The 56,948-nt window shown below is 58.7% G+C and carries 56 protein-coding genes and 2 tRNA genes (1 of these 58 running past the window's edge); 30 read left to right on the forward strand and 28 right to left on the reverse strand.

Going from position 1 to position 56,948, the window contains the following annotated elements; genetic code table 11:
• Positions 1-120: 120 nt before the first annotated feature.
• The 3 genes from ERE07_RS14125 to ERE07_RS14135 all read right to left on the reverse strand — a co-directional run bounded on the left by ERE07_RS14125 (position 121) and on the right by ERE07_RS14135 (position 2,841).
• A complete protein-coding gene (locus tag ERE07_RS14125; RefSeq protein ID WP_130009683.1) occupies positions 121-1,467 on the reverse strand; it encodes a type II toxin-antitoxin system HipA family toxin in 1,347 nt (448 codons plus the stop codon).
• A complete protein-coding gene (locus ERE07_RS14130; protein ID WP_130009684.1) occupies positions 1,464-1,727 on the reverse strand; it encodes a helix-turn-helix transcriptional regulator in 264 nt (87 codons plus the stop codon). Before ERE07_RS14130 ends, ERE07_RS14125 begins: the two co-directional genes overlap by 4 nt.
• Positions 1,728-2,085: 358 nt before the next feature.
• Positions 2,086-2,841, reverse strand: coding sequence for an enoyl-CoA hydratase (locus tag ERE07_RS14135; protein ID WP_245153724.1), 756 nt, complete (start codon positions 2,839-2,841; stop codon positions 2,086-2,088).
• 423 nt (positions 2,842-3,264) lie between these two features.
• Between ERE07_RS14135 and ERE07_RS14140 the strand changes: the two genes are divergently transcribed.
• A tRNA-Gly gene (locus ERE07_RS14140) sits at positions 3,265-3,340 on the forward strand.
• Between the two features lie 85 nt (positions 3,341-3,425).
• Complete coding sequence (locus ERE07_RS14145; RefSeq protein WP_130009686.1) at positions 3,426-4,043, forward strand: hypothetical protein; 618 nt, start codon at positions 3,426-3,428, stop codon at positions 4,041-4,043.
• 19 nt (positions 4,044-4,062) lie between these two features.
• Here ERE07_RS14145 and ERE07_RS14150 read toward each other — a convergent pair whose 3' ends face one another.
• Positions 4,063-4,752, reverse strand: a complete 690-nt coding sequence (locus ERE07_RS14150; protein ID WP_130009687.1) for a DUF3313 domain-containing protein — start codon at positions 4,750-4,752, stop codon at positions 4,063-4,065.
• A 273-nt stretch (positions 4,753-5,025) separates the two neighbouring features.
• Here ERE07_RS14150 and ERE07_RS14155 point away from each other — a divergent pair, with 273 nt between their 5' ends.
• Positions 5,026-5,409 carry a VOC family protein gene (locus ERE07_RS14155; protein ID WP_130009688.1) on the forward strand — a complete coding sequence of 128 codons (384 nt, stop codon included), beginning with the start codon at positions 5,026-5,028 and terminating at the stop codon, positions 5,407-5,409.
• A 25-nt stretch (positions 5,410-5,434) separates the two neighbouring features.
• Positions 5,435-6,217, forward strand: a complete 783-nt coding sequence (gene otnI, locus ERE07_RS14160) for a 2-oxo-tetronate isomerase (RefSeq protein ID WP_130009689.1) — start codon at positions 5,435-5,437, stop codon at positions 6,215-6,217.
• On the opposite strand, the gene ERE07_RS14165 is transcribed toward otnI, so the two are convergent.
• Positions 6,214-6,675 (reverse strand): GlcG/HbpS family heme-binding protein, encoded by a 462-nt coding sequence (locus ERE07_RS14165; RefSeq protein WP_130009690.1) that lies wholly within the window; start codon positions 6,673-6,675, stop codon positions 6,214-6,216. The two genes, otnI and ERE07_RS14165, sit on opposite strands and share 4 nt — an antisense overlap.
• Before the next feature lie 264 nt (positions 6,676-6,939).
• On the opposite strand from ERE07_RS14165, the gene ERE07_RS14170 reads away from it, so the two are divergent.
• Complete coding sequence (locus ERE07_RS14170; RefSeq protein ID WP_130009691.1) at positions 6,940-7,620, forward strand: class I SAM-dependent methyltransferase; 681 nt, start codon at positions 6,940-6,942, stop codon at positions 7,618-7,620.
• Between the two features lie 134 nt (positions 7,621-7,754).
• Here the strand turns inward: ERE07_RS14170 and ERE07_RS14175 are convergent, their stop codons facing one another.
• Positions 7,755-8,387: a LysE family translocator gene (locus ERE07_RS14175; protein ID WP_130009692.1), complete on the reverse strand. Its 633-nt coding sequence runs from the start codon at positions 8,385-8,387 to the stop codon at positions 7,755-7,757.
• Positions 8,388-8,497: 110 nt separating this feature from the next.
• Here ERE07_RS14175 and ERE07_RS14180 point away from each other — a divergent pair, with 110 nt between their 5' ends.
• Complete coding sequence (locus ERE07_RS14180; protein ID WP_130009693.1) at positions 8,498-9,937, forward strand: aminotransferase-like domain-containing protein; 1,440 nt, start codon at positions 8,498-8,500, stop codon at positions 9,935-9,937.
• A gap of 24 nt (positions 9,938-9,961) precedes the next feature.
• Here ERE07_RS14180 and ERE07_RS14185 read toward each other — a convergent pair whose 3' ends face one another.
• From ERE07_RS14185 to ERE07_RS14215, 7 genes are all read right to left on the reverse strand, one after another.
• On the reverse strand, positions 9,962-11,089 hold the full coding sequence (locus ERE07_RS14185; protein ID WP_130009694.1) for an aminotransferase class V-fold PLP-dependent enzyme: 1,128 nt from the start codon (positions 11,087-11,089) through the stop codon (positions 9,962-9,964).
• A 120-nt stretch (positions 11,090-11,209) separates the two neighbouring features.
• Complete coding sequence (locus tag ERE07_RS14190; RefSeq protein ID WP_130009839.1) at positions 11,210-12,748, reverse strand: acetolactate synthase large subunit; 1,539 nt, start codon at positions 12,746-12,748, stop codon at positions 11,210-11,212.
• A gap of 157 nt (positions 12,749-12,905) precedes the next feature.
• Entirely contained in the window at positions 12,906-21,425 is an 8,520-nt protein-coding gene (locus ERE07_RS14195; RefSeq protein WP_130009695.1) for a GH36-type glycosyl hydrolase domain-containing protein, read from the reverse strand.
• Positions 21,426-21,737: 312 nt separating this feature from the next.
• Entirely contained in the window at positions 21,738-22,907 is a 1,170-nt protein-coding gene (locus ERE07_RS14200) for a magnesium transporter CorA family protein (protein ID WP_130009696.1), read from the reverse strand.
• 106 nt (positions 22,908-23,013) lie between these two features.
• On the reverse strand, positions 23,014-23,346 hold the full coding sequence (locus ERE07_RS14205) for a YnfA family protein (RefSeq protein ID WP_130009697.1): 333 nt from the start codon (positions 23,344-23,346) through the stop codon (positions 23,014-23,016).
• A 46-nt stretch (positions 23,347-23,392) separates the two neighbouring features.
• A complete protein-coding gene (locus ERE07_RS14210) occupies positions 23,393-24,121 on the reverse strand; it encodes an ABC transporter substrate-binding protein (protein WP_130009698.1) in 729 nt (242 codons plus the stop codon).
• Between the two features lie 111 nt (positions 24,122-24,232).
• Positions 24,233-25,120, reverse strand: a complete 888-nt coding sequence (locus tag ERE07_RS14215) for a LysR family transcriptional regulator (protein ID WP_130009699.1) — start codon at positions 25,118-25,120, stop codon at positions 24,233-24,235.
• A gap of 92 nt (positions 25,121-25,212) precedes the next feature.
• Here ERE07_RS14215 and ERE07_RS14220 point away from each other — a divergent pair, with 92 nt between their 5' ends.
• The 3 genes from ERE07_RS14220 (at position 25,213) to ERE07_RS14230 (ending at position 27,360) form a co-directional block, all read left to right on the forward strand.
• Positions 25,213-26,799 carry an MFS transporter gene (locus ERE07_RS14220; RefSeq protein WP_130009700.1) on the forward strand — a complete coding sequence of 529 codons (1,587 nt, stop codon included), beginning with the start codon at positions 25,213-25,215 and terminating at the stop codon, positions 26,797-26,799.
• 179 nt (positions 26,800-26,978) lie between these two features.
• Positions 26,979-27,052 (forward strand) — tRNA-Cys (locus ERE07_RS14225).
• 122 nt (positions 27,053-27,174) lie between these two features.
• The gene (locus ERE07_RS14230) at positions 27,175-27,360 is read left to right on the forward strand and encodes a hypothetical protein (protein WP_130009701.1); all 186 of its coding nucleotides are present in this window, start codon (positions 27,175-27,177) and stop codon (positions 27,358-27,360) included.
• A 327-nt stretch (positions 27,361-27,687) separates the two neighbouring features.
• Here the strand turns inward: ERE07_RS14230 and ERE07_RS14235 are convergent, their stop codons facing one another.
• The gene (locus tag ERE07_RS14235) at positions 27,688-28,467 is read right to left on the reverse strand and encodes a class I SAM-dependent methyltransferase (RefSeq protein ID WP_130009702.1); all 780 of its coding nucleotides are present in this window, start codon (positions 28,465-28,467) and stop codon (positions 27,688-27,690) included.
• 203 nt (positions 28,468-28,670) lie between these two features.
• Positions 28,671-28,880 (reverse strand): cold-shock protein, encoded by a 210-nt coding sequence (locus ERE07_RS14240; RefSeq protein WP_130009703.1) that lies wholly within the window; start codon positions 28,878-28,880, stop codon positions 28,671-28,673.
• Positions 28,881-29,111: 231 nt separating this feature from the next.
• Between ERE07_RS14240 and ERE07_RS14245 the strand changes: the two genes are divergently transcribed.
• From ERE07_RS14245 to ERE07_RS14280, 8 genes are all read left to right on the forward strand, one after another.
• Entirely contained in the window at positions 29,112-29,372 is a 261-nt protein-coding gene (locus ERE07_RS14245) for a hypothetical protein (protein WP_130009704.1), read from the forward strand.
• A 50-nt stretch (positions 29,373-29,422) separates the two neighbouring features.
• Positions 29,423-30,046 carry a YceI family protein gene (locus ERE07_RS14250; protein ID WP_130009705.1) on the forward strand — a complete coding sequence of 208 codons (624 nt, stop codon included), beginning with the start codon at positions 29,423-29,425 and terminating at the stop codon, positions 30,044-30,046.
• 116 nt (positions 30,047-30,162) lie between these two features.
• Positions 30,163-30,861 carry an ABC transporter permease subunit gene (locus tag ERE07_RS14255; protein WP_130009706.1) on the forward strand — a complete coding sequence of 233 codons (699 nt, stop codon included), beginning with the start codon at positions 30,163-30,165 and terminating at the stop codon, positions 30,859-30,861.
• Positions 30,862-31,005: 144 nt separating this feature from the next.
• A complete protein-coding gene (locus ERE07_RS14260; RefSeq protein ID WP_130009707.1) occupies positions 31,006-31,641 on the forward strand; it encodes a DUF2946 family protein in 636 nt (211 codons plus the stop codon).
• A gap of 31 nt (positions 31,642-31,672) precedes the next feature.
• A complete protein-coding gene (locus ERE07_RS14265) occupies positions 31,673-32,272 on the forward strand; it encodes an NUDIX hydrolase (protein ID WP_130009708.1) in 600 nt (199 codons plus the stop codon).
• Between the two features lie 12 nt (positions 32,273-32,284).
• A complete protein-coding gene (gene aat / locus ERE07_RS14270) occupies positions 32,285-33,025 on the forward strand; it encodes a leucyl/phenylalanyl-tRNA--protein transferase (protein ID WP_130009709.1) in 741 nt (246 codons plus the stop codon).
• 44 nt (positions 33,026-33,069) lie between these two features.
• Positions 33,070-33,798, forward strand: a complete 729-nt coding sequence (locus tag ERE07_RS14275; RefSeq protein ID WP_130009710.1) for an arginyltransferase — start codon at positions 33,070-33,072, stop codon at positions 33,796-33,798.
• Positions 33,799-33,808: 10 nt separating this feature from the next.
• The gene (locus ERE07_RS14280; protein WP_130009711.1) at positions 33,809-34,846 is read left to right on the forward strand and encodes a quinone-dependent dihydroorotate dehydrogenase; all 1,038 of its coding nucleotides are present in this window, start codon (positions 33,809-33,811) and stop codon (positions 34,844-34,846) included.
• 73 nt (positions 34,847-34,919) lie between these two features.
• On the opposite strand, the gene phaP is transcribed toward ERE07_RS14280, so the two are convergent.
• Entirely contained in the window at positions 34,920-35,489 is a 570-nt protein-coding gene (phaP, locus tag ERE07_RS14285; RefSeq protein WP_130009712.1) for a TIGR01841 family phasin, read from the reverse strand.
• Positions 35,490-35,840: 351 nt separating this feature from the next.
• Between phaP and ERE07_RS14290 the strand changes: the two genes are divergently transcribed.
• Positions 35,841-36,821 (forward strand): tripartite tricarboxylate transporter substrate binding protein BugD, encoded by a 981-nt coding sequence (locus ERE07_RS14290; RefSeq protein WP_130009713.1) that lies wholly within the window; start codon positions 35,841-35,843, stop codon positions 36,819-36,821.
• A gap of 99 nt (positions 36,822-36,920) precedes the next feature.
• Here ERE07_RS14290 and ykgO read toward each other — a convergent pair whose 3' ends face one another.
• The 4 genes from ykgO to ERE07_RS14310 all read right to left on the reverse strand — a co-directional run bounded on the left by ykgO (position 36,921) and on the right by ERE07_RS14310 (position 39,918).
• Entirely contained in the window at positions 36,921-37,058 is a 138-nt protein-coding gene (ykgO, locus tag ERE07_RS14295) for a type B 50S ribosomal protein L36 (protein ID WP_130009714.1), read from the reverse strand.
• 336 nt (positions 37,059-37,394) lie between these two features.
• Complete coding sequence (locus ERE07_RS14300) at positions 37,395-38,117, reverse strand: IclR family transcriptional regulator (RefSeq protein ID WP_245153734.1); 723 nt, start codon at positions 38,115-38,117, stop codon at positions 37,395-37,397.
• 185 nt (positions 38,118-38,302) lie between these two features.
• Positions 38,303-39,106 (reverse strand): competence/damage-inducible protein A, encoded by an 804-nt coding sequence (locus ERE07_RS14305; protein WP_130009716.1) that lies wholly within the window; start codon positions 39,104-39,106, stop codon positions 38,303-38,305.
• A 2-nt stretch (positions 39,107-39,108) separates the two neighbouring features.
• Positions 39,109-39,918 carry an EI24 domain-containing protein gene (locus ERE07_RS14310; protein WP_130009717.1) on the reverse strand — a complete coding sequence of 270 codons (810 nt, stop codon included), beginning with the start codon at positions 39,916-39,918 and terminating at the stop codon, positions 39,109-39,111.
• Between the two features lie 69 nt (positions 39,919-39,987).
• Here ERE07_RS14310 and ERE07_RS14315 point away from each other — a divergent pair, with 69 nt between their 5' ends.
• Positions 39,988-40,377, forward strand: a complete 390-nt coding sequence (locus tag ERE07_RS14315; protein ID WP_130009718.1) for a thioredoxin family protein — start codon at positions 39,988-39,990, stop codon at positions 40,375-40,377.
• Positions 40,378-40,469: 92 nt separating this feature from the next.
• On the opposite strand, the gene ERE07_RS14320 is transcribed toward ERE07_RS14315, so the two are convergent.
• The 3 genes from ERE07_RS14320 to ERE07_RS14330 form a co-directional block, all read right to left on the reverse strand.
• Positions 40,470-41,861, reverse strand: a complete 1,392-nt coding sequence (locus ERE07_RS14320) for a DEAD/DEAH box helicase (RefSeq protein ID WP_130009719.1) — start codon at positions 41,859-41,861, stop codon at positions 40,470-40,472.
• Positions 41,862-42,087: 226 nt separating this feature from the next.
• Positions 42,088-42,423 carry an AzlD domain-containing protein gene (locus ERE07_RS14325; protein ID WP_130009720.1) on the reverse strand — a complete coding sequence of 112 codons (336 nt, stop codon included), beginning with the start codon at positions 42,421-42,423 and terminating at the stop codon, positions 42,088-42,090.
• Positions 42,420-43,163 carry an AzlC family ABC transporter permease gene (locus ERE07_RS14330; protein ID WP_425330985.1) on the reverse strand — a complete coding sequence of 248 codons (744 nt, stop codon included), beginning with the start codon at positions 43,161-43,163 and terminating at the stop codon, positions 42,420-42,422. The genes ERE07_RS14325 and ERE07_RS14330 overlap by 4 nt, the downstream gene beginning before the upstream one ends.
• A gap of 112 nt (positions 43,164-43,275) precedes the next feature.
• On the opposite strand from ERE07_RS14330, the gene ERE07_RS14335 reads away from it, so the two are divergent.
• From ERE07_RS14335 to ERE07_RS14350, 4 genes are read left to right on the forward strand one after another with little or no spacing between them, the layout of a single operon-like run.
• Entirely contained in the window at positions 43,276-44,196 is a 921-nt protein-coding gene (locus ERE07_RS14335; protein WP_130009721.1) for a branched-chain amino acid transaminase, read from the forward strand.
• A 56-nt stretch (positions 44,197-44,252) separates the two neighbouring features.
• On the forward strand, positions 44,253-44,465 hold the full coding sequence (locus ERE07_RS14340) for a zinc-finger domain-containing protein (protein ID WP_130009722.1): 213 nt from the start codon (positions 44,253-44,255) through the stop codon (positions 44,463-44,465).
• Between the two features lie 60 nt (positions 44,466-44,525).
• Positions 44,526-44,948 carry a YybH family protein gene (locus tag ERE07_RS14345; RefSeq protein WP_130009723.1) on the forward strand — a complete coding sequence of 141 codons (423 nt, stop codon included), beginning with the start codon at positions 44,526-44,528 and terminating at the stop codon, positions 44,946-44,948.
• 8 nt (positions 44,949-44,956) lie between these two features.
• Positions 44,957-46,051, forward strand: a complete 1,095-nt coding sequence (locus ERE07_RS14350) for a YheT family hydrolase (protein ID WP_130009724.1) — start codon at positions 44,957-44,959, stop codon at positions 46,049-46,051.
• A gap of 74 nt (positions 46,052-46,125) precedes the next feature.
• Here ERE07_RS14350 and ERE07_RS14355 read toward each other — a convergent pair whose 3' ends face one another.
• The 4 genes from ERE07_RS14355 to ERE07_RS14370 form a co-directional block, all read right to left on the reverse strand.
• A complete protein-coding gene (locus ERE07_RS14355; RefSeq protein ID WP_245153725.1) occupies positions 46,126-47,637 on the reverse strand; it encodes a M48 family metalloprotease in 1,512 nt (503 codons plus the stop codon).
• A 29-nt stretch (positions 47,638-47,666) separates the two neighbouring features.
• The gene (locus tag ERE07_RS14360; protein WP_209021155.1) at positions 47,667-48,539 is read right to left on the reverse strand and encodes a cytochrome c oxidase assembly protein; all 873 of its coding nucleotides are present in this window, start codon (positions 48,537-48,539) and stop codon (positions 47,667-47,669) included.
• Positions 48,540-48,560: 21 nt separating this feature from the next.
• Positions 48,561-48,896, reverse strand: coding sequence for a hypothetical protein (locus tag ERE07_RS14365; RefSeq protein WP_130009726.1), 336 nt, complete (start codon positions 48,894-48,896; stop codon positions 48,561-48,563).
• A gap of 373 nt (positions 48,897-49,269) precedes the next feature.
• Positions 49,270-49,743 (reverse strand): TM2 domain-containing protein, encoded by a 474-nt coding sequence (locus ERE07_RS14370; protein WP_245153726.1) that lies wholly within the window; start codon positions 49,741-49,743, stop codon positions 49,270-49,272.
• A gap of 107 nt (positions 49,744-49,850) precedes the next feature.
• Here ERE07_RS14370 and ERE07_RS14375 point away from each other — a divergent pair, with 107 nt between their 5' ends.
• From ERE07_RS14375 to ruvA, 6 genes are all read left to right on the forward strand, one after another.
• Entirely contained in the window at positions 49,851-51,047 is a 1,197-nt protein-coding gene (locus ERE07_RS14375; protein ID WP_130009727.1) for an FAD-dependent monooxygenase, read from the forward strand.
• Positions 51,048-51,138: 91 nt separating this feature from the next.
• Entirely contained in the window at positions 51,139-52,146 is a 1,008-nt protein-coding gene (gene dusB / locus ERE07_RS14380) for a tRNA dihydrouridine synthase DusB (protein ID WP_130009843.1), read from the forward strand.
• Between the two features lie 53 nt (positions 52,147-52,199).
• Entirely contained in the window at positions 52,200-52,439 is a 240-nt protein-coding gene (locus ERE07_RS14385; protein ID WP_130009728.1) for a helix-turn-helix domain-containing protein, read from the forward strand.
• Between the two features lie 28 nt (positions 52,440-52,467).
• Positions 52,468-54,060 (forward strand): bifunctional phosphoribosylaminoimidazolecarboxamide formyltransferase/IMP cyclohydrolase, encoded by a 1,593-nt coding sequence (gene purH / locus ERE07_RS14390; protein ID WP_130009729.1) that lies wholly within the window; start codon positions 52,468-52,470, stop codon positions 54,058-54,060.
• The gene (ruvC, locus tag ERE07_RS14395) at positions 54,060-54,605 is read left to right on the forward strand and encodes a crossover junction endodeoxyribonuclease RuvC (RefSeq protein ID WP_130009730.1); all 546 of its coding nucleotides are present in this window, start codon (positions 54,060-54,062) and stop codon (positions 54,603-54,605) included. The genes purH and ruvC overlap by 1 nt, the downstream gene beginning before the upstream one ends.
• A 76-nt stretch (positions 54,606-54,681) precedes the next feature.
• On the forward strand, positions 54,682-55,260 hold the full coding sequence (gene ruvA, locus ERE07_RS14400) for a Holliday junction branch migration protein RuvA (RefSeq protein ID WP_130009731.1): 579 nt from the start codon (positions 54,682-54,684) through the stop codon (positions 55,258-55,260).
• A gap of 88 nt (positions 55,261-55,348) precedes the next feature.
• Here the strand turns inward: ruvA and ERE07_RS14405 are convergent, their stop codons facing one another.
• Positions 55,349-56,326: a threo-3-hydroxy-L-aspartate ammonia-lyase gene (locus ERE07_RS14405; protein ID WP_130009732.1), complete on the reverse strand. Its 978-nt coding sequence runs from the start codon at positions 56,324-56,326 to the stop codon at positions 55,349-55,351.
• 183 nt (positions 56,327-56,509) lie between these two features.
• On the opposite strand from ERE07_RS14405, the gene ruvB reads away from it, so the two are divergent.
• A protein-coding gene (gene ruvB, locus ERE07_RS14410; RefSeq protein WP_130009733.1) for a Holliday junction branch migration DNA helicase RuvB crosses the window boundary here: on the forward strand, positions 56,510-56,948 show its beginning. 632 nt of this gene lie beyond the right edge of the window; the window shows 439 of its 1,071 coding nt (coding positions 1-439); its start codon is at positions 56,510-56,512; the stop codon falls past the right edge of the window.

Below are 56,948 nucleotides of genomic sequence, written 5' to 3' on the forward strand. Positions count from 1 at the left end.
GCTATCCTATACGAGGAGCGATTCACCGATGTATATCGTTATCGCGATCCTGAGTCTCAGGGAAAATAGGCAGACTAATGTTTAACACCAACTGCCTGAACACAAAAAATCTGACATTCCCTACTTTTTGCTCCGTCGACCTAACAACTCCGACCTCCCCATCACCTCTCGCCCACTTTCCACCTTCTGAAGTTCCGAAAATCCCGCCTGGGCAATCGCCTCATCCAGCCTTCTAAAGGAAACCAAACTCTTCGGGCTCCGCAACGACGCCATCCCGTCATTCCACGCATGCACCATGTGCTTGGCAACGGTATGCCAGCGAGGCTCATTCCTGGCCGCTTCGATCACTTCCTGTCCGACCTCAACCGCCGATTCGCATAAGCGTTCCACCATCTCCGCATACTGCTTCGGCGCAATACCCAATCTCGCCTTGAAGAACCGTTCCAAGGTTTTCCCCACCGCCCACGCTTGCCTTCCATCAACAGGCAACCCCGGCGGATTGGCAGCGTAGCGTGGATAAGCCTGCGTAGTGACGATGTCATAGACCGGCGTGTAGCCCACATCTTTCAAACCGGTGTAATACAGAGCGATGTTCTTGGCATGGCAATCGGCATTGCGCACCACATAGTTGATTAGCAAGTGCCAGCCGAACTGCTCCAGTTGCGCCCTCATGACCGCAGCAGGCACATATGCCCGGGTGGCATTCAACACGCGTTCAGTCGTCGTCGCATATTTCTCATGCGGCGGCAGCCCCAGCAAGCCGCAGGCATCCTCGACCCCATGAGTAATAACACCCAGCGCATCCACATCGAACCGATCCACGACCAGGACACGCCCGTCCTCCGACATCCGCGTTCTGGCCACTGGCACGACATTCAGGCGTTCCAGCACCCGCATGGTGTAGAACTCGTTAAAACCAAGATAAGGCGTGCTGTCGTCCGAACCTTTGATGATGTGGCGGCTGGTACTCAAGGTGGACTTACCCAGCACTTGCGAGGACTCGTCCGCTCCCGCTTCCGGCGCAATGAACTTGGGAACCATGCCTGATATGGATGCCCGCGCATACCGGCGTACCAGGCTGGCAAAATGCGTCGTGGTGTTCTCTGCCTTGAGCAAAGACTCAATCTGCAGCGGCTCCATGTCGCCGCTTGGCGTACCGCCTTCAGGGGTGACGGTCACCCGCCCGATCCCCATCCCGCCCACCACCGCCAGCAGTGAAAGATCCGTGCCATCGAGCAGAGGACCGAATTCCTCACGGATGATACTCAGCAGATAACCTTCAGGTAGATTCTGGCGAAAGAATGGATGCAGATCACGCGGCCAGCGCCAGGGCTCCTCGCGCACCGGCATCGTCAAACTGACAAAGTCCGCGGGATCAGTATCCGGCAAATAGCTCAGGACATACTCATCACGCTCACGATATAGCTTGGCGACCGAGCTCCCGGACACATGCACGTCGAGTTTCATAGCCCATCACCCCGCCGTTGCTCGGCCAGGATATCTTCGACAGTCCTGACATGGCCCTGCTTGACGGGCTTGAGATCGTAGCCTGCGGCTTCCAGCAATCGCAGCAATGCGGAAACGCTCATGTCACCTTTGGCAAGCGTCTCCATGCGAGCAACGGTTGTGCGAGAGACCCCAGCGCGTTGAGCCAGAGCACCCTGGCTCAGACCGGCCTCCCTGCGCACATTACGCAGCAACTCTGCAACATCAGATAGTGTTGTCACTGTATCCCCTAGGCGTCAAAAACTCACTTCAATGCTTAAAATGTAGCCCAAGGGACTCACTACAACAAGAGGAATAGCTGAATTACCATGCGCCAATCGGCATAAATTCCCTGCAGCAGACAATTTTGTAGCCCACAAGCATCAAATCAACCACTTACGACACAACTTGATGCCTAAGGGCTACAGACAACAACGCTCAGCAACGGCCAGGTGGATCATTATTCAATGCGCTTTCCAGGCCTGTCCGACTCAACAAGAGGCAGGCCGCCACCGTCATCAGTCGCGGCATTGCGGACAACACCAGCACAAACCGAGTCGTCGATGCATTTTCAGGGTTGTGAGTTAAACCCTCACCCCATCAATCAGGTTTGCGCCGCTTTAGAAACGCCTCAAAAGCCGATTTTGCCTCAGGCGACGTCAGGAGACGAGAGAACGCCACGGTTTCCTTGGCGATCTGCTGTTCGCAGGCTTGCTGAATGCCTTCGCGCATCAAGGTCTTGCTTGTCTGTAATGCCTGCATCGACAAAGAGGCCATCCGTGCCGCTGTTTCCCGGGCACGCGGCAGCACATCCTCCGGATCCAGAACATCATTGACCAATCCAAGCAACAAAGCGCGATCCGCATCGCAGGGTTCGCCCAGCAAGAGCAGCTCTGCCGCACGCTGATGTCCCAGACGGGAAGGCAGCAATAAGGTGGAAGCAAACTCCGGGCACAATCCCAGTTTGACGAACGGAAATACTAACTGTGTGTTGCGCCCCGCATAAACCAGATCGCAATGCAGCAGCAACGTGGCGCCAATGCCTACCGCGGGCCCGTTTACCGCTGCGATCACAGGCTTCATCAAACGCGAAAGCGCGTGCATGAAATAAATGGACGGCCGCTCATCCTGCGCAGGCTCATGTGCCGCGAACTGTTCGATGTCGTTGCCCGCGCAGAAAATTTCCTCGCTGCCATGCAAGATGACGACGCGTACATGATCGGATGTACCGGCCTCGATCAGCGCGTCTGCCAGGCCGGTATACATCTGCGGCGTAAGTGCATTTTTGCGCTCGGGGCGGTTGATGCCCAGCGACAATACACCCTCGCGCAACTCGCTAACGATGTGATGGCTCAAACTGTCTCCGTTCTTTGTTCGTTCAATCAACATAAATCAGCTCAGACGATGACCGGCGCGACGCAAATATGCGACGATCTGGACCGAAACGCCAGCCACCGCGAACGCGCGGCGAGATGCTCCCGCACAAGCCGCTCCGCCACGCTACACTGCCCATATCCCGTGCAGGCTCCGGCAAGCGACGTTCACAGCACGAGATTTTGCACGCAACGATAAGCCCTGCACGCGCTTGTCGTTGTACTACAGAATTGCATTCCGTACTGCAGAGGCAATATAAGCCCATGCTCAGCGTCAGCACAGTGCCGACCTGTCCGGCCACTTCCGAATTTATCGCGCGCCCAGTGGGGCTTTTCAAAACAAAAAAAACTGATATAATCTTGTTCTTCGTTGGACGGCGCTCCTGGCAAGGGGCACAACGAGAATGCGGGAATAGCTCAGTTGGTAGAGCGCAACCTTGCCAAGGTTGAGGTCGCGAGTTCGAGACTCGTTTCCCGCTCCAGATTTTGAAAAGGCCCAAACCTCGGTTTGGGCCTTTTCTTTTTTGTGTGTCCACATTTCGATTGGGCACTGAAGGAATGCCGGCAATGGACTTTGCATTAACCCTGTTGGTAGTTGTCATAGCGTGGCAAGTGCTGCGTGTGCGTTACCAACGCGCCCGCATAGCGTTACTGGGGCGCCATTTGGCCAACTTACAGCTTGAGCGTCACATGGAAACGTTGACGCAGGGTTACACCCGCGCCATCCATGAGGAATCTGAAACACGCCAGATTCAAGTGCTGACAACCTTCGCCCAGACCGAAAGCGCCGTGGCAACGCAAGTGCAATCGCTGGCCAACACCATGCAAAAGGAAAGCGCGCCGGCAGCCAGCATGGGCACACTCCCTTTTTGCCTGCCTTATGCCCATCGTTTTCTTCCTACCCTGGCACGGGATTTCCGTGAGCTGCTGCATATTCATGCAGCCGGCCTGCGCCATGTTGTGGATAACGAAGGCGGCTGGGATGCCAAAAGTCGCGCCTATCACCTTTCGGCAGAGTTATATCTACTGCAGCACAGCTGCCACTGGTTTTGCAAATCCCGCGCTGTGGCCGATGCGCGACTGATGTTGCGACATCAGGTCAATCATCAAACTGTGCTGGACTCAGTGTCCGCGATGACTCGCTCTGCTTATCAGCGATGGCTGCAAGGCGACGGCGCACGGTAAACCGTTGCCACCTTCTGCCTTACCTTGCTTCGACATATTTCTGGACCGCGTTGGCGACGGTCGTGCTCCACTCATCGATCAAAGGCTGCAGGCTGGCCAGTTGAACACCCCCCTGCCCTTGCTCGGCGTCGACAACGCGCTCGCCCGTCCCTCCACGCACGGCGGCATACAACAGTTCGTCTGACACGCTGTCAGTAACATACGACTCGATCGCAATGGTGGCATCACGCGGCAAGCCGCCCTGCGCCACAGCCTTGGCGCCCGTTACGGCCAGCGCAACAGGGATGAATTGGTAAGCCTTCAATGCCCGTGTTTCAGCGCCGACAGCGGTGATCGCGATGCGAACATGGGCAACCCCTGGCCCGGCGCTGTCGACCAACTTGACCTTTTGTCCGAGCTTTTCGCGCAGTGATTGATCCGCCTGTTCGCGAATCTGCGTTAACGTATCCATCGAAATATCGGCCGTAGGCTGAGGCTCGGGATAATACACGACCGGATCAAGCATTATTGCGTGATAGCGGGCTGGTGTAAATTCTGGGTTCGCATAGACCAGCCTCTCTCCTTGCACGGAGGTGGACGCTTTATGCAAGCGCGAGTAATCGGGCAGGAAACCAGACTCTTTTGGCGCCGATGATGTGGCGCAACCCGCCAGAAGCACTGCCGCGGAGACGGACAGGAAAATATTTCGTAGACCATTTTTTTTCTTCATTATGACTCCAGTTGTTCTTGAATAGCTTGCGTAAACCTTGCAAGAATAAACATAACAAGCAATCAATGACGCTTGCCAACGTGATGCCCAGGAGGAGTGCTTCAATTATCGCCTGAGCAGATTCCTGCCGGTTCAATCCATGCATGGGAACCTTCGATCGATCATAGCCTTTTCGATCTCCATATCCTATCGCTGCAGGCCTGATATGATCTCGATGGGTAGCGATGATAGAATTTTTAGCACGCCAATCCCCAACTTCGAGGAGTGTCATCCATGGTGGGACAAGAACGGCATCGAGGCCGCTTGATCGATCACATTGGGCTGGTCGTCCGGGATCTGCCTGCCAGCAAGGCATTCTACTGCGCCGTCTTCGGCGCACTCGAGATTCCCATGAGCGGCGCCGACGAGAACAACTTTTGGGCAGACGAACTATTCATATCGACGGCTGCCAGTAAAGAGGTGCAGGGCCAACTGACTGGCCGCCATCACATTGCTTTCCAGGCGCAAGACCGAGCGATGGTGGATGCATTCCACCAGGCGGCCTTGGCCCATGGCGGAAGGGACAATGGTGCTCCGGGCGCACGCCGCCCCGGCTACTACGCGGCGTTTGTCCTGGACCCGGATGGCAACAATATCGAAGCCGTATTCCGAGGTTAGGTCTATTTCTGGCCCTAGGAAAACCATGCCTAAATTTGCCGCCAACCTCAGCATGATGTTCAATGAAGTGCCTTTTCTGGCGCGATTCGACGCAGCGCGCGAATTGGGATTCAGCGCTGTCGAGTTTCTGTTTCCCTATGAACATTCAGCCAGCAGCATCGCCACGCGCCTGGCGGATAACCAGCTAAAGAATGTGTTGTTCAACATGCCGCCTGGCGACTGGGCCGCAGGTGAGCGCGGCATCGCCGCCGTGCCCGGTCGCCGCGATGAGTTTCGCCGCGACGTAGCCACGGCGATCGCCTATGCGCAGGTTCTGGGCACGCCTAACCTGCATATCATGGCAGGTCGGGTACCTGCTGGCGCACCGCACAGCATGTACCAGGATACCTATGTGGCCAATCTGGCGTATGCGGCCGAGCAGTGCGCGCCGCTGGGCATCAATGTGCTGATCGAACCAATCAACACCCGGGACATGCCCGGCTATTTTTTGACTCGCCAGGATCAGGCGCATGCGATTCGGCAAGCGATCGGCGCGCCCAACCTGAAGGTTCAAATGGATTTCTATCACGCCCAGATCATGGAGGGCGACATCACCACAACGCTCAAGCGATACTTGCCAGATATCGGGCACACTCAAATCGCTGGCGTACCTGAGCGTCACGAGCCAGACACAGGCGAAGTTGATTATGCCTACGTGTTCCGGCTGCTGGATGACTTGGGCTATGAGGGATGGGTCGGATGCGAGTACCGCCCAGCCCGCGGAACCGTAGATGGATTGGGCTGGATGCGCGGCGCGACTATTGCCTAGCGGCTTACACGCTGCCCGCGCGGGTCACCCATTGAAGGAGGCGTCGCTGCCAGCCCGGCACGATCACACACCAGCGCATCGGCTATGGCTTGGTCTTCGGCGGGCGTCAGGCCACTGACGCCAATGCCTCCAAGCATTGCGCCTTGAGCGTCGAGCAGCACCGCCCCACCTGGGAGGGCCGTGAGCAGCGCATCACAGAAATAACCGATTGGAATGTCCTCGCGCCGCAATCGAGCCAGAAACGCCTCGGTGCTGGTCCCCAGCCGAACGCTCGTATACGCCTTTTGTTGGGCTAGCTGGATGCTGCGCACGGGCGCGCCATCCATGCGGACAAAGCTCACGAGAAAGCCATGCGGGTCGCATACCGAGATGCATGCCGATTTGCCCGGATATTCGCGCACTTTGTCGATACCAAGCGCAAGCAATGCCTGTGCCTGCGACAGACTCAACCCTACCATAGCTTGTTCTCCACTTTATCCATGGCTGGCACACCCTGAAACCACGGCGCGCATCATGTCTCTTTTAATCATCGTGTCAGCTTAGCATTACAAGGGCACCAAGGCACTAACGCATCCAAATCTTGATTGTGGTGTCCAACTGTAGCCAACGCTTGACGCAACGATAAGCTATCCCATAGCCTCTTAGCACGGCCTTTGCCATACGCTTTTTCCAGCGCAGAAGGCAGCTCGAACCGGCCCACACTCCACTCACCGGAAGACATCATGACGCTTTCCAAAACACTCTCCATCGCCCCCCTGTTGTTATGGACGAAAGCTGCAAGTGAGGGCCTGAACCGTCTGGCTCGCAGAAATATCCTGGCGGATAGTGTGCTTTTTCTGAAGACTTGGCGGCAGAACCCTGGCAAAGTAGGCGCCATCCTCCCATCTTGGCCCGCCCTGTCGTCGGCCATCACGCGAGAAATCGGAACAGAACATGCCCCCATTCTCGAGCTTGGTTGCGGCACCGGCGTGTTTACCAGAAGAATCGTCAAGAAGGGCGTCGCTACACACGATCTCGTCCTGGTAGAAACCGATCCGCGTTTCGCCAGCCACCTGCAGGCAAAGTTTCCCAGCGCACGAATTCTCTGCAGCGATGCCTGTCAGCTTTATCTTCAGGAATCCAGCCTGGAAAGCACGATTGGCGCCGCGGTGTGTGGATTACCGTTGCTTAACATGTCTACACGGCAACAATGGCGGATTTTGCACGGCGTGTTCTGTGCTCTGCGGTCCACCGGCGCCCTTTACCTGTTTTCCTATGGCATGCGCTGCCCTATTCCCGGGCGCCTGCTGGACAGGCTGGGGCTGCGCGCCCAAAAGATGGAAACCGTGCTGTTGAATGCACCACCGGCCCGGGTATGGAAAATTACGCGCCGCCACGGCAAGTGGCTGGGAAACATGAAATGATGGAAAGCGGGCCGCTGGACATGGCCGCCTGCTGGCTTTAACAATGCCTGGATGTACCAGTGATGCGCCCGATCAGTGCTGCCTGCAGAAGGGGAGCGGCCGTTGCCAGCAATCCATGCCTAGCTGCGAGGGTCTCACCACTGATGGACCAGTTCCAGGGCAACGGGATACAACGAGGCCACCAGCAACAGCCCCATGCAGAGGTTGAACAACCGTACAGCCGTGGGCGCGCGCAACAGTCTCTGCAAGCTTGCGCCAAAGGCCGCCCACACACTGACACTGGGAAGGTTGACCAGACAACAGGCGAGCGCCGCGATGGCCAGATTGCGGTAGTAATTGTGTTGGGGGGTGTAAGCGGCGATCACGCCGATGACCATGACCCAGGCCTTGGGATTGACCCATTGAAACAACGCCGCTTGCATAAAGGTCAGTGGACGTCCACGCATCTGTTGCTGGTCGACCGGGCCGGCGGTAGCCACCCTCCAGGCAAGATACAGGAGATAGGCCGTGCCCACATATTTCAGTGCCGTATATAACCAGGGAAACTGCTGAAAAACACTGCCCAGTCCCAACCCTGCAAGTACCAGCAGTAAAGTGAAACCCAGGGTTACGCCCAGTATGTGAGGCACGGTTCGGCGAAATCCAAAGGTGAGCCCGGAAGAGGCCAGCATAATATTGTTGGGCCCCGGTGTAATGGAGGTTGCAAAAGCAAAAAGAATGAGGGGTACTGGCAGCCAGGCAGGCAAGCCATGCACGAATGAGGCCATGATCGACGTCCGGAATCAGATGGGTTACAGCACTACTTTATGACACCCGACCAGTAAAGTACCTGTACAATTTTCCATAACATTTTATCCACTGGCCCGGTATTTCGACCATGACAGAATCCTCTTTTTCCGGGTGGCAACCCGTGCGCAATGGCAGCAAATCTCTGGTGAACCAGCTTGCGGACTCCCTGGCCCAACGCATCGAAACCCACGGCTTGCGGCCGGGCACCAAGCTGCCGTCAATCCGAGTCATGGCAGAACAGACCAAGGTCAGCCGTTTTACCGTGGTCGAGGCTTATGACAGGTTGGCAGCCCGCGGGCTCGTCCAGTCCAGGCGAGGCGCAGGATTTTATGTGAGTACACGATATGGCACAACACCCAGGCGCGACAGCACGCCTCAAAGCGACGCTGGCCGATTGCAGCCGCCCACCCCTATCGATGTCAGCTGGTTGTTGCGCAGCATTTTTCTTGAATCAACTTCAATATCCATGCCGGGCGGAGCCGGGCTGCTGCCAAGCTCGTGGCTGGACCCAGGCCTGGTTGCTGCGGCAGTGCGATCGGTGGGCCGAACAGCAAACAGCAGCCTCACGACCTACGGCTGCCCCACTGGCTTCGGGCCTCTGCGCCAACAACTGGCATCGCGTCTGCAGAATGAAGGCGTGCCAGCACATCCGGAGCACAATCTGCTCACCGCGAACGGCGTTACACATGCCATGGACCTCGTTGCGCGCCTTTTCATCAAGCCTGGCGACACCGTCCTGGTGGAGGATCCGGCATGGTTCGTCATCTTCGGACGCCTGAGCGCCTTCGGCGCCCGACTGATAGGTGTGCCTCGCGGGCCCGAAGGCCCCGATATGGAACAGCTGGAAAGGCTCGCCGCACTGCACAAACCGCGCTTGTTCATCATCAACAGCAGCGTTCATAATCCGACCGGATTTACGCTATCGCCCGGGTCGGCCTACGATATTCTCCGCCTTGCTGAAAAACATGATTTCATGGTGGTCGAAGACGACACCTACCGCGAGCTTCATCCTGGCGGGGCCACACGCCTCGCGTCCCTGGATCAGCTTGACCGGGTGATACTGACCGGCGGTTTTTCCAAGATACTCGCCGCGAGCCTGAGGGTTGGCTATATTGCCGCCAACGCGGAAATCATACGAAAACTCACAGATCAAAAACTGTTGTCTGGCCTGACAAGCCCTGAGCTTGGCGAGCGTGTCGTACACCGGGTTTTGGCCGAGGGGCAATATCGCCGCCATGTGGAGCGCGTACGTGCCCGCGTCGACAAGGCACGCAGCCTATCCATCGCACGACTGCAGGCGCTGGGGCTGGTTATCCCGCACGAGCCTCAGGCAGGCATGTTCATCTGGGCAGATTGCAAACGCGATACCGAAACGCTGGCCAGGGCTGCGGTAGACCAGGGTTTACTGCTTGCGCCAGGCACACTGTTTTCTCCTACCCAGGCGCCTTCGTCCATGATGCGCTTTTCGGTCGCCATGGCGGACAGCCCTAGCGCGTGGGAGACACTGGCCAATGTTTTGAGCATTTAAAGCATCGGCCGGGCCCTGCATTGCCTACGCAATCTCGTCCAGCGCCTTTTCAAGATTGCCGACGGTGCGATCAATGTTATGCAGCTTGTCCAACCCGAAGAGCCCTATGCGAAAGGTCTTGAAATCCGAGGGCTCATCACACTGCAGGGGAACGCCCGCCGCAGCCTGCAAGCCTGCGGCAGCAAATTTCTTGGCAGATTGTATGCCGTCGTCGACGGTATAGCTGACAACCACGCCTGGCGCCTCGAAGCCTTCGGCTGCCACGCTTTTGAAACCCTTGTTGCGCAGTACCGCTCTCACCCTGTCGCCAAGCGCTTGCTGTTCGGCACAAACCTTGTCGAAACCATAGGCTTCTGTTTCTGCCATGACATCGCGCAAAATGGTGAGTGAGTCCGTTGGCATGGTGGCGTGATAGGCAAAACCGCCCTGCTCGTAAGCTTCCATGATTTGCAGCCACTTGCGCAAATCGCAAGCAAAGCTGGTGCTGACGGTCGCATCAATAATCTTGCGGGCCGACGCGCCCAGCATGACCAGCGCGCAGCAGGCAGAGGCTGTCCAGCCCTTTTGCGGCGCGCTGATCAGGACGTCCACCCCGGTGGCTTGCATATCCACCCAGATGGTGCCCGATGCGATGCAATCCAGAACAAACAGCCCGCCCTCCACGTGAACCGCATCGGCCACCCGGCGCAGATAGTCGTTGGGCAAGAGGATGCCGGAGGCGGTTTCAACGTGGGGCGCAAACACGACATCGGGTTTCTCTGCCTTGATGGCGGCAATCACTTCTTCGATAGGGGCCGGCGCAAACGCGGCCTGACTCCCTTCGGCTACGGGGCGGGCTTTGAGGACGGTAGTCTCCGAGGGGATCTGGCCCATGTCGAAGATCTGGCTCCAGCGATAACTGAACCAGCCGTTGCGCAACACCATGCAGCGCTTGCCCGTGGCAAACTGTCGCGCCACCGCCTCCATGCCGAACGTGCCGCTACCGGGCACCACTATGGCCGACTCGGCGTTATATACCTTCTTCAGTGTCCGGGAAATATCTTTCATGACTTCCTGGAACGTATTCGACATATGATTGATGGCGCGGTCGGAGTACACCACAGAGTATTCCAGCAGGCCATCAGGATCGACATTGGGCAGTAAACCAGGCACATTCGTCTCCAGGAAATAGTAAATTAAACGAGGGCGGTATCGACGGGCTTTCGATAAGCAGTATCGCAGTATCGCGCGCTTTCCGGGCTTATGTCGACCCGCCCCTTTGGTGGATTGATTTTAGATCATCAATTCAATCAAAAATGGTCCGGCCCGGCTATAGCTGCTGGCCATGAGGTCTGCGCACTGCTCCATCGTCGTCGCGCGCTGAGCTTCCACCCCCATGCCGTTGGCCAAATGCACCCAGCTCAGACCCGGATTGCTCAAATCCAGCATGCTCATGGCGGTCGGCCCGGGCTCGGCGCCCACACCCTTGTACTCGCCAATCAGAATGTTGTATTTATTGTTGTTGAGAATGATGGTGGTTACAGGCAATTGCTCGCGAGCCTGTGTCCACAGCGATTGCAGCGTGTACATGCCCGAGCCGTCGGCCTGCAGATTGATGACACGCCGCTGCTTGCCAGCCCCAATGGCAGCACCTGTGGCGAGCGGCATGCCGTTGCCAATGGCGCCGCCTACGGTGTGCAGCCAGTCGTGCGCGGGAGCCGCGTAGGTATGGGGATAGAAACCTCGACCGTACGATACGCTTTCATCTGCCACGATAGCCTCTTCGGGCATCAGGGCGGCAAGCGTGCGGGCCAGGCCCTCTGGCGTTGGGGCGCCGCTTGCTGGTTCCGGGCGCTCGCCCGGATCTGGAATCGGTACGCTCCCGACACTCAGCGCATCCGCCAGCGATTCAAGGGCCGCAAGCGAATTCTGATCGGGCCGGGCCAGCAGATGCAATTGCGCCTGTTCCTGATACTTGAACGCTGGCTTGCCCGGATACGCGAAAAAACCAACCGGCGGTTTAACGCCCACCAGCACAATGTGCTCGAATCGGCGCAATTTTTCGACCGCAGCATCTATGCCATAGGGCACACGTTCAAGTTGCACGCGGCCGCGGCCGCGCGCAACCTGGGCGGTGGTGTAGTCTGTCATGAGCGCGGCGCCACAGGTTTGGGCGATACGCCACGCCACCGCCTGGATGTCCAGCGAGACGCGCCGGCCACCGAGCAGGATCAATACATTCTTGCTCGACCGCAACGCGCTGGCCGCATGCTCGACGACGGATGGATCAACGCCGGCAGGCTGAGGAACCGTCAACGGTTCCGCCACAATGCCACCTTCATCCCAGGAGGTGTCCGAAGGCAGAATCAAGGTCGCGATCTGGCCGGCGGTACAGGCCGCCTGCACCGCCACTGCCGCGTCGCGGCCCACATCTTGAGCACGCGAACTGGTTCTGACCCAACTGGAGGCCGTACGCGCCAATGCTTCGGTATCCGCAGTAAGCGGTGCATCAAGCGGACGATGGTAGGTGGCCTGATCACCCACGATATTGACCATGCCACTGTATGCGCGGCGAGCGTTGTGCAGGTTCGCCAGTCCATTGGACAACCCCGGTCCGCAATGCAGCAGGGTGCAGGCAGGTTTGCCGGCGATACGGAAATAGCCATCGGCCATCCCGGTCACGATATTTTCTTGAAGCCCCAGTACGCAATGCATGCCTGGAATCTGATCGAGCGCAGCCACAAAATGCATTTCGCTCGTGCCCGGATTAGAAAAACATGTATCCACACCCGCATTCAACAACGTCTTGACCAGACTCTTGGCGCCATTCATGAACAAAACCCTTACGTGAATAGATTGAAACTTGACCAGCGGCATGAAACGGCTGATGTCAACCAGCACACAGCATCTTGCACATGCCAACATCGATCATACCGCTTGGCAGGATTCCAGGCAGAGAACAGCGCTGCACCCCTCGGGCCGGGCCAGATCACAAGATAATAGAAACGGTGTGGTGCTCACCGTCGAGCGGCAGATGCAGGGAGCCATTCACGTTATTGACCGTGACGCCATCGACCTTGGCATCAACCACGCCCGACCCACGGCCACTTCCATTGTCCACCAGGATGTCGTAGCGGGCGGCATCAACGACAACCGTCGCCTCAAAGCCCGGCCAGGCGACCGGAATACACGGATGCAGCACCAAGAACTCCCCTTCTCTGCGGATACCAAGAATCCCCTCAATGCCAGCCTGATACATCCAGCCTGCCGACCCGGTGTACCACGTCCATCCACCCCGCCCGATATGCGGATCAACTGAGTACACATCTGCCGCAACGACATAAGGTTCGACCTTGTAGCGCTGCACTTCTTCATCGTTGCGCGCATGATTGATCGGATTGAGCAGCGCATAGAGCGCGGCAGCGCTGTCGCCATCCTTCAGTTTTGCATAGGCCAGCACGGCCCACATGGCAGCATGCGTGTACTGCCCGCCATTCTCGCGCAAACCCGGCGGGTAGCCTTGGATGTAGCCCGGATCCCGGAGGTTGTGATCAAAGGGAGGAGTAAACAATTTTGCGATGCGATCCTCCTGGCTGACCAGATGACTATCCAGGCTGGCCATGGCGATCGCTGCTCGCTCAGGGTCCGCCGCTCCCGACAACACCGCCCACGTCTGCGCAATGGAATCGATCCTGCAGGCTTCGCTCTGGCTCGATCCCAGCCAGGCGCCATCATCGAATGTGGCGCGGCGGTACCACTGCCCATCCCAGGCGCTATCCTCAATCGCCTGGCGCAGTTTCCGGGCATGATCCCGCCATGCTTGCGTCCGGGCGGGATCACGTTCTCGCACCATAGGTTCGAACAGGCCAATAGCCCTCAACAACAACCAGCCCAGCCATACACTCTCGCCCTTGCCTTGCGCACCGACTCGGCTCATGCCATCGTTCCAGTCACCTGTACCGATAAGAGGAAGGCCGTGCTCACCGGTAAGCGCCATGCACTGGTCCAGCGCGCGGGCGCAGTGCTCGAACAGCGAAGCGGTTTCTCCGGCGATCGTGGGCTGAAAGAAGGCATCGTGCTCTTGCTCCATCAGAAGCGGGCCTTCCAGAAAACCTACTTCTACGTCCAATACCGCCTTATCGCCGGAACGTTCGACGTAACGCGCCGCAGCGTAGGCCAGCCAGACCCGATCATCAGAAATGCGGGTCCGCACGCCTTGACCAGACTGGGGAAGCCACCAGTGCTGAACATCACCTTCAACAAACTGACGAGAGGCTGCTCTGAGCAACTGCTCGCGAGGAGCTTCCGGCATGGAGAAGGTCAATGCCATGCTGTCCTGCAATTGATCGCGAAACCCATACGCCCCACTGGACTGATAAAAGCCCGACCGCGCCCACAGGCGACACGAAATGGTCTGGTACAGCAGCCAGCCATTCAAAAGAATGTCCATGGCGCGATCTGGGGTCTTGACCTGCACCGCGCCCAACAATGTCTTCCATCTTGCCTTGACTGCATCGAGGACCACGTCCAGGTCAGCGTCACGATAACGAGCCACCAACGCGCTGGCCTCCGCGGCAGAACCACACTGCCCCAGGAAAGCCACCACCTCAATTGAGGCCCCCGCTTCCAGTTCGATGACACAACTCAGTGCGGCGCATGGATCCAGCGCCGCACCGCAACGACCAGACAAGGGCTCCGAGCCTGCCAATGCGCCCGGCCGCGCCAAGTCGCCGTTATCACCCAGGAACTCGCGCCGGTCAGCGGTCCATGTGGTCTGTTGTCCCGCCAGATCCGCAAAGGCAAGGCGATCCGCGAAACCGGTGCTCCAGGGATTGCGTGCAAAGATCGCACCCGACTGCGCATCCAGGTTGGTCAGCAGAAACGGTGCGCAAGCGCTGCGCGACGCCCCCAGCACCCATTCTACGTAGGCAGTGACAGACAGACGGCGCCGCTTGCCGGAAAGATTGCTCAGCCTGAGGCGGGAGATCTTGATGGGATCCTCGGGCGCGACGTATTGTGTAAGCGACGTCGCAATGCCATTGTGCTCATGCGCGAAAGTGCTGTAGCCAAAACCGTGGCGCGCCTGATAGCTCCCTTCACCGCGTATCGGCAGCGCGGTCGGGCTCCAGAGATCACCACTTGCTTCGTCGCGGATATAGATCACTTCCCCGGGGGTATCCATGACCGGATCGTTGGACCACGGCGTCAATTGATTTTCGCGGCTGTTCGCGAACCAGGTGTAGCCACTGCCTTCAGCAGATACTTGAAAGCCGAACTGAGGGTTGGCCACAACATTGATCCAGGGCATGGGCGTGGTCAGATTCCCGCGGAGCGTAACGACGTACTCGCATCCCTGCTTGTCAAAGCCTCCCAGGCCATTGAAATATTCGAGATCCTGCGAGGCGGGCGCCGGTGGCAGGCTGGTCATCAGAGGCGGCGGCCGGGACGCGAACACCGGTTTCGCCCGCGTGGAGGCCTCCGCAATGCGGGCCAACTGCTCGCTTACCTGTCCGTGCCGCGCTTGCAAAACAATTCGTGCAATAGACTGAATCAGCTCCCGACCCTGCACATTCATGAGATCAGCCCGCAACGCGTATACGGCGCCCTTGGCCAACTCCTTGCCGAACCGCGGACGGGCCTGGCTGCTGCGCACCGACGTCTCGATCGCGTTCTGCAAGTCCTGAACGTAGGACGAAGAGCGTTCGTTGATGATGACCAGATCTACGGCCAGCCGTTTCATCCGCCAGTATTCATGCGCACGCAGCATTTGTCTTAGCAGCGCCATGTCCTGCACATCGTCTATGCGCACCAGGACAATCGGCAGATCGCCCGAGATTCCGTAATGCCATAGCCCCGACTGGCTGCCCGCGCCACGAATGATGACGTCGGATGGCACCCTGAATCGCGAATCGGGATATAACAGTGCGGCCGCGAGCCGCTGAAACGCGGCAGCCTCTTCGGCCTGCATGCCCAGGTGCCGCAGTTGAACCTGAGCCTGCGTCCAGGCCAGTGTTCTGGCTCGCCCAAAAGCGCTGCGATCATGGTGCTTGTCGACCAGGTCCAGCAATTCCTCCCGCGAAGCAGCTACCAGGGTCCAGAACGCCAGCCTGGCAGCCTGGCCGGGTTTCACGCGGACCCGATACCGCAATGAAAACACCGGATCCAGAACCGTACCGACGGTAGCTGTCAGAGGTCGGCCCTGCGCCAGCACATCAGGCATCTGGCCACCATGCCCGCGCGAGGCAAAGCGCGCTCTGTCGGTCTCATACTGAACCGCCTCCATCACATCGCCTTCGACGACGGCGAAATGCGCGACCCACATGCCAGCCTCGTCCGGAGACCTGACCCGCCGCGTGGCAATCAATGCGGAGAATTCCGGCAGAAACTCGGTGACAACAAACATCTTGGAAAATGCGGGATGGGCCCGGTCTGAGGCGGGCGTGGCGAGCACCAGCTCGGCATAAGACGTAATCTCTATTTCGCGCGAACGACGCCCGCTGTTGACCAAGGAAACCTGCCGCACTTCCCCATCGTCCTCGCCCGACACCAGGATTTGCGTCGTCGTGACCAGCGAACCGTCGCGCCGCATGAATTCAACACGGTCTTCGGAAAATCCGATCTGCATTTGCGGCGTATCCAACCATGCAGGCTGCGGCGTGGACGACCACACTTGCCCGGTGTGGGGGTCACGCAAGAAAATATAGGATCCCCAGTTATCCCGGGTTGCATCCTCGCGCCAGCGCGTCACCGCCATGTCGCGCCATCGGCTGTAACCCGCGCCCGCGGCTGTCAGCATGACGCTGTAGCGTCCATTGGATAGCAAATGCGTATGCGGTGGACCCGGCGGCAGGCTATCGAAGCGACGCATTGCCACCGAGGCAACGTCCGCCAGAATAGTGGACGCCCTGACCTCTTCCGCGCGCGGATGTGCCACGGCGACATCTCTCGGAACACGCTCCTGCAGCAAGAGGTCGCACGCCTGGATCATGGGTTCGCGATGAAAGCGGGCACGCATTTCTCCATCGTGCAATGCATTCGCAATCGCAACAATCGTCATGCCCTGGTGATGAGCCATGAAGTTTCGGACAATCGCCACGCGCTGATCTTCACGCAGGCGAGCAGGTGTATAGTCCAGCGCCTCATGAAAACCGTAACGCCCCTGTGCGCCAGCCTGCGCCAGCCGCTGGAAATTCTGCCGCGCGGCTTCAGGGTCGACCATGGCAGCCAGACCGGTGGCATAAGGTGCCACCACCTTGTCTTCTGACAGGCCGCGCTTCAGACCGAGCCCAGGCACGCCGAAATTCAAATACTGATAGGTAAAATCGAGATCACGGGCGTTATAGGCGGACTCCGAGAATCCCCAAGGGATGCCCAGCGATGCGGCATAGTCCTGCTGGCGCTGAACGATAAGCCGATTGGTCTGCTCCAGCAGGCTGCCTACTGGCGCGCGCATGACCAATGAAGGCATCAGGTATTCAAACATTGAGCCCGACCACGATATCAGCGCAGACCCATGGCCTATCGGTGTCGAGGTGCGCCCCAGGCGAAGCCAGTGGCGAGTTGGCACATCGCCTTTTGCGATCGCGAACAGGCTCGCCAATCGCGACTCCGAGGCCAGCAGATCGTAGCAGCTCGAATCCAATCGGTTATCGACCAGCGAGTACCCGATCGAGAGCAACTTGCGGTCCGGATCCAGCAGAAATGAAAAGTCCATGGCCAGGGCCATTTCACGCGCACCAGACGCCAGCGCCCGCAAACGTTGATTCAGCGCCTGCGCGCCGCCATTGGCAGCAATGAGATCGCGACCATGTTCACGCACTTCACTCCGCAGCGCACTCGTCCAAAACACCAGATCGCCGATGGATTCATCCGCGGGCACCGGCACCAGTTCCTGGGCCAGCACGACCGTTTTCTCGGCCTGGCGACCCAGCGAAGGCAGCAAGGATTCGATCGGCTGAAGCCCCTGGAGCTGCGCGTCAATTTCATCAAAAATCGCCACCAGCCGCGCGTTTCGTTCGCCCCCCGCAATCGCCAGACCATTCAGTGCCTCGCGCGCGAGGAAAAGACTGTCCTGCATGCCGGTGTTCGCCTGCGGAGCACAAAAATCATCGACCCATGCCTCGCAGGCATTGGCCAGCGTCAGCAGGTGGCCAGCCAGATTGCCACTGTCGACCGACGACACATAGGCTGGCGGCAAGACACGCAAATCGTCCGTGGCGTACCAGTTGAAGAAATGCCCGTTGTAACGCTCCAGCCTGTGCATGGTCGCCAAGGTAGCCTCGAGACGCTCCACAGTCTGCAAGGTGCCCATCCAGCCAAAATCCCGCGCAGCGACCATCGACAGCAGATACAGGCCCATGTTGGTGGGCGAGGTTCGGCGTGCCAGCACTGGACGTGGCGTTTCCTGAAAATTATCAGGCGGCAGCATGTGATCGTCCGAGGTCACAAAGGTTTCGAAATAGCGCCAGGTATGGCGCGCCGTGCGCCTCAGAAATCTGGCGGTGTCTGCGGACACATGCAGGCGGGCTGCCAGCACGCGCGGGCGACTGACCCACCAGGCTATGGCCGGCGCAGCCAGCCATAGCGTCAAAAACAGAAGAACCAGAGGCCATGACGTGGGCGTCAAGCTCAGCACGACAAACGCAAGCGCGACCGACAGCATCATGCCTTGCCGCATCAACCAAACAAAACCCACTACGCTCAATCGCGCATGGCCTGCAGACTGAGCAGCCGTTGTCCACTCCAGCAAGTGGCGACGCGTCACAAACAGCCGCCACATGCTGCGCACAATCGCATCCATCATTTTCCATGCGCTGTCCGCCAGAAAAATGAAGGAAAGCAGCGTTTGCGCGCCCGCCAACTGCAAATCGCTCAGAAAAACCGACATCCGGTTGCCAAACAGCACTCCGCCGCGCCGGGAGAACACGGAACTGAAAGCCGACAGGACGGCTGGGAGCGCCACGCAGGCGATCAGAATCAGCGTGCCAATGAGCGCTGAGGGCAGAGGTAGCGTCCAGGCGACGCCAAGGGCCAGAAACGTGCTCGGCCCCAGCAGCGAACGCCTGAGGTTGTCGAGCATTTTGCCGCGCCCTACGGACGGAACCGCCCTGTTGCCGGCGTGGCGTCCAAACAGCCACGGCAGAAGTTGCCAGTCGCCACGCGTCCACCGATGCGTACGCTTGGTGGCCACATCGTAACGGGCAGGAAACTCTTCGACCACCTCGACATCCGAGGCCAGGCCAGCGCGCGCGAAGACGCCCTCGAACAAGTCATGGCTGAGCAAGGCATTGTCCGGGACTCTGCCGGCCATTGCCGCTTCGAAGGCGTCGATGTCATAAATGCCCTTGCCGGTATATGAACCTTCGCCAAATAGATCCTGATACACATCGGACACCGCTGCCGCGTAGGGATCCAGACCGGCTGGGCTGGAAAACAGCCGCTGGTAAATCGAACCCTCCCGATGCAGGGGCAGCGAGGGCGTGACCCGAGGCTGCAGAATGCCATGCCCATTGACCACGCGCTGCAGGGCGGGATCCAGGCGCGGACGATTCAAGGGGTGCGCCATTTTCCCGATCAGCCTTTGAGCCGCATCCCGAGGCAGCCGAGTATCGGCATCCAGCGTTATCACGTAGCGCACGTCTGCCGGAACCTGAAACGACAGGCCCTCAATGGGCACAAAATTCGTATCGGTGGCACCGCGCAGCAGTCGGTTCAGCTCATGCAGTTTGCCGCGCTTACGCTCCCACCCCATCCACTTGCCTTCCGCCTTGTTGAACACACTGCGACGGTACAAAAGAAGGAAACGGCTGCCTGCAGGCCCAGGGCCATGCTGCAAGTTCAATTGCGCCAGTGCGGCCGCGCCTTTTGCCAGCAACTGCGCATCATCTTGGGAATATTCCTCGTCCGAATCCAGGCGATCAATGAGCAAGGCGTAAGTAAGGTCGCCGCCGGCGCCCGAAAGATAGTGAACCTCCAGTTGCTCCACATGCGCGAGCAACTCTGCCTCGTTGGTGAGCAGCGCAGGAATCGCAATCAAGGTTCTGCAGTTGGCGGGAATCCCTTTGGTCAGATCCAGGCCAGGCAATACGACGGCGCCGAAATTCCAGGTGATTGCCCGGTTGATCAATGCGGTCACCAACTCGGTGGCGGGGAAGAAAAACAATAATAGAAAAAGCACGATGCCGGCCGGCCAGACATCGGAACGCCAGAGCATCCACAGCGCCACGGCCATCAACACCGCGCTCAACCCAAGAATGACCCCGACATAGCCGGCGATGCCGGAATGGACCGCCCCGCGATTGATGCGCAAGCGCACCGTAGGCACATATCCGATTTGCGCTTCCAGCGCCCGCCTGCCTTCCATAATGAGATGGTAGCCAGGGTCGCCCAGGCGCTCGGCCGATTCCGCAGACGCCGTCTCGCTAACAGCAACCTGCGCGGCCTCGATCGCTGCCTGGGCGACCTCGATTTCGGACAACGGTGATCCGCGGGCAAGCTGCTCAATAGCCTTGCGGTAGATATCGCGCGTTGCGAAATCCATCTCGCCAAACGGGCTGTGTTCACGCAAGCGCCTGTCCACCTGACTGACACTTTCAAACCACTCGGCCCAATCGATATCGGAAATCAACCGCATGCTGGTGATCACATTGCGCACGCTAACGTTGGAGGCACCTTGCCGCTGCTGCGCCTGGTCGACCACCTCGTCAACGGAACTCCCCTGCAATCGGAGACGATCCTCCAGCCAGCCCAGCGCCGGCGTTTCCAAGGGATCTTGATCCCTGAACCGTTTGGCCAGTTGCGCGGCAAACATCTCCGGCAAAGGTGTGCTGGTTCGAGTCAGCTTGTCCGTATCCAGCGCGGGATGGACGGCGACCAAGCGCAATAGCCGGTTCGCCAATCCATCGGCGTCGACGCGCGCCTTGCGGCCCTGCGAGATTTCGTCGGCCAGCCTGCGCAGGTTTTCGATGAGCACGATACGCAACGTAATGGCAACTGCCCACAATTCGCCGATGGACAAGGGCTGGACCGCTTGGTAAGCGTCAATAAACCGCCGTAACGTCGTGGGATCGAAATTGCTGTCGGTATGAGCAACGAATGCCCAGGCAAGGCCAAACACACGCGGATAACCCTCAAAAGGGCCCTGCGCCAGCTTGGGCAGTTGACGGTAAAAGCCGGGCGGCAAATCATCGCGGATCTGCCGGATCTGTTCTTCGACCACATGGTAGTTGTCGAGCAGCCATTCGGCGGCGGGCTCTACGCCACGGCCGCTTTCCAGCTCGGCCGCGCTGGCGCGGTACGCTGCCAGCAGTACAGAAGCATTGTCATTCAGCCGTCGCTGGAGTGGCAGCACCCGGGCTGGCCGGGACGTAACGAGTTGTTCCACGGCGAGACTGCGCGCATGCTGTGCAAGTCGCTCGATGCCGAAGAGTTCATGTCTGACAGGCGTTTTATCTTCCCAGGGAGAAGGTAAGGAACCATGCCTGTAAAAGTAGGAAAATAAGGTTTTCATCAGCCCTCCCGGCGCGCAAACAAGCGCGCGAGGGAAGCTGGGCACAGCGCGCTAACGCGCCAGCTTATTTTTTGCGGGGGTCGGATTGCTGAGGGCCCCCTTTGGATGCGGTGGCGCCGAAGGGCGACACTGGGGTAGCCGGTTTTGGAGGCTGTTTGGGCTTTTTGGCCTCTCTGTTGCCGCGTAATTGACCTTTAGCCATGATAGGACTCCCTGATGACGGGTGCTATATGCGAGATGCATTCAGACAGCATACACGCAATAGCGCGAAGAAGATCATTTAATCCGCATTGTTACCGCCGCCCTGCCGAATCACTCGATATCCGTGGAAGATAGATATTGTTTGCGCGCGAAGTACGCAATAAGCACTATGGCAATCAGTACCATGACCACCAGCGCCCACCAGAATCCGCTGGTTGCATGTAACCAGGGAATAAACTCGAAATTCATCCCGAAGATGCCGGCAATCAAATTCAGGGGCAGGAAAACTGCGGTAATGGCGGTCAGGGTGCGCATCACATCATTGGTGCGATTGCTCTGAATATTGAAGTGGATCTGGATGGCTGTTTCCGCGCTTTGCTCCAACTGCCGAATATGATGAGACACCCGCTCGATGTGTTCCAACACGTCCCGGCAGCGAACCAGCAGTTGGTCGAGCTGGTGCCGGGCCTCGTCGGTTCTGGGTGCAGGCACGTCTTCAAGCACATCCATCCAGCGACTCACCGCATTGCGCTGATCTTCGCAGATATCATAGAGATGGTGCAGCGCCTGTTGCGCTTTCAGCAATCCGCCCCAGTTGTCGAAGCGCACATTAGGGCGCATAAGCCGCTGCTGCCAGTGATCAAGCTGGCGCGTCATAACCTTGCGAAGATCAAGATAGGCATCAACCATGAGGCTGACGATACGCAGCGTCTGCTCGGCGGGTGAATCGGGCAAACGAGGAACACCAGCATGCGGCATTGGCGATGACGATGTAGTGTGTTCGGGATTGGCCTGCCCCAGCAGCAGCAAGCGCTTGGTATATGCTTCCATCACGCTGCACCCTTCAGGATGCACGCTAAGCAGCACATTATCGAAGACGACAAACCCAACTGGAAGCGTTTGGACTTTTCGGCTGACGGGGATCGGACTGTCTGCCTGATCGCCTTTTTTTGCATGACTGGACGGTGTGCCCGACGCATCTCGCAGCACCGCCGGCGCCTCGCCATCCGCAAGCCGCCTGAACACCAGCACATCATAATTGGACGTATAGTCAAAATGCGAAGGCAGTTGGGTATTGAGCAGATCGGAAACATGCAGATCCAGCAGGCGCCGGCCTGTCAACCCGTTCAACTGTATCTGCAGCGCATTGACGTGCTCCCTGAAATGTTCGCGCATGCAGGCCAGCCAGAGAAAGCCATCCTTGGGCACGGCATCCGGGATACGATCCAGTTCTTCCACCGATTTGCCGGGTCGCACAACAATCACGCGCAGCTTGTTCATCGAAACTCCTGGAATAGCAGGTGAAACCCACGACCATGAATCATTGCAGGCCACGTCTGTAACCATGGCGTGCGGCCATGGTTCATCGAATTTTGTGCGAAACGAATCATGTCGACGCCGGCTGCAGCGCAATCACTGCCATGCCAGCCAGTGCAATCGCCGCGCCGATAATATCCCAGCGCGTCAGCGCGACACCTTCCACAAACCTGAGCCACGCCAACGCGACGGCAATATACATGCCACCGTATGCGGCATAGGTACGACCGGCCGCTGCCGGGTGCAGTGTCAGCAGCCACACAAACAATGCCAGGGCAACCGCCGCCGGCATCAATAGCAGCAGGCTTTTGCCTTGTCTGACCACCAGCCACGGCAGATAGCAACCGATGACCTCGCACAGCGCTGTCAAGGAAAACAAAAAAGAAATGCGGATGAGATCCATGCAAGAAATCCAGAAAGCGGGAGGGTTCGCAAAAGCCATCACGACCTTAGGCCGGCGGCGCCACCGACGCCCCTTCCACGCCATGGCGCTTCAAGGCCGCTTCGACGAAGCCGCTGGCCTTCTGTTGCTCGACAAAATCGGCCAGAAAACGTGCCGCCTCCGCCGGACGAGCTTTGGGCAACCCCATGGCCTGCTGTATCACCATAAACCGGCCAGGCAGCAAACGCACCCCGCCCACCCGCTGCGCATCCGCCTCAAGCTGTTGTTTGACCCCGGCGGCCACATCAAGGCCTTGTTCCAGAAAAGTGTCCACAACAGCCTGCGAGGATGCGGCACGCACGATCTCTGCCTGCTTCAGCTCACGCGTCAAGTAAAGATCGTAAGCGCTGCCTTTGCCGACCGTAACCCGCGTGCCTGGGCGGTCCACCTCTTCGTTGCCTTGCAGTGCAGACTCGTCTTTGACCAGATACGCTCCCTCGATCAACACATATGGCGACGTAAAGCTGATTCCGGCACCGCGGACGGGATCAATGGCGAAAAAGCCGATATCGGCAGCATCGTTGGTGACAGCCTCGACTGACTTGCCCGCCGTATCGAACACGACCAGTTCCAGATCTGTATCCAGCACTTTGGCCAAGGCCCGCGCCAGATCAACAGATACCCCACTTACGTCGCCAGTATCCGCATCGCGATGTGCCAATATGGGGTTACCCAGATTGATGGAGGCGCGCAGAACACCATTGGGGGTAAAGGCCTTCTTGATGGTGGCATCCATGAGGGGTGCTACTCCTTGTAAAAACGGCAAACAAGCCGAGATGATATGTCGGAACGCATCGATACAACCGACAAACAACATGCCTTCGTAGTTTTACCACTGCTGACGCCTTCAGTTGAAGAGAACCGGTTGGGTTTGCGCCACTTGTTCGATCAAATTGATAACCTCTGGCGAGCGCTCATGCCGGCGATACACCGCCGCCACCTCAGACTTGATCGGCGTGCCTGCCAGCGGCTTGAACACAACGCCCGGCAAAGACATCGCCCGGGCGAGCACGTTGGGAACAATCGCAATCCCGACACCCAGGGAAACCTGCGTCAACACCTCAAAAAGACTCCCAGGCGAACTTCCAGCCTGGGGCATGAACCTGCCCCGGCGCCCTACCTCCCAGGTACCTTGGCCCTGCTCAGGAACCACAAAGCATGCTTCCTTCAAGTCTCTGGGTTTGACAGGCTGTGAAGACGCAGCAAGATGATGGGCGGCAGGTAACGCTATGCAAAACCTGTCCTGCAACAACACATGTGTCCGCAGGGTGTGATCCAGCTTAATGGGCATCCGTACAAAAGCGATATCCACCGCGCCGGAATCCAGCAAAGCGGGAAGGCGATCCATGGGGAGCTCCCGGGCCTGCACCAGGACATCGGGCCAAGCCCCGCGAAAGCGTTGAAGTTGCTGCTGGAGAATGCCCGAAAATACGGCAGAGCCGACATAGCCAACCTCAACCCGTCCCAATTGACCGCGACCCGCCCGCCGCCCCGCATCGATCGCGCGCTCGAACTGCGCCACCGCCTGGCGTGCTTCAGCCAACAGGGCCAGGCCTGCAGAGGTCAGCGCAACCGAACGTTTGCTTCTGGCGAACAAGCGCGCATGAAGGCTGCGTTCGATGTTCTGGATCTGCACTGTCAGTGTTGGGGCGGAAATGCCCAGTTGTTCGGCCGCCCGACCAAAGTGCAAGGTTTCGGCCACGGCGATGAAGTATCGCAGGTGTCTGAGCTCCACGTCAGTACTCCATTTCTGTTAGGTAAAAACTAATTATCTTATGAATCTTGACTAATGAACTTAATACTGTTCGCTGTTTAAATATCACTGCCATGAACCGGACACCCACAGCCCCCGCCAGGACCCACAAGACCGCACTGCTGTTAACGGCATCGACGGGCTGCGCCATGACGGTGCTCGACACCAATGTGGTGGGCATCATCCTGCCTACCATCGCCCGCGACCTGAACGCATCGTTCGCAGATATCGAATGGGTGATCAGCACATATGTCCTGTGCTTTGCAGCGCTTTTGCTTCCCGCCGGCTCAGTGTCGGATCGTTATGGTCGCAAGCGCATATTCCTCTCGGGCATTCTGCTGTTTGCCGTCGCCTCTCTGGCCTGCGGCCTTGCACCCAGCGCCCAGGCGCTATATGTGGCACGTGCGGTACAAGGCGCTGGCGCAGCGTTTCTGCTGGCGCCTGCGTTGGCCATCATTGGGCATGCGTTTCAGGAAGAAGGCGAACGCGCGCACGCCTGGGCGATATGGGGCGGCATCATGGGGCTGACCATGGTGCTGTCTCCCCTTGCAGGCGGGCTGATCAATGCCTTCATGGGCTGGCGATGGGCCTTTCACCTCAATATACCAATCTGCGCCGCACTGGCCATCGCGGTTGTCAAGATCATCGAAGAATCGCGCGATCCGTCACCTGGCAGTCTGGATTTTATCGGCATAGGCCTGTTTGCCTCGGCCATGTTCATTTGTACCTGGGCATTGATACTTGGGCCGGAGAAAGGCTGGCTCAGTATTGCCGTGAGCAGCCGTATTGTCTTGAGCGCCTTCCTCTTCCTGCTGTTTTATCTGGTGGAACGGCGCCGACAACATCCCATGCTGGATTTGGCTTTGTTCAGTTCCTGGCCATTTGTTGGCGCTGTTCTGGCGATGTTTGCCTATGCCGCCACCGCTCAAGTCATGGCGTCGCTTCTACCGCTGTTTCTGCAGAACGCGCAAGGACATTCTTCGTTAACCGCTGGGGTCGGCATGTTGCCATTCGCCCTAGCGATGCTGGTGCTGCCGCAAGTGGGCCGTTGGCTTTCCCGTTACATGGCCTCCTTCCATATCCTGACGCTCGGCCTAGCCATCGTCGCATTCGGCAATGCCGTCATGATGGGTGCCGCCCACTCAGGCAACAACACAGCGCTGGTCGCAGGCATGACGATTCTCGGCAGTGGCGGCGGCTTGCTCAATGGCGAAACACAAAAGGCCATCATGGGCACAATACCCCGTCATCGCGCCGGTATGGGATCGGGCATCAGCACAACTTCGCGCTTCTCAGGCATTCTGCTCGGCTTTGCAGGATTGGGCGGCGTCATGGCGGCAAGCGTGCGGACAACGGTTCAGCAACAGCTTGCCCAGGCGGATTTGGCGCAGCCGGAAGCGTTTGTTGAGCGCATGGTGGCCGGAGACTTTGAGCGCGCGCTCGAGCTATTCCCAGTCGGCATGAACGCTTCGCTGCTGCAAATAGGCCGGGCCAGCTATGCGCTGGGCTTTGCCCATGCTTTCATGGTGGCGGCGGTGATCGCGGGTATTGCTGCAATCTTCGTGTTCTGGGCCATGAGCCGGACACCGCTGCCCGCCCCTGTCAGCCTGCTGACAGCGCCCAGCGGCGGCCGATGCCCCAACCCGCGCGCACCACGGTAAATGCTGATGCCAGAGGGCAGCCAGTATGCTGGCTGGCAAGACATCTGTATCGAAGCAAAAGCCTGTCAGTTTGCCAGCATAAACACCCATTATGGTGTAGAATCTTGGTCTTTGCTTCGGGCGGCTACCGCCCTTGGCCAAAAAGGAATCATGAGCTTCCTTTTTGAAATGCATAGTTCGGCGCAATGGCAGAGTGGTTATGCAGCGGATTGCAAATCCGTGTACCCCGGTTCGATTCCGAGTTGCGCCTCCAGTACTCATGCTGGTTTCGGGCGATTTTATTTTCCCCGCCGCTTCGCAAAACTAAATTCAGCCCTCATCGTGAGGGCTTTTTTGCGCTAAAAACTCCATATAAAAATACAGCATGGAGGCGCCATGTTACCTCTACCGCTTACCCGAAAAGGTTTGATCGCCATTCGCGACGGCAACATGCGCAATGTGAATAGCCGACTGCTGCCGCGGACGAATCTATATACATACGGCTGCTATGCCGACAGTGCGCAGTTTCAAAACAGCCTTGATTTCACGTTGCTCAGCGTGGGCGTGCGCCATCGCTTCTAAGCGCTACGCGCGCCGCGTCGCGGCGAACTGCCCATCCATCACGCAAAGAGGGTTATCGCCGTGAAGCAACATTGAGCAGGCTCGATCCACAGCAACTCGCGCCCGTTGTGGTCTTGAGGTGATTCGACTCAAGACCACAACGGGCGTGGGATGTAGCCGCTTGCGTCTCCCCGTCAACGGCATTTTTATAATGCCCCCTCAATTGCTGTGAGATTGTTAAAAGACCCTGCGAGCCTTTTAATTTTGCTTCGGACAATCCCTTAGATATCTTGTCGACTTCAATCCACTCTTTGGACGCGTGCACATGGCTGTGGGTTTTCGGCGGCATTATATCTCTTGTCGTTGTGCCCACCACAACCCGGTCTTCATCGAAAACGAACCATCTTCCTCAATAGCCAATGCCTGCCGGACTTCCGCAGGGGCTTCCCGCTGCATGGCGCGTATCATCGCCACCCGCTCGGGGCTCGTCCGCATGCGCGTTACCCAGGGCTCGAACGCCAAGCGTGTTATCCAGTTCTGATGCGCAATATCAGAAAAACCGGCATCAGCGATCAGCCGCCCCCACTCCGAGGGCGAACGATCCCGCACATGGGAGCGATCGCGCAGCAGTTCAACGGCTTGCAGATGCGTATCCACCAAGGCGTTCTCATCGCCTTCAATGTCTATCATGAGCAAATAACCGCCTGGCTTGACCACGCGGCGCATTTCCTTGAGCGCGTTTGGCAGATCCAGCCAGTGATGGGCGCTGTACCGCGATGCGACAACACAGAAGTGAGCATCATCAAAAGGCAAGGATTCCGCACTGGCCTGCACGGTTCGAATATTCTGCAGGCTTTTGTCGGCAGCGGCCTTGCCTACCGTAATCAGCATATTGGGCGAAGGGTCCACCGCCACAACACTGGCCAGCGCCCCGGCCACGGCAAAGCTCAAATGGCCCGCACCACACCCTACGTCCAGAAGCCTGCCACGGGATGCGGGGATCACCTGGCGAATCAATTCATTGGCCCTTAGCAGATCCGGGCCCGCAGCATGGACTGCACTCTGCAAATATGCCTGCGCCTGTGCATCAAATTGTTCCTGAACCGTCTCGCTATGGTTAGCCTGCATGCTCTACCCTTTTTCTATGCTGGGAAAACAATCACGATATAGGGTCATTGCGGTCTGAACAAGATTGCCGCGTGTACTGGTATCTCTACTAACGGTCTGGATTCAGACGCCCGACTGCGCCAGCGCTCAAGCCATCGCATAAAAAAACAGCGGCCCGGTCGTGCATGCACGACCGGGCCGCTGAAGGTAACTGCTATTCGAACTTAAACGGGTTCGATAGACGTTGCCTGAGGACCTTTCTGACCCATACCGGCCACGAAAGATACTCGCTGGTTTTCTTCGAGCGAACGGTGACCGTCGCCGACGATTTCCGAATAATGGGCAAAGAGATCCTTGCCGCCTGATTCGGGCATGATGAACCCAAAGCCTTTCTCGTTGTTAAACCACTTTACAACACCGAATTCTTTTTGCATACGTTACTCCTGTTAATTGTGGACGACATGTCCATCAGGTTTACCAGGCGTAAAAAATATGCAATGGGTACGATAGAGCGCACGTATTGTCAAACTAAACTAACCTAAAGGGAAACCTACGACTACAATAGACGCAGGGGGGATATTAGTCAACGACAATATCTCTTTTCCAATGAAAATCTGGAATAACTGCACATTCGCGGGTTTTATGTGCACATAATGGTGAAAAAAATGGCCAACAACACTCCCTGGGCTGACCTGGAAACCGGCTGGGTTACCTTGGTTCAGGTATTTCCCTACGAAAATGCAACGCAGTCCGAAGCTGAGCTGCGCGGTTCCCAAGCCGCTGCCGATCTGGACAAAACTGCCATCGCCTCAATCCTCGACTGGGCCACCGCCGAAAACCTCATCGAGCCGGCAGATGAACCGGGACGCTTTCGCCTGACACCCATGGGCAGGAAATCCTGGCGCAAGAGCCGCGATCCGGTTTAGACGAACAGACAAAAGTGAATACATCCAGACCAGCCCTATTGGAAAGCATCATGCTCACAACACGCCACGCCGGATTGTCTGGCAGCAAATACATTCAACGTGGCCTTTGTGCCTCGGCTGGAGTCGCCCTCGGCCTTCTGGCGCCTTTGGCGGCCCAGGCCGAATCTGCGCGATACCAGCTGGATCCCCATCACTCCTTCGTCAACATCGAAGTTCGGCATTTCAGTACCTCCACTGTCCGAGCGCGTTTCGACAAGGTCGAAGGATATGTAGACATGGACAACCAGGAAGGCAAGGCGAACACCAAAATAAGCATTGACACCGCGAGCATCAGTTCAGGCATCGCCGACTTTGATCAGCACCTGAAAAGTGGGGATTTTCTCGATGTTCAGGCATTTCCTCAGGCCACTTTCACGTCCAGCGATTTTGTTTTCACTGACGACAAAATAACCACCGTAAATGGCATGCTTACGCTGCTGGGAAAAACGCTTCCCGTCACCCTTAGGGCCAGCAATTTCAATTGCTACGACAGCCCGATGCTGAAGGCGCCCGTCTGCGGCGGCGATTTCGAAGCGACGATCAATCGGAGCCAATGGGGCATGAACTGGGGCATCGATCCGGGGATACCCGATCAGGTACGATTGCTTGTACAGGTGGAAGCGATCAAGCAGTAAGAACACTTGACGCACAAAAGGTTATGACACAAGGCTATAACCACGTTCCAAATAAGTAGTTCGATTCAACACCTCCGGTCCCTACAATCCTTGTAACCCAACAAGGAGTGTTACCCATGTCCGTTGCCCTGGCAGATCTGTTTTTTACGTCGTTCGGCGAAACACTGCTTATGGTCGGCGCATCCTGCCTCATCGGCACGGCATTGGGGATACCGCTGGGGATTGTGCTGTATTCCTCCGGCCGGCATCAGCGGTATCCCGCATCGCGGCTGACGCTGGCTGCAAGCTATCTCACCCACGCCCTGCGCGCCACCCCATCGATTGTCATACTCGTGATGGCCATCCCGTTTACGCATTTTGTGCTTGAGGCATCGGGAGGCCTCACCGCCGCGTTGATTCCGCTCAGCATTATTGCCACACCCTTTGTCGCGCGCCAAACGGAAACCGCGCTGCGCTGCGCCAGCAGCCAGGCCATCGATGAATCCATCAAGGCAGGCACGGCGGCGCCGCTGCGCACGCGTGAGCTTCTGCCGCGGGCAGCACCCGGCATCGTTGCCGGGCTGGGCCTGACAGTAGCCTGCCTGGTTGGCTATTCCACCTTGGCAGGCGCGCTCGGCGGCGGCGGGCTGGGCAGCTTTGGCATGCAATATGGCTACAGCGAGTTTCGCCCCGTGCTGCTTATGGCAGTCGTGCTTGTGCTGATTGCGCTTGCCGAATCCGCCCAGGCGCTTGGCTACGCCGTCGCACAGCGCCTGGACGCTGAACTCGCCCAGCCTACCCGGCGACGCTTCTTGATGAGCGGACGCAGCCGCTAACCCTCGACACCACGGCAAAACGCACCGTCAATACCTGACTCCACCCAAGCTCGGGAACGGCATCCGCCGGTGCCCAACCTCGGCCTCGTACCCTTGGTCTCGTCTCCTCTATACTTTGTCCATGCCAATCGGGAGAATCCAAGCATGGACAAAAGCGTAATTGATGCCATGGCGCGCTGGCCAGATGTGCCTGACGTCTATGGCTGGCTGTCTCTGAACGAACAAGGCAACTGGCGGCTGCATCCGCAGGGCACTGCGCTGGACTCGCCGGACGACATCGGTGAAGCCATTTCCAGCCCCCCGATACTGCAATTTATCGGTCGCAATTATGCGGCTGACGAACAGGGGCAATGGTATTTCCAGAATGGCCCGCAACGCGTGTATGTCAGGCTCGACGCAGCACCATTTGTTGTGTACGCGTTGCGAACACCCGAGTGCCCATTTCAACTGTTGGGCCATACAGGCTTGGAAGCCTCCACGATCCGGATGTGGCTGCTGGCCAGCGATGGCCGCCTGTACATCCAGACATCTCATGGCGGCGCGCTGATTCAGGGACGTGACCTTGAGGCGGTGCTGGCGCAGGTCAGAACCAAGGACGGCACTCGTGTTCTGGACTTTCTCGCCGATGATCTCGAACGGCAGGCGCCATTCGACGTTCTACCGCTCGACGCAGCCACCCTCGAGGATAGCCAGACAATGATTCCATTTCGCTTTGCCAAAGCCGACGATATACCAGGCATTTTGGGATTCTCCCGCAGACCGCAACCCAAAACCTCCTGACACACTGATCGCCTTTGGTTAGAATCCTCGCATGACATCGCACCCCACCGCTTTTTACTTTCCCGCGCCACGCAGCCAAAAATTTTGCAGCCAATGCGGATCGTTGCTTACCCGCCGCATTCCTCCCGATGACAACCGTGAACGCGATGTCTGCGAAAACTGTGGCGCAGTGCACTACCAGAACCCACGCAACGTGGTGGGCGTCCTGCCAGTCTGGCAAGACAAGATTCTGCTCTGCCGCCGAGCGATCGAACCACGCTTCAATAAGTGGACATTGCCCGCGGGCTTCATGGAACTTGGCGAAACAACCGCCCAGGGCGCGATGCGGGAAACCCAGGAAGAAGCCGGTGCCCAGATAGAGCTCGGCCCGCTATACACCGTTATCGATGTGCCTCATGCCGAGCAAGTACACTTTTTCTATTTGGCAAAAGTACTCAGCGAGGACATGGTGCCCGGCCCCGAAAGCCTTGAAGCCAGATTTTTCGACGAGACAGAGATACCCTGGGATCAGCTTGCCTTCAGAACCGTCATCACGACGCTGGAACATTACATCGCAGACCGTCGAAAAGGGAGTTTTCCACTTCACTATTACGACATCCCCTACCCCCCTCCCAAACCGAAAAAAGGCTGACAAGACGCTGCCATGGGCAAGCTGATCTGGCTAGATATCGACACCCCCTTCCCGCCTGTTGAACAGGCTCTCCCGGAAGGACTGCTGGCAGCCGGCGCCGAACTCTCACTGACACGGCTGGAGCAAGCTTACCGCCGCGGTATTTTTCCATGGTTCAACGAAGGCGACCCCGTCCTGTGGTGGAGCCCAAACCCGCGCATGGTCCTGGCCTGCGCCGAATTCAAGATATCACGGTCTCTGGGCAAGCGACTCAGACAGATGGCAAGAGATGAACATACGCCCGCAGCCAGTATTCGCATCACGTTGGACATGGCCATGGCAGACGTGATCACGGCCTGCGCAGGGCCCCGCGCCACTCAACATGGCACCTGGATCTCGTCCCACATCAAGGCAGCCTATCTGGCCTGGCACGAGGCAGGCGCCGTGCATAGCGTGGAAACCTGGATCAATGGCGAACTGGCCGGTGGCCTGTATGGCGTGAGCCTGGGAGGCTTTTTTTTCGGTGAGTCCATGTTCAGCCGGGCCAACGACGCCAGCAAACTGGCGCTTGCCTATCTGACACGTTTTCTGGCAAGACATGGCGTGCATCATATCGACTGCCAGCAACAAACAGGGCATCTGGCCAGCCTGGGCGCGCAACCGATTGCCCGCGAACAATTCCTCGCAATACTGAAGACTGCGCTGAATCAGCCTGCGCCGCCCTGGAAGCAAGGACAACTGCTGTCTACCGGCGAGCTTGCGCCGGTTGCCTAAATGCCCCGATAATGGATCGGACAGTACTGCCCGAGCAAGCATCCATGACCCATCTCACCGAGCCCGGTCTCCATACACTGCAGTTCTACGCCACGGCCATCTATCCGTGCAGCTACCTGCCGCAACACGATGCGCGCTCCCAGGTTGCGGCGCCCACGCATCTCATCGACGCCAGAATCTATTCAGTACTGGTAGAGCAAGGATTCCGGCGCAGCGGCCTGTTCACCTATCGCCCCCATTGCGACACTTGCCAGGCCTGTTTGCCAATCCGCATCGATGCCCACCGCTTCCAGCCCAGCCGTGCGCAACGGCGCAGTGCGCGGCGGCATGACAATCTCGTGGCGCGTGATATGCCATTGCATTGGAACAACGAGCACTTCGAGCTGTACCAGCGGTATCAATCCGTGCGCCACCCTGGCGCCGGCATGGACGAAGACAGCCACGCGCAGTACACGCAATTCCTGCTGACCAGCCGGGTCAACTCCCATCTCATCGAGTTCCGTCTGCCCGACGGCCAGCTGCAAATGGTGTCTATCGTAGACGTACTCGACAGCGGGCTTTCGTCCGTCTATACCTTTTTCGAGCCCGACGCCGCCGGCAGCCTGGGCACCTATGGCATCCTGTGGCAAATTGAACGCTGCCGCCAACTGGGCCTTCCCTGGCTGTATCTGGGATACTGGATAGCACAAAGCCGTAAAATGGCTTACAAATCGCGGTACACGCCCGCGCAAATCCTCAAAAATGGAAACTGGATAAACCTCACCGAGGTTTGACCCCCACAGCATGTCTTTCCTATTCAATACATACAGCCTGGCCCGCCCGGCCCTTTTCTCGCTGGACGCCGAGAAAGCACACGAACTCACACTGGCTTCCCTGAAAAAGGCCTACGACTGTCAACTCACCCGCTCCCTGTTGGGCGCTCGCCCCAGCAAGCCTTGTACGTTGATGGGGCTCTCGCTGCGCAATCCAGTAGGGCTGGCGGCGGGTTTGGATAAAAACGGCGAATATATCGATGCGCTGGGCAATCTGGGTTTCGGCTTTGTCGAGGTAGGCACCGTGACCCCCAAAGGCCAGCCAGGCAATCCGCGCCCGCGCATGTTCCGGCTGCCGCGTGAACAGGCCCTGATCAATCGCATGGGGTTCAACAACCACGGGCTGGACGCCTTTATCGCCAATGTGAAACGCAGCCAATGGCGCGCACAGGGCGGCATACTCGGCCTGAACATTGGAAAGAACGCCGCAACCCCCATAGAACAGGCCACCGACGATTATCTGCTGGGCCTGGAGGGCGTCTATCCGCATGCCGACTACGTGACCGTCAATATATCGTCTCCCAACACCAAGAATTTACGCGCGCTGCAAGGTCAAGACGAGCTTTCCGCGCTATTGCTGGCATTGCAGGAAAAGCGCAAGGAACTCGATGATCGCCAGGGCAGGCGTGTCCCGATGGTGGTCAAGATTGCGCCAGACCTGGATATCGATCAGGTAGACGTTATCGCTTCCTTGTTAATGCCGCACGAGGTGGACGGTGTCATCGCCACCAATACCACGCTTGCGCGAGAAGCTGTACGCGGCCTGCCCTACGCCAATGAGGCGGGCGGTTTGTCAGGCCCCCCTGTGCACGCACTCTCGTTGCAAGTCATCTCCCGGCTCCGCCAGCAGTTGGGGGACGGGTTTCCCATTATTGGCGTAGGCGGCATTGTTTCTGGCCGCCAGGCGCTGGAAAAAATACAGGCCGGCGCCAACGCCGTTCAACTGTACACCGGTTTGATTTATCGTGGTCCCGTATTGATCAATGAGTGTGTGCAGGCGCTAGAATAAAAAAATCCCCGAAGGCGCTGGCGCTTTCGGGGATAATGCACAGGCAAGCAAACTGCCCGGCGCCAGCCTTTTATCAGGCGGCGGTGCGACGGCTACGCGGTGCGGCCTTGCTGGCAGCAGTAGCGGCGTCTGTAGCAGCCTTGGTGGCGGCGGTGAAGTTCGACTCAGCGGCATCGGCGGCCTGACGAGCAGCCTTGACAGCGGATTCGTAGGCGTTGTTAGCCGTTGCCAGCGAAGTCTTTACCAAAGCGATGGCGCCTTCGGAACCCGTAGGAGCATTCTTGGCGACTTGATCAAGCGCGTCGGCGATTTGCTGTTGGCCTTGAGCAACTTGCTCTTCGGTCAGCTTGGTGAGGTCAACTTGCACGCCGGTCAGGATGTCGTACACATGCTTGCTGTAAGCCATGGCTTTTTCGGCATTAGGCTGAGCCAGCGACGAGGTGAAAGCCAGCGCTTCTTGCGCGTCTTTGACTTCGATGGCTTGTTGGGTTTTTTCGGCAACTTCGTCCAGCGATGCCTTGATAACCTTCAGGTTAAGGTCGACCAGCTTTTCAAAGCCGCTGAAAACAGCGCCTTGGAAGGCCAGGAGATTGTTCAGCGAAGCTTTCTGGCCGGCTACGACTTGTTCGGGGATTGCACTCATGATGTTTCCTTTTGAAGGCCGCCATCTATAAAAAGCGGCTGATAATGGATGAACTGGTAGTTCAAGCTTAAAAATGAGAAAACAGAATAGAGAAGGCTAAGCAAATCACCTACAGGTAGAAAACCTTCTATGCTGCGTTGCACAATTCGTATTTTACTGATCTGCCCTGCTGTGTCAAGCGTTTTGTTGCGATGCAACAATATTATTTACCCTTTGCCCGCGCCGGAACCAGCGCGTGCACTGACGAAATTACGCATGGACACTGGCTGGATTTTGGCATAGCATCCGTTGCGGTTTGATGACCACATCAGGCCACGATTTTTTCATTTGCCATAAGCAATCGGAGACACCATGAAATCCCTCACCCTGAAGCTGGGCTCCGCCCTGTTTGCAACGGCGTTGCTCGGCGCAGGCGCCGTACACGCTGCCGACTTTCCCGACCACTCCGTCAGCATGGTGGTTCCCTTTTCGGCCGGCGGTCCTACCGACAACGTTGCGCGCTCTCTGTCGGAAGCGATGCGGCCCTCCCTGGGCGAAACTGTCATTGTCGAAAACAAGGCCGGTGCGGGTGGCACGATTGGTACCAGCCAGGTTGCGCGTGCCAAGCCAGACGGCTACAACATCCTGCTGATGCACATCGGCTTTTCCACCGCGCCCTCGCTATACAAAAACCCCGGTTACAACCCCGACACCAGCTTTGAACCCATTGGGCTGGTCGTGGATGTTCCAATGACCATCATCGCGCGATCTGATTTTCCCGCCAACAACATCAAAGAGCTCATCGACTACATCAAGGCGCATAAAGACGAGGTTACGCTCGCCAATGCCGGTATTGGCGCAGCCAGTCAGCTTTGCGGCACCATGTTCACCAGCGCCATCGGCGTCGATCTGCTGACCATTCCTTACAAAGGCACAGGCCCAGCCATGAACGACCTGTTGGGCAAACAGGTCGATCTGCTCTGCGACCAAACCACAAATACCACCCAACATATCAAGGCGGGTACCGTCAAGGCCTATGCAGTCACCAGTAAGGAACGCGTACCCACGCTACCCGACCTGCCCACCATGCAGGAATCTGGCTACGATGGCTTTGAAGTCGGTATCTGGCACGGTATGTGGGCGCCCAAGGACACGCCCAAGCCTGTCATGGACAAACTGATTTCGTCGCTGCAGGCAGGTATGGCAGATCCGAAATTCCAGGAACGCATGGCCGGGCTCGGTGCAGAGGTGCTTACCTCTCAAGCCAACCCCGAGGCCCTGACAGCCAAGGTTAAGCAACAAGTTCCTCAGTGGGCCGATCTGTTCAAGAAAGCCGGAATCGAACCACAATAAAGGCAAGCCCGCCGGCCAGTCGACCCACTGGCCGGCGGGCAGGCAACCCAGGCGCGTGCAAAAGCCTGAGCATTACACAAAGCCCTGGTTCGCCAGGGCTTATCTTTTTACACCGCCCTGCCTCGCCTTGAAGCGCGGATTTGTTTTGCAGATCACATATAAACGGCCCCTGCGCCGGACAACCTGACAATCGCGATGCCTGTTCTTGGCATCTTTCAGGGACGACAACACCTTCATATCCAGACTCCTGGTTAGAAAAAGACAATGCCTGCGGTGGGCAGGCATGCATTGCGTTCAACAGGATAAAAGCAAGACTGTGACCTTGTGATTGTTGGAAATAGGAAGACCCGCACTGCATATTGGGATAAAAAGCGAGCAGCATCCGTCTTGAAATTAGTATGTTATATCATAACATTGCTGATGGAATCCACACACGTGGATACACATTCAGACAAGCCGATGTGTCAAGAAAAGAGGGGGATTTCAACAGATGATAAGCGTCGAACCTGGCCAGCGGCGACAAGGCGCTCGGTAGCGGGCCAAGGCCTGGGCATGGCTTTTGTTCGGCAAAGCCTAGTGCATGGCTTCGTAGCCAAGCTCTTCGGAAATACGCGCAGCAGTCTGCAGCAGCACGGGAATCCATTCGTCTCGCATGCGCTCGGCTGGCGCCGAAATAGACAGCCCGGCCTGCAGCTTGCCGGTGTCGTCGTACACGCCGGCAGCAATGCATCGCACACCGAGCTCGAGCTCTTCGTTATCGCGTGAATAGCCCAAACGGCGGACCAAGGCGAGGTCGCGCTCCAGTTGATCGGTTTCAGTGATGCTGTTGCGCGTGGTGCCCGCAAGACCCGTACGCATGGCGTATGCGCGAACCTGCCGTGGATCGCTACAGGACAGAAAGAGCTTGCCAGTGGAGGTAAGGTGTAGCGGCGCGCGGCCTCCAATGGCACGCACGACCTGCATGCCGGAACGTTCGCTCCAGGCGCGCTCGATATACACGATTTCATCACCTTGCTGCAGCGACAGGTTGACTGTCTGGCCGGTAAGCTTGTGAAGATCGCGCATGTACTCGATAGCCACTTCACGCACATTTAGGCGCCCTTTGACCAGTGAGCCCAGTTCAAGCAAGCGCATCCCGAGCTGATACAGCCCACTATCCACGCGCTCGACATAACGGCCAACGACCAGATCGTTAAGTATGCGGTGGGTTGTGGAGGTGTGCAGGCCAGTGGCGGCGGCCAGGTCTTTGAGCGGGACGGGATCGGGCCGAGTTGCCAGGACATCGAGCAACAGCATGGCCCGCTCAAGCACCTGTATGGTGATGTGGCTGTCGTTCAACGAGGTATGGCCGTTGCCATTAGTGGAATGCAGGGTTGATCGTGGCATAGTCTTCTTTGACGCAATGCAACATTTCCATATTATGGAAAACATCCCCATTTTTGGCAAGCTTTTTTTCCCAGCCTTTCATTATCTTCACAGGTTCATCGCGTTTGCGGAGGATTGAGCTGTCCGCCCAGCCTGAGGACTTCCTCGCGCAAAAAGGCCAGGGCCTGGGCAGCGGCATCCGGCTCCCCCTTGACCCCCAGATCGATATGGGGATGGCCTGTTTCGCCCATGCTGGGCAGGCTGAACGCCTTGACATTCGGCCAGCGCTGTTCGATTTCTTCCAGCGCGGGGGTGATGCGCGATTCGGGTAAACGAAACACCAGAAAGGAGTGCTCCACGCGGGTTACCTGATGATGCAAATGCCGATAGCGGTTATCCAGTGTCCACTCCATCATGGGCCAGGCCATGACCGGAAAGCCAGGCATAAAGGTGTGGTCCTTGATAAAAAAACCCGGAATTTTGTTATATGGGTTGGGCACGATCTCGGCGCCTTGGGGAAACACCCCCATTTGCAGGCGCTGCTGGTTTTCGGGCAAGGACATATCGCCGCTCCCCTGCCCCCGCCGTTCATTGTCGGCGCAGCGCTCGGCAATCAGGCGCTCGGCGTCTGGATGCAAGGCCAGGGGAACGCCCAGCGCTTCGCCGGCAGCCTGCCGGGTTTGATCGTCTGGCGTCGCGCCAATGCCGCCACAGCAGAACACAACATCAGGCGTGGCAAAACTACGCGTGAACGTATCCACAATCGTTGCACGATCATCGGAAATGAATTCCGCACCGCCCAGCAACAAGCCCCGCTGGGAAAGCAATTCGACCATCTTGCTGAAGTGCTTGTCTTGCCGCCTGCCGGACAGGATTTCGTCGCCAATGATGATGAGCCGTATCTTGCGAATGTCTGCCATGTTTAGAGCGCCCTGGGTGTTGGAATATCGATGATATCCTGCGCGCGCAATTGCCTGAGTGCATCCAGGCTGAAATGCGCGTAGACCAGCGCCGAAAACACCGGCAAGACCAGCCAGGCAGGAGGAAAGAGATTAATCAGCGCCAGTATGCCTCCAATCATCCACAATTGCCGCTTGTGCTGGCGCAACAGAATGCGCCTTTCCTGGGAACTGGCATGCTCGACAATGGCGTCTACGCTCAGCATGCGCGTAAAGGCAAAGGCCCACCAGAATACCGGCAACAGCAACGGCAGTGGCGGGATCAGCCATAGAGGCATGGTGACCAGCCAGCCCAGGGCGAACAGGACGCCCACCCAGGTGGCGTTCCAGCCGCTCACGGCCGTTGAGTACTGGCCTTGCCGCTTCAGGCCGGGATAATCCCGTTTTTCGAGGTGTTTGAGCACCAGTGGCATGACAAACACCGCCGCAATCACCAGGCCCAGTATGCCCGACAGAGGCAGCAGAATGCCCACGGCAATCAGGGGAATGAGATAAAGCTTGAGGGAAAACAGCCCAATGGCAACCAGCCACTGGTCGATAGAATTGACGGTATCCCAGCTGGATACTTGCACATTGAGCCACTCTGTGAGGGGCGTCCAGAATGCCCAGAGCAATATAATGGCACCCAACAGGGCTATGATGAAGGGCAGGAACAATGCGCCCAGCATCTTGGGCTGGCATTGCGAAATAGCGGCGCGCTTGAAGGCCCGCGCCACGGCCGGCATCCCCGTGACGGGGCGCCGGGTACGGATTGCTAGATTGGATTCGCTCATCGATAAGCCTTGGAAGACAACAGAGATATCATAGTCAACATCGCCCAGCCTCACCAGTGACTCATTCGTATGCCGGTTTTTGATCCAGAACACAACACGCCCGCCCTCACCGCCAGACTGGCCAGCCAGTCAGACGGCCTGGTCATCGTCTGTTATTGCGCGGCCTGGTGCGATACCTGCAATCAATACCGGCCCGGCTTCGGCGAGCTCGCTGAACGCTGGCAGCAGCACACATTCGTGTGGGTGGATATCGAAGCGCTTCCAGAGCTCCTGGACGACGACGACGTCGAGAATTTTCCCACACTCCTGATCCAGAATCAGTCGGGGAATGTTTTTTTCGGCCCGCTGTTGCCCCATATCAACCATTTAGAAAGGCTGGTGGAACGCTATGACCAGAATACGCCGCTGATTGCAGAGGGGCCCCGGCGCCTGGAGACGCTCCTGCAGTCTGGAGCGTAAAAATGCCCTGCAGCAATGCGCAGGGCATGGACCAGCAAAGTGCGCCACGGCAACAGGAACACGCCGGAACAGCGCAGGCGCCGCAATAAAGCCTAGCGTCCACCACCCAGCAAAACACCCACCGAGCGTTTGCTCGCGACGGGCTGTTTACCCGCCGACTTTTCTGCCGCAGCCGACGAGGGCGATGGCACATAAGGCTTGTAGAAGAAATCGTCTACCGGTTTGGTGGCAGGGCTGTAAGCAGCGTAACCGCTGTGGCCGCGACGTGATTCTCCGCGCCCTGTGGTGGGCGACGAACGGCGCGTGACCGCCGGCAGCGCAAGCTCGCCACGCGGAATCTTGGTTTTGATCAGTTTTTCAATATCCAGCAGGTAGCGCTCTTCTTCGGGGGCGAAAAACGCGATCGCCTCGCCCTTGTTGCCCGCCCGACCCGTGCGGCCAATGCGGTGCACGTAATCTTCGGCGTTATAAGGCAGGTCGTAGTTGATGACACATGGCACGCCTGCGACGTCCAGCCCGCGCGCAGCCACATCTGTTGCCACCAATACCTCGAGCTCGCCAGCCTTGAAGGCTTCGAGCGCCTTCATGCGATCCAGCTGGCTTTTGTCGCCATGTATGGATTCGGCCTTGACGCCATCGCGTACGAGCTCACGCGCAAGCCGACTGGTGCCGATCTTGGTGTTGGAGAAGACAATGACCTGATTGAAGCCGCGCGACTTGACCAAATGCACCACCGCGGCACGCTTTTGATTGCCCTGCAGAGGATAGGCAACCTGGCTGACCGTATCAGCCGTGGCGTTGCGCGCGGCGACTTCGATTTCGACCGGATTGCTCAAATAGCTGCGCCCGAGCTTGCGAATTTCGTTGCTGAAGGTCGCGGAAAACAGCAGACCCTGGCGCTTGGAGGGCAGGAGCCGGACGATGCGGTCAAGATCGGGCAGGAACCCCATATCGAGCATGCGATCGGCTTCGTCGAGCACCAGGATGCCGACCTGACTGAGATTGACGTTTTTCTGCTCGACGTGGTCCAGCAAACGGCCTGGCGTGGCGATGAGCACTTCGCAGCCGCGACGCAGGGCCTCGCGTTGCGGACCGATATCCACCCCGCCAAACACCACGGTGGAACGCAAGGGCGCATCTTTGCTGTACGAGGCAACGCTCTCTGCCACCTGGTCCGCCAGTTCACGGGTAGGCGTCAGGATCAGCGCCCGTACGGGATGGCGGGCTGGCGAGGCGCTGCTGTTGGCGAACGGCATCAGGCGATGCAAGATGGGCAGCGTGAAGGCTGCCGTCTTGCCTGTGCCTGTCTGGGCCGCGCCCATGACATCGCGCCCATCCATCACTTTGGGAATGGCTTGTGCCTGAATGGGGGTGGGTATGGTGTACCCAGTGTCTGCAACTGCCTTGAGTATGCTGGGATGCAGGCCGAAGTCGGCAAACGTTGCAACGGTGGGGTCGGAGGTAGTTTTAGTGGTGTTTGTCATTGAAAATGGTTTGCGCACTGCGCAGGAGCATCCCGCGCGGCTGTCTTAGCCCGGTTATTTTACCCCCCCTGGGGGCGGCTATGCCATATTCGGTGCTCATTCGCAAGTCGGTTTAGCCCCAAAAAGCCTGCGTTTGTCGTTAAAACCTGACGCTTTAGCAGAAAATCCAGGAAACACTGTGCAATCAGACAGCCAAGGCGACGCTGGGGATTACCGTTGCCACTTCTCAGAACACTGCCCTGAGTACCCAGAAGGCGGTCATTCCACCGACAATGACCAGCACGGTGCTTTGAGTGCGCAGGAATAGCAATACTGCAAAGATGGCCGCAAATACCTTGGCGTCCAGTTCGGGCAACGTTCCCGAATGCCAGGGAAGTATCTCTGGAATAACAATGCCAACCAATGCCGCAGTGGGAGCGTAGCGCAATGCCTTGCGCACCCCTTCCGACAGCGGCATGCGATCGCCGAACAGAAAATAGCTGGTGCGCGTGATGGCGCTGCACAACACGAGCAAGGCAATCGCGCCGAGTACGTATAGACTATCTGTGGCGCCGCCGGTCATGCCCTGCCTCTTTTGTGTTGCTGAAAGCGATCCGTAAGTACGCCAGCCAGCACGCCTCCGGTCACGGCCCCCACCAGGCCGAGGCGCAGGGGCAGCAGCTGCCCCGCCCAGGCAATTGCGCTGGCAACAATCAAGCACATGAGCATGGGCCGGGTGCGTACCAAAGGAATAATGATGGCCAGCAGAGCCAGAATGGCGGCAAAGTCCAGCGACCAGGACGCAGGCACAAAAGCGCCCAGGTATACGCCCAGCAGCGAGAAGAAATTCCAGAACAGCCAGCACGGCACCACGATGCCCAAGTAATACCAGAGTTGCGTCTGGCGATCACCACCAGGGCTGTCGCCATAGCGACCCATGAAGACGACGAATGAGATATCGCTGGACACATAGCCCAGCGCAAGGCGCTGGGTCCAGGGCAGATGGCGAAAGTACGGCTGCAGCGCCGCCCCGAAAATAAGAAACCGCATGTTGACAACCGTGGCCGCCATGAAGATCAGCCACAGCGGTTCCGACGATGCGATCAGCGGCAGTGAGGTCAGCTGCGCCGAACCCGCATAGACCAGCACAGTCATGAGCGTGGCCATGTTTTCGGTCAGACCCGACTTGACCATGGCCACGCCCGTAACCAGGCCCCATACACTGGTGGCCACGAGCGCCGCGCGCACATCTACAAAGCCACTGGCAAAGCTCTGGCGTTTCCTGGCGTTGGGCCCCCAGGAGGAAAATCGTGTCTGACGCAAGACGTACTACCTTGAAGGAAGGCCTTAACCAGCGAACAAGCGCACTCGGAAAACGGCTATTGTAAGCTGTTCGCCCTTGGTACAATCAAGCATCATTTTCTGGAGACTTCCGATGTCAATGTCTGATCGCGACGGCTTTATCTGGTATGACGGCGAGTTCGTGCCATGGCGCGATGCCACCACCCATGTGCTGACGCATTCACTGCATTACGGGCTTTCGGTATTCGAGGGCGTGCGCGCATACAAGACATCTGTGGGCACCGCCATTTTCCGGCTCCAGGATCACACCCGGCGGCTGTTCAATTCCGCCCATATTTATCAGATGTCCATCCCCTACGATCAAGACGCCATCAACGCCGCGCAGCTTGAGGTCGTGCGCCGCAACCAGCTCGAATCCTGCTATATACGCCCGCTGGTGTTCTACGGCTCCGAAAAAATGGGGGTGTCGCCCAAAGGGGCCACCGTACATGTCGCGATCGCCGCATGGCCGTGGGGCGCCTATCTGGGAGAAGAAGCCCTGCAGCAAGGCATCAAGGTCAAGATTTCGTCCTATGCGCGCCAGCATGTCAACGTCACGATGCCGCGCGCCAAAGTCGCCAGCACCTATGCCAATTCCATTATTGCCAACGCCGAAGCGCTGGATCATGGCTATGACGAAGCCATTCTGCTGGATACCGACGGCTTCGTCGCCGAAGGCTCGGGCGAAAACATCTTTGTCGTGCGCGACGGCGTGCTCTGCGAGCCCGAAATCGCTTCGGCGCTTACCGGCATCACCCGCAACACCATTCATCACATCGCCGAAGACCTGGGCATCCCCATGTGTACCAAGCGCCTCACCCGCGACGACCTCTACATCGCGGACGAAGCCTTTTTCACGGGCACGGCTGCGGAAGTCACCCCGATACGCGAAGTCGATCGCCGCGTCATCGGCAAGGGCGCCCGGGGGCCGCTCACCGAAAAAATCCAGAAAGCCTTCTTTGATATCGTCAATGGCAACAACGACAAATATCATCATTGGTTAAGCAAGGTATAAATCACACCACGCGGCCGCGCATGCGGCCGGCATCGCATCATCATCCAGGATTGACCATGAGCAGCGCTCCCACAACTGCCGTACCCAAAGACGAAACCATCTACGTCGAGGCCAAGGACTTGCCTCTGTACTGCCCTGGGCCCAAGGCCCCGCTCTGGAGCATGCACCCGCGTGTCTATATCGAGATCGTCCAAACGGGAAAAACGCTCTGCCCCTATTGCGGCGCCGCCTATCAGCTCAAAGAAGGCGAGAAGATCCTCGGACACTAAGCTGCCTCGATGTGTGCCGGCAGGCATGCGCGCCCCTCCCTCTTAACTCTGGTTCCGCCTATGTTCACAACGCCACAAGAGGCCGAGCAGGTCTTTTACGATGCCCTCAGGCTCGCCAACCTGGGCATGATGATGAGCGTCTGGGCCGACGAAGACGACATCGTCTGCATACATCCGGGAGGAATGCGCACGGTGGGACACAACGCCATGCAAAGCGCCTGGCAGCAGATATTCGCCAATGGCCCCGTCTCCATCGTGCCACTCAGGCCCATGATCATGACCGGTGTCATGACGTCGGTGCATGTGCTGCTTGAGCAGATCACCGTCAACACGCCGCAAGGCGAGCGCACCGCGCACTGCTACACCACCAATGTTTTTCAAAAAGGGCCGGCAGGCTGGAGAATGGTGTTGCACCATGCCTCGCACGCGCCTCGGGAAGCGGGTCTGTTTGATCTGCAGGATTTCCCGGATACCCTGCACTGAAGGTGGCCGTGACAGCACAGATAGACACCAGCTCCTGTCCCTGCCCCGCCTGGTTGCCCGGCAGCCACCTGCAAACACTGTATGGCGCGTTGGTCGCCCGCTACCATCACATTGCCTTTGTGCGTGAGCGCGTCGATACGCCTGACGGCGATTTTCTGGACTTCGACTGGACGGCGCCGGGTCTGTTCTCAGATCGGTTGGCCAATGGGCAAATGACCACGCCGGATCCTCGCCTGGCGCATACAGCCGCCAGGCGCTGGATGCAGCCCGAAGACTGGGCCGACGTCTCAACCGCAGCGGATACGCCCGCGCTCGTCCTGTTCCATGGTCTGGAGGGCAGTAGCCGCAGTCACTATGCCCAGGCTATTGCTCAGCATTTTCGCGCGCGCGGATGGATCGTGGTCATCGCTCACTTTCGCAGTTGCTCGGGCTTTCCCAACCGCATGGCGCGCGCCTATTATTCAGGTGATTCCGAAGACATCGCCTTCATGCTGGAAGTGGTGCGACAGCGCGCGCCCCTCGCCCGCTGGCACGCTGTGGGCGTATCCATGGGCGGCAATGCCATGCTCAAGCATTTCGGTGAACTCGGCGCTACAGCACAGACACAGGTCGAGGCCGTTGCCGCGATATCCGTGCCGCTCGACCTCGCCGTCTGCGGCAGGCACCTTTCCGAAACCTGGCTCGGAAAATCCCTGTACTCCCGGTATTTCCTGCGTACCATGAAGGTCAAAATCCAGGAGAAAGCCAAACGTTTTCCGGGCAATATCGACGCGTTGCGGTTATCCCAGGCACGCACGCTGCGCGAGTTCGACGACACCTACACCGCGCCCATGCATGGCTACAAAAACGCGCTGGATTACTGGACCCGGGCAGCCTGCAAACCACTGCTTGGCAATATCGCCGTGCCGACACTGCTGCTCAATGCCAGGAATGACCCCTTTGTGCCTGAAGCGTCGCTGCCAAGTTCGGGCGAATGTTCATCCAGCGTGCTGCTGCACCAGCCGGCCGAAGGTGGGCATGCGGGCTTTGTAACGGGAGGGTTTCCAGGCAACCTGGGCTGGCTGCCCAACCGGCTGGCCCGATTCTTCGAGCTGCGAAGCTAGCCACATGCTGCCTCCTGCCGTCAAACCTCGGGCTTCAAGGCAGCCCAAGGCTCTGACGCTTATTCAGTGCAAACTCAGGACTTGAAGCGTTCCAGTAACTGCCTGTCCGACTCCAGGCGCTCCTTGAGCGTACGGATCTGCACGTCCAGCTCAGACTGAACGTAAAAGTCGCTGGTCATGCCCCTGGCCTGCCTGAGTTGCTCCACCGCGGTAGGCAGCGCGCCCGTCATTTCGTAGTAGGTTGCCATGCTGCGGCGGGCCGCCACCTGTTGGCCCAGACGTTCCTGCCCTTGTGCCTTGAGCCGATGCACCGCGGCCAAATCCGGCCACTTTCGGGCGAGCTGGGCAAGAAACTCCACAGCCTGTTTGTCTTGCCCGGTTTTTTGCATGGCGTTTACCCGTGCCAGGGCCACCCCCTGGCTTTCCGGCCATTTTTTCCACGCGGCGTCGGCCTGCAACTGTGCCTGTGAAGCATTACCGCCGGCCAGTGCCAGATCGATGTCCAGGCTTGCGATTTCAGGTGAGTCGTGACCACCCTCTCTTGCCTTGGCCAGGGCGCTCTGGGTGGCAGCCAAATCACGCTTTGTCCAGGCCGCGTACGCCATGCCATACCAGGCAGCCGAACGCGCCACTCCCGTGTGACGCTGTGCCTCGAGCGCCAGCGCGTCGTGGGCATTGCGCTGTGCCTGTCCATCACGCGCCTGCATGACACGCAACTTGGCACGTACATACCAGTAGGAATCGGAATCACGACGACTGACGGCCGGCACCTCTGACAAGCGTGACTGGATATCGGACATTCGTTGTATCGATAGCGGGTGGGTACTGCTGTATGCACCGCCGCCACGCCCTTCGTTCAAGCGCGAAGCGTTACCCAGCCGCTGAAACATCTCGGCCATGCCACGCGGATCGTAGCCGGCCTTGCGCAACATTTCGAGGCCGATACGGTCGGCCTCCTGCTCGGCTTGCCTGGAGAACCCCAACTGTTGATCGACGGCCGCCGCCTGGCCGAAGGCTGCCACACCCATTGCCAGATCGCCGCTGCCCGACAGCGCCGCGAGCAAGGCGCCCGCCAGCGCGGCCAGCATTACGTGGCTGCTGCGCGATTGCTGTGTCATGCCGCGCGCGATATGCCGCTGCGCAACGTGTGCGATTTCGTGGGCCATGACAGAAGCCAGTTCCGACTCGTTGCCCGACGTCACCACCAAGCCGCTGTGAATACCGATGTACCCACCCGGCAGCGCAAACGCGTTGACCTGCGAATCGCGTATGGCGAACACGGCGATGTGCTCGACACCACCACCCGGCGCGTGCGAAGCCAGCTTGCGGCCCATGCCCGTGAGGTACTGGTTGATATCGGGATCCGCGATGTAGCTGGGGTCGTGGCGACCCTGCTCCATGATGGCATCGCCCAGCGTACGCTCCAACTCGGGGGAAAGCTCGGCCGACGAAGCTGGCCCCATGCTGGGGATACCCACGGGCTGCGCGGTCGTGCCCAGGGGCGCGCCGGCTATCATCAGCCCCGCAAGCGACGCGCACAGCAGTCTGGTGAGGGGGTGTCTGTAAAAAACGGTGCGTCCAATCATGGGCGTAGCCTGTTTCCGTGGCGCACTGGTCAGGATACCGGCGCTACCGTTGGCGCCGATTTTCGGCGACGGTCCTGTTTGTTGGGCAAGCGATTTTTACCGGACAGCCGCATCAGCGTCGCCAGCGCAAACAGCAGGCCGAAGACTTCGACAAACCCTGCCAATACCCACATCGTCAGGCCGCCTATAGCCTGATCGGTGACAGCGGTCATGCCGGGAATCGCGCGGCCGCAGAGGTCGAATATGGGATAAAGATCGTACTCGGTAAAGGTAATGACAGCACCGACGATCATCTGCGGCACCATGGTGATGATGGGCGAGATCACGCGCCCGCCGGGCGAAAGCGCCGCGGGCGGGCTCGGGCGGCGATCGAGAATGAGGTTCCAGTATAAAAATCCGCTGATCACAACAGACCAGTTCATGAACCGATACAAACGCCAGTCGAGCATGGAGTAAAACTGCACCGTTGGGAGCAGAAATCCCAGCACCAGCACGACAAACAGGAAAGGCACCAGGAAACGGTTGGTCAGCACGGCTTCCGTGATGCGCCCCGCCCGGCTGACGCGAAAGTCTCTCAGACGCAGGCGCCAGGACATGGGCATCCCGGCGCGCAGGACCTGGCCCGGATAAGCACCCATGATGAGCAATGGCCCCAGATGGTGCAGGATAAGATGCTGCACCCTGTGGATGAAGAACATGCGCTCTGCGTAGTAATCGAGGTGCGTGTGCAGCGAGAGATACAAAATGACAACGCCTGCCCAGAAAAACGCCTGGCGCACCTTGCCCACCCGATGGACTCGCGTGCCCCGCACAAAAAGACAGATGCCGATAAAAAAGAACAGCACCAGTGTCGGGGAGGGCTCCCAGGGCCGGAGCCAGTCGAGTAAATCCATGGATACAATCCGCTAGGGCGACAATACCCGCTAGTTTAATGCATGCTGACGACGATGCCCCCAATGCACCTGGTGCACGCCAGGCAAGTCGCGCAATTGTCGGGCCTGGCTCATGAGCACAGCACGCATCTCGGGCGGGCAGGCGACCGTGACACAGGCCCTGGCCATATCGTGCTGCTGGGCATTGTCAATGCTCAGGCCCGAGACGCGCAGCCCAGCGGCCTCGAAGTCGAGATAGATCTGTTTGCGCAGGTTGGGTAGCAGATGACGGGGGCACACGACCGTAAGCCGGGACACCGCATTGGGAACGCGAACTGGCGTTGGGCGCACGCCGGCGCGGCGCAGGAAGAGATCGAAGAAACGCATATAACCCCCCATTGTTCTGATGCGCCGCTCGCACGCGACGCGTGAACCTGCCATTGACCATGACGGGTTCGGACTATGAATATGGCGGGAGTTTGAATACGGATGTATTCAGGAAACTGCCACGCCCTCTGTACTGGCCAGGGGCGCGGCTATGGAAGCTAGGGTGAGCTGCCGTTAAGCGGACGCGCGCCTGGAGATATGAAAGCCGATGCAAGTTCGACTATTACTATCGCCGGGGTCGGGATTCACCACACAGCTCCTTGATAATGAACACTTTGGCAGTGTAACCCGCGCGCATGCCTGTGGACAACCCTGAGCGGGGCGCAACCATGTGTCAGGCGTGTCTTTGCGGCATGGCTACAACAACAAAGGCCTAGATGACATACCCATCCAGCCAGCCCAGCGCGGTATATACGTGCATGACGATCAACGCGATGCCGAACATCAGCACCATGGCGCCGACAAATGTGGCAAAAATGGCAGCCAACACGGCATTCCAGCCCGTTTGGGTCTGCTGTCCGGATCCTGGGTTGTAGCGGGCGTCAAACCAGGCGTCAGGCTTGAGCGCCAGAATGAGCGATTCGATGAAGCCGGCGGTAATAGGAATGATCAGCACCAGGAAGGGAGGATTGTCCCACCAGACCGGATACAGGTGGGCGATTGCCAGCATCAACACGCCAAACAGCGTGACAGCCCAGGCGCCGCGCCGGCCCAGGTACCACCAGTGCGCACCGAACAGGCCCAACAGAGAAGCCAGCCAGGCGGCAATCACTTTACTGCGGTGTACACGCCCACCCGCACGCTCGGCTAGTGTCCGCCCGGATGAGGAAGTGGTAAATTGTTCCATGAAGACCTCGCGTGGATAAGCCTCGTGCCTGAAGGCCAGTTTCCCCTCGGCAGGCTTACAATCCACAACATTGTAGTCGTCAAGCGTGGACCCGCATAAACACCATCATGCCTATGTATGACATTGCCATCAGCGGCGCCGGCCCCGTGGGCAGCGCCCTGGCGCTCCTTCTGGCGTCGCGGGCGCCGCAACCCGAACGCATTATCCTGCTGGGCAAGGTTGCCTCTGACGACACCGCAGCCAGTTCGCCCCACGAGGCCGAACCGGTTGCCGACCCGCGTACGCTGGCGCTCAATCACGGCAGCCGCACGCTGCTGGAGCAACTCCAGGCCTGGCCGCGCCACTCCGCCGATATCACCAACGTACATGTTTCACAGCGAGGGCGGCTTGGCCGCACACTTATCCGCCATGATGAGCTTGGCGTGCCGAGGCTGGGCAGTGTTGCAGGGTACGACGCCGTGCTGGCCAGCCTGCACGCGGCGCTGCGACGCAGCGGCGTCACCCTGGCCGAGGCCGCGCAGACAAGCGCCGGGCAGCAACACCAGGCCGCCGGCGCGGGGACATCGCCGGAGCCTATCGACATCGTGCTCAATGGTGAAGCGCTCAAAAGCACGCTGCTGGTCCGGTCCGATGGCGTGCGACCCAAGGGCATAGAAAGGCACTACGGACAGCATGCCCTGCTGGTGACGGTGCGTGTATCACGCCCACGCTCTGGATGGGCGTACGAGCGCTTTACCCGTTCCGGCCCCCTCGCCTTTCTGCCGCATCCGGCCGGCCCCGATATCTACGGTGTGGTGTGGTGCAACCCGCCGCATGAAACCCAGCAATTGCAGTCGCTGCCGGCCGAGCAGTTCGAACAGCAGTTGCACGAGGCCTTTGGCGACAGATTGGGCACCATGAGCTGCCAGGGCGAACGCCATGTTTTCCCACTCAGCCTGCACGCCGGCCCCTCCCTGCTCGGACCCCGCAGCATCGCCATCGGCAACGCAGCGCAAACGCTGCATCCAGTGGCAGGCCAAGGGCTGAATCTGGGCTTGCGCGACGCTGCGCAATTGGCATTGGCGCTGACACCCTGGCTGGCGCAACCGAGTACCGACCCCACCGACCTGCTCGCAGATTTTGCCCGCAGACGACGCCCCGATCGCTGGCTCACCGCAGGCGTCACTGATTTTTTGCCCCGTGTATTTGCCACTGGCAATCCCCTGGTGGAGCATGCGGGCGGCCTGGCCTTACTGGGGCTGGATCTACTGCCTGTACTGCGTCTGCCGCTCGCCCGGCACCTGCTCCAGGGACTGCGCAGCTAGCCTGAACCAAACCGCGGTTGCTGGCATGTTCGCAGCGTCCCGCTCACCGCGCTCGACTCCCCTTGTGAACAACAAGGTTAAAATCCCCTCCATGCGCATCGGCACCTGGTCCTTTTCCAACCCCGTCTTCGTGGCACCCATGGCGGGCGTCACCGATCGCCCCTACCGCAAGCTGTGCAAGGCGCTGGGGGCGGGCTACGCTGTGTCCGAAATGGCCGCGAGCAATCCGCGCCTGTGGGATAGCGTCAAGACCTCGCGCCGACTGAACCACGAAGGCGAAGTCGATCCGATCGCGGTTCAGATTGCAGGATCAGACCCCGACATGATGGCTGAGGCCGCCGTCTTCAATATTGGCAAAGGCGCGCGCATTATCGACATCAACATGGGGTGCCCGGTCAAAAAAGTTTGTAACGTGGCATCGGGCTCGGCGCTGCTGCGCGATGAACCGCGCGTGATTGCCATCCTGCAAAGCGTCGTGCGCGCCTGCAAACCGCTGGATGTGCCGGTTACGCTGAAAACACGCACAGGCTGGGACCAGCACTCACGCAACGCGCTGCGCATCGGCCAGCTGGCGCAGGACATCGGCATCGCCGCGCTCATCCTCCATGGCCGCACGCGTTGCGATCTGTATCAAGGGGAAGCGGAGTACGACACCATACGTGATGTAAAGCAGGCACTTGAGATCCCCGTTATTGCCAACGGTGATATAGATAGTCCCGAAAAAGCAAAATTTGTACTAGACTACACTGGCGCCGATGCAATCATGGTCGGGCGCGCCGCTCAGGGTCGCCCCTGGATTTTCCGCGAGATCAGTCATTACTTGTCCACTGGCGCGCACTTGCCGCCGCCTACTTATGGCGAGTTGCGAAACTGCCTGCTGGATCATCTCGATGACCATTATCGGTTCTACGGGGAATACACTGGTGTTAGATCCGCACGCAAGCATATAGGCTGGTATCTGGCCGATATGCCTGGCGCGCAGGATTTTTTGCCCAGCATCAACAAGATAGACAGTACGCAGGATCAAGCCAGCGCTATCGCCCGGTGGTTCGACCTGCATGCGCCTGATGAGCCGATAACGGCCAAGGCCCTGCCCTAGGCGGCAAGGCCAAAACACGAAACACAATACGAATACGTCACCACCCAAGAATCATGAGCAAACCCAATATTCTGGAACAATCCGTACGCGACCAGCTTGAACGTTATCTGGCTGATCTGGGCGAATCTGAGCCACGCGACATGCTCGCCATGGTCGTGAACTGCGTCGAGCGACCCGTCTTGCAGATAGCGCTCGAACAATCGGGCGGCAACCAATCCAAAGCTGCCGAAATGCTCGGCATCACACGCAGTACCTTGCGCAAAAAATTGCAGGCCCACAACCTGCAGCCCTGACTCCTCTTTAAACTCCCTAACCTTATCCATGAAAATCAAGACAGCACTGCTTTCGGTTTCTGACAAAACCGGTATCGTCGAGTTCGCCCAGGCCCTGGCCCACCGTGGCGTACGCCTACTATCCACCGGCGGTACCGCCAGGCTGCTGGCCCAATCGGGTCTTGATGTCACCGAAGTGGCGAACCACACCGGGTCGCCAGAAATCCTGGACGGCCGGGTCAAGACCTTGCACCCCAAGATTCATGGCGGCCTGCTTGCGCGTCGGGACAGCACCGAGCACATGCAGACATTGACCGAACACGGCATCGATCCCATTGATCTGCTGGTCGTCAATCTTTACCCTTTCCGCGAAACGATCGCCAAGGTCGATTGCAGCTTTGCGGACGCTGTCGAGAACATTGATATTGGCGGGCCCGCCATGTTGCGCGCGGCCGCAAAGAACCACGGCACCAGCGAAGGCGGCGTTGCCGTCGTGATAGATCCCGCGGACTATGCACGCGTGCTGGCTGACATGGATAGTCCGGCAGGACAGCCCTCTTACGCGCTGCGCCTGGAACTCGCCGCCAAGACCTACGCCCATACAGCAGCCTATGATGGCGCAATTGCGGCCTATCTCACCAGCCTGGCCACGGCTGAACCGGCCCAGGACCAAACGCCGGAGCGCGACACCTGGCCGCGCGTGCTGACCATGCAGGTCAAGCAACAGCAGGTGCTGCGCTATGGCGAGAACCCACATCAGGGCGCCGCCTTTTACGTTGATCAACCCGTGCGGCCTGGCCTGTTGGGCAGCTATCGACAATTGCAGGGCAAGGAGCTTTCCTACAACAACATTGCCGATGCGGACGCCGCCTGGGAGTGCGTACGCAGCTTCCAGGAAACCGCCTGCGTCATCGTCAAGCATGCGAATCCCTGCGGCGTGGCCGTCGCGGACAGTGCGCTGCACGCCTACGAGCAGGCGTTCAAGACCGACCCCACGTCCGCGTTCGGCGGCATCATTGCCTTCAACCGTCCGGTCGACGAAGCCACCGCGCAGGCGGTCAGCAGGCAGTTTGTCGAAGTGCTTCTGGCACCGGGCTATTCGTCCGAGGCGCTGGCCGTTTTTGCTGCGAAGAAGAACGTGCGTGTGCTTGAAATTCCCCAGGGCGACGCGCAGAATCTGTTCGACATCAAACGCGTGGGCGGCGGCTGGCTTGTTCAGGATCCAGATGGCCTGCATGTGGCTGAGAACGAATTCAAAGTGGTGACCAAACTTGCGCCTACCGAACAGCAGATGCTGGATTTGCGCTTCGCCTGGAAAGTAGCCAAGTACGTCAAATCCAACGCGATTGTGTTTGTCGGCAACGGGATGACGCTTGGCGTCGGCGCAGGCCAGATGAGCCGGATAGACTCCGCGCGCATCGCATCGATCAAGGCGGACAACGCCGGTCTGACACTGGCGGGCTCCGCAGTGGCATCCGATGCATTCTTCCCATTCCGCGACGGCCTCGATGTTGTTGTCGCGGCCGGCGCGAACTGTGTCATCCAGCCTGGTGGCAGCATACGCGATGACGAAGTCATCGCGGCCGCGGATGAGCATGGCATTGCCATGGTCTTCACCGGCATGCGCCACTTCCGTCACTGATGCGCATCCTTGGCATCGATCCCGGCCTGCGCCGCACCGGCTTCGGGGTGATCGATGTCCAGGGCACGCGGCTAAGCTATGTCAGCAGTGGCACCATTGTGGTGCCCGCTGATCAGCCGCTGGCGTCCCGGCTGAAAATCATCCTCGACAATATTCGCGAGGTGGTGCAGACGACACGGCCTACCGTATCCGCCATGGAAAAAGTATTCGTGAACGCCAACCCGACGTCAACGCTGCTGTTGGGACAGGCCCGCGGCGCTGCCCTGTGCGCACTGGCCGACAGCTTGCTTGATGTGCATGAGTACACTGCCTTGCAGATCAAGAAGTCCGTGGTCGGCAACGGTCATGCGGCCAAGGAACAAGTACAGAAAATGGTGCAGCATCTGCTGGCGCTCAATGGCTTGCCCGCGCCCGATTCGGCCGACGCCCTCGCTTGCGCGATCTGCCACGCTCATTTCAACCCCTTGTCGGAGCGCCTGAAGCAAAGCGGCCAGATTGGCGCTGGCTATCGCGGACGCGTGCGAGGTGGACGGCTGGTCGGCTGACCCGCCGTCAGGCTATAGTGACCAACCGCACCCAACCCCCACTTGAGTGGGTGGATAGATCAGGAACAGAGTCATCATGATAGGACGCATTACCGGAACTTTGATCGAGAAGACGCCTCCCGTCGTCTGCATTGATGTGGGGGGCATCGGCTACGAAATCGATGTGCCCATGAGCACCCTGTACGACCTGCCCGAAACAGGAGCGCGCGTAACGCTCTATACGCATCTGGCTGTTCGCGAAGATGCCCACACACTGTACGGATTTCTGTCGGACAAGGAGCGCAGTGCGTTTCGCCTGCTGATCAAGGTCACTGGCATAGGCGCGCGCACGGCCTTGTCCGTGCTGTCCGGCATGACGGTCGATGAGTTGGGCAGCGCCATCACGCAGCAGGAAACCGGACGCTTGACGCGCGTACCCGGTATCGGCAAGAAAACGGCCGAACGTCTGCTGCTGGAGTTGCGTGGCAAGCTGGGCGCGGATTTGCCGTCCGCGCCGGGAACAGTCTCGGGCGGCGGGCGCGAAGACATCGTCAATGCATTGCTGGCGCTGGGGTACTCCAACAGCGAATGCCAGGCCGCGCTCAAGAAGGTGCCTGAAGGCGTGGAAGTCGCCGAGGGCATACGAACGGCGCTGAAATCACTGTCCAGAACTTGAAAAGCCTTGCCCAGCCGCTGGCGGGCAACCGGGTGCCCGAACAGCAAAGACGGCGTTTGCGCGGCGGCTCGGCCACGGGCCATGGCGGCTATGTCTGCGCGCCCTGCTCCAGCAATCGCCCAAAAGCGGCAAGGTCGACATTGCCGCCGCTCAACACTACACCTACCCGCTGGCCTTTCAAGGGCACCAGCTCGTTGAACACGGCGGCGGCGCCCAGGCAGCCGGTGGGCTCAACGACAATTTTCATCCGCTCGGCAAAAAACTGCATTGCCTGGATTAGCTGTGAGTCGGTGACCGTCAGGAGGTCGCGCACATGCTGTTGAATGAGGGAGAAAGTCAGGTTACCCAGCGCCTGGGTGAGCGCACCGTCCGCAATTGAGCTCGGCTGCGCAATACGCACCACAGAGCCTTTGCGCAACGATTGCTGACCATCCGAGCCCGCCTCGGGCTCTACCCCATAGACGGCGCAATCCGGGCTGATCGCCTGCGCTGACAGCAGCGAGCCCGATAACAGGCCGCCGCCGCCCAAAGGCACGAACAGCGCATCCAGCCCGCCGGTATCTTCGAGCAATTCCTTGACCGCCGTGCCCTGCCCGGCAATGACCTCGGCATGATCAAAGGGCGGGATCAAGGTCAGCCCTTCTTTGTCGACGAGGCCTCGGGCGATTTCCTCCCGGTCTTGGGTCGCACGGTCGTAGTCGACGACACGCGCGCCATACCCCAGGGTAGCGGCTTTCTTGGCGCGTGGCGCATCGGCAGGCATGACGATGGTGGCGGACACACCCAGCAATTGCGCGGCCAGCGCGACCGCCTGCGCATGATTGCCCGACGAAAACGCAACAACGCCCGCCTGGCGTTGCGCGTCGGAGAGATTGGCCAGGGCGTTATAGCCGCCGCGAAACTTGAATGCGCCCATGCGCTGCAAGTTCTCGCACTTGAAGAACACCTGAGCGCCAAGGCGCTCGTTGAGTGTGTGCGACACCAGCACAGGAGTGCGGTGGGCAACGCCTTTCAGCGTTTGGCTGGCCCGAACGACATCATCGTAGGCAGGAAGGACAAGGCTCATGCAGGGCTCGCGTAAAAGTGGATTCAAAGAATGGCTGTTTGTTGATACCCATGATTATGCTGCAACCGGACACCCCATGCAGAACGAGAAAGAGGGAGGGTCAAAAGGGCTGCAACAACGCCCGTGTTAGAGTACCATCTAGCACTGTAAATATACTCAGCACGACTAATCGGCACCTCACTCATGGCCATACATTCCGATACGCTATCCAGCAGCCCCGCGCCGGAACGCATCGTTGCGCCGCAAAGCGCGTCGCCCAACGAAGATTCCATCGAGCGCGCCTTGCGCCCGCGCCAGCTCAGCGAATACATCGGACAGCAGCGCGTTCGCGACCAACTCGAAATCTTCATCGCCGCAGCGCGAAATCGCCAAGAGGCGCTGGATCACGTACTGCTTTTCGGACCTCCCGGCCTGGGCAAGACCACGCTGGCGCATATCGTAGCGCACGAAATGGGCGTGCACTTGCGTCAGACATCAGGCCCGGTGCTGGAGCGTCCGGGCGATCTCGCCGCGCTGCTCACCAATCTGGAGCGCAACGATGTACTCTTTATCGACGAAATCCATCGTCTTTCGCCTGTCGTCGAAGAGATTCTTTATCCCGCGCTCGAAGACTTCCAGATCG

Origin of the sequence: Allopusillimonas ginsengisoli (assembly GCF_004153455.1) — a bacterium.
Taxonomy (GTDB): Bacteria; Pseudomonadota; Gammaproteobacteria; order Burkholderiales; family Burkholderiaceae_B; genus Allopusillimonas; species Allopusillimonas ginsengisoli.

Coding starts and splice junctions, on each gene's coding strand:
- ERE07_RS14125 (WP_130009683.1), bottom strand. CDS start 1,467: ATGAAACTCGACGTGCATGTGTCCGGGAGCTCGGTCGCCAAGCTATAT.
- ERE07_RS14145 (WP_130009686.1), top strand. CDS start 3,426: ATGGACTTTGCATTAACCCTGTTGGTAGTTGTCATAGCGTGGCAAGTG.
- ERE07_RS14150 (WP_130009687.1), bottom strand. CDS start 4,752: ATGAAGAAAAAAAATGGTCTACGAAATATTTTCCTGTCCGTCTCCGCG.
- ERE07_RS14155 (WP_130009688.1), top strand. CDS start 5,026: ATGGTGGGACAAGAACGGCATCGAGGCCGCTTGATCGATCACATTGGG.
- otnI (WP_130009689.1), top strand. CDS start 5,435: ATGCCTAAATTTGCCGCCAACCTCAGCATGATGTTCAATGAAGTGCCT.
- ERE07_RS14165 (WP_130009690.1), bottom strand. CDS start 6,675: ATGGTAGGGTTGAGTCTGTCGCAGGCACAGGCATTGCTTGCGCTTGGT.
- ERE07_RS14170 (WP_130009691.1), top strand. CDS start 6,940: ATGACGCTTTCCAAAACACTCTCCATCGCCCCCCTGTTGTTATGGACG.
- ERE07_RS14175 (WP_130009692.1), bottom strand. CDS start 8,387: ATGGCCTCATTCGTGCATGGCTTGCCTGCCTGGCTGCCAGTACCCCTC.
- ERE07_RS14180 (WP_130009693.1), top strand. CDS start 8,498: ATGACAGAATCCTCTTTTTCCGGGTGGCAACCCGTGCGCAATGGCAGC.
- ERE07_RS14190 (WP_130009839.1), bottom strand. CDS start 12,748: ATGAATGGCGCCAAGAGTCTGGTCAAGACGTTGTTGAATGCGGGTGTG.
- ERE07_RS14195 (WP_130009695.1), bottom strand. CDS start 21,425: ATGAAAACCTTATTTTCCTACTTTTACAGGCATGGTTCCTTACCTTCT.
- ERE07_RS14200 (WP_130009696.1), bottom strand. CDS start 22,907: ATGAACAAGCTGCGCGTGATTGTTGTGCGACCCGGCAAATCGGTGGAA.
- ERE07_RS14205 (WP_130009697.1), bottom strand. CDS start 23,346: ATGGATCTCATCCGCATTTCTTTTTTGTTTTCCTTGACAGCGCTGTGC.
- ERE07_RS14210 (WP_130009698.1), bottom strand. CDS start 24,121: ATGGATGCCACCATCAAGAAGGCCTTTACCCCCAATGGTGTTCTGCGC.
- ERE07_RS14220 (WP_130009700.1), top strand. CDS start 25,213: ATGAACCGGACACCCACAGCCCCCGCCAGGACCCACAAGACCGCACTG.
- ERE07_RS14230 (WP_130009701.1), top strand. CDS start 27,175: ATGTTACCTCTACCGCTTACCCGAAAAGGTTTGATCGCCATTCGCGAC.
- ERE07_RS14235 (WP_130009702.1), bottom strand. CDS start 28,467: ATGCAGGCTAACCATAGCGAGACGGTTCAGGAACAATTTGATGCACAG.
- ERE07_RS14240 (WP_130009703.1), bottom strand. CDS start 28,880: ATGCAAAAAGAATTCGGTGTTGTAAAGTGGTTTAACAACGAGAAAGGC.
- ERE07_RS14245 (WP_130009704.1), top strand. CDS start 29,112: ATGGCCAACAACACTCCCTGGGCTGACCTGGAAACCGGCTGGGTTACC.
- ERE07_RS14250 (WP_130009705.1), top strand. CDS start 29,423: ATGCTCACAACACGCCACGCCGGATTGTCTGGCAGCAAATACATTCAA.
- ERE07_RS14255 (WP_130009706.1), top strand. CDS start 30,163: ATGTCCGTTGCCCTGGCAGATCTGTTTTTTACGTCGTTCGGCGAAACA.
- ERE07_RS14260 (WP_130009707.1), top strand. CDS start 31,006: ATGGACAAAAGCGTAATTGATGCCATGGCGCGCTGGCCAGATGTGCCT.
- ERE07_RS14265 (WP_130009708.1), top strand. CDS start 31,673: ATGACATCGCACCCCACCGCTTTTTACTTTCCCGCGCCACGCAGCCAA.
- aat (WP_130009709.1), top strand. CDS start 32,285: ATGGGCAAGCTGATCTGGCTAGATATCGACACCCCCTTCCCGCCTGTT.
- ERE07_RS14275 (WP_130009710.1), top strand. CDS start 33,070: ATGACCCATCTCACCGAGCCCGGTCTCCATACACTGCAGTTCTACGCC.
- ERE07_RS14280 (WP_130009711.1), top strand. CDS start 33,809: ATGTCTTTCCTATTCAATACATACAGCCTGGCCCGCCCGGCCCTTTTC.
- phaP (WP_130009712.1), bottom strand. CDS start 35,489: ATGAGTGCAATCCCCGAACAAGTCGTAGCCGGCCAGAAAGCTTCGCTG.
- ERE07_RS14290 (WP_130009713.1), top strand. CDS start 35,841: ATGAAATCCCTCACCCTGAAGCTGGGCTCCGCCCTGTTTGCAACGGCG.
- ykgO (WP_130009714.1), bottom strand. CDS start 37,058: ATGAAGGTGTTGTCGTCCCTGAAAGATGCCAAGAACAGGCATCGCGAT.
- ERE07_RS14300 (WP_245153734.1), bottom strand. CDS start 38,117: ATGCTGTTGCTCGATGTCCTGGCAACTCGGCCCGATCCCGTCCCGCTC.
- ERE07_RS14305 (WP_130009716.1), bottom strand. CDS start 39,106: ATGGCAGACATTCGCAAGATACGGCTCATCATCATTGGCGACGAAATC.
- ERE07_RS14310 (WP_130009717.1), bottom strand. CDS start 39,918: ATGAGCGAATCCAATCTAGCAATCCGTACCCGGCGCCCCGTCACGGGG.
- ERE07_RS14315 (WP_130009718.1), top strand. CDS start 39,988: ATGCCGGTTTTTGATCCAGAACACAACACGCCCGCCCTCACCGCCAGA.
- ERE07_RS14320 (WP_130009719.1), bottom strand. CDS start 41,861: ATGACAAACACCACTAAAACTACCTCCGACCCCACCGTTGCAACGTTT.
- ERE07_RS14325 (WP_130009720.1), bottom strand. CDS start 42,423: ATGACCGGCGGCGCCACAGATAGTCTATACGTACTCGGCGCGATTGCC.
- ERE07_RS14335 (WP_130009721.1), top strand. CDS start 43,276: ATGTCAATGTCTGATCGCGACGGCTTTATCTGGTATGACGGCGAGTTC.
- ERE07_RS14340 (WP_130009722.1), top strand. CDS start 44,253: ATGAGCAGCGCTCCCACAACTGCCGTACCCAAAGACGAAACCATCTAC.
- ERE07_RS14345 (WP_130009723.1), top strand. CDS start 44,526: ATGTTCACAACGCCACAAGAGGCCGAGCAGGTCTTTTACGATGCCCTC.
- ERE07_RS14355 (WP_245153725.1), bottom strand. CDS start 47,637: ATGATTGGACGCACCGTTTTTTACAGACACCCCCTCACCAGACTGCTG.
- ERE07_RS14365 (WP_130009726.1), bottom strand. CDS start 48,896: ATGCGTTTCTTCGATCTCTTCCTGCGCCGCGCCGGCGTGCGCCCAACG.
- ERE07_RS14370 (WP_245153726.1), bottom strand. CDS start 49,743: ATGGAACAATTTACCACTTCCTCATCCGGGCGGACACTAGCCGAGCGT.
- ERE07_RS14375 (WP_130009727.1), top strand. CDS start 49,851: ATGCCTATGTATGACATTGCCATCAGCGGCGCCGGCCCCGTGGGCAGC.
- dusB (WP_130009843.1), top strand. CDS start 51,139: ATGCGCATCGGCACCTGGTCCTTTTCCAACCCCGTCTTCGTGGCACCC.
- ERE07_RS14385 (WP_130009728.1), top strand. CDS start 52,200: ATGAGCAAACCCAATATTCTGGAACAATCCGTACGCGACCAGCTTGAA.
- purH (WP_130009729.1), top strand. CDS start 52,468: ATGAAAATCAAGACAGCACTGCTTTCGGTTTCTGACAAAACCGGTATC.
- ruvC (WP_130009730.1), top strand. CDS start 54,060: ATGCGCATCCTTGGCATCGATCCCGGCCTGCGCCGCACCGGCTTCGGG.
- ruvA (WP_130009731.1), top strand. CDS start 54,682: ATGATAGGACGCATTACCGGAACTTTGATCGAGAAGACGCCTCCCGTC.
- ERE07_RS14405 (WP_130009732.1), bottom strand. CDS start 56,326: ATGAGCCTTGTCCTTCCTGCCTACGATGATGTCGTTCGGGCCAGCCAA.